This window comes from Streptomyces sp. NBC_00016 (assembly GCF_045040885.1).
GTDB classification, from domain to species: Bacteria; Actinomycetota; Actinomycetes; order Streptomycetales; family Streptomycetaceae; genus Streptomyces; species Streptomyces coriariae.
On record NZ_CP108304.1, the window covers coordinates 4,861,355 to 4,918,101 of the forward strand.

General features: G+C 72.9%; 50 protein-coding genes and 3 pseudogenes (2 of these 53 running past the window's edge). 27 read left to right on the forward strand and 26 right to left on the reverse strand.

Annotation, left to right across the window (positions count from 1 at the left end):
• A protein-coding gene (locus OG933_RS21510; protein WP_405633469.1) for an ATP-binding protein crosses the window boundary here: on the forward strand, window positions 1-409 show its 3' portion. Its footprint begins 1,634 nt before the window's first position; the window shows 409 of its 2,043 coding nt (coding positions 1,635-2,043); the start codon falls outside the window, past its left edge; the stop codon is at window positions 407-409.
• Between the two features lie 21 nt (window positions 410-430).
• Here OG933_RS21510 and OG933_RS21515 read toward each other — a convergent pair whose 3' ends face one another.
• The gene (locus tag OG933_RS21515; protein ID WP_362530478.1) at window positions 431-1,810 is read right to left on the reverse strand and encodes a ricin-type beta-trefoil lectin domain protein; all 1,380 of its coding nucleotides are present in this window, start codon (window positions 1,808-1,810) and stop codon (window positions 431-433) included.
• Between the two features lie 120 nt (window positions 1,811-1,930).
• A complete protein-coding gene (locus tag OG933_RS21520) occupies window positions 1,931-3,352 on the reverse strand; it encodes a hydrolase (RefSeq protein WP_362530475.1) in 1,422 nt (473 codons plus the stop codon).
• A gap of 313 nt (window positions 3,353-3,665) precedes the next feature.
• On the opposite strand from OG933_RS21520, the gene OG933_RS21525 reads away from it, so the two are divergent.
• The 4 genes from OG933_RS21525 to OG933_RS21540 all read left to right on the forward strand — a co-directional run bounded on the left by OG933_RS21525 (window position 3,666) and on the right by OG933_RS21540 (window position 6,442).
• A complete protein-coding gene (locus OG933_RS21525) occupies window positions 3,666-5,258 on the forward strand; it encodes a phage tail sheath subtilisin-like domain-containing protein (protein ID WP_020132888.1) in 1,593 nt (530 codons plus the stop codon).
• 61 nt (window positions 5,259-5,319) lie between these two features.
• The gene (locus tag OG933_RS21530; protein ID WP_020132887.1) at window positions 5,320-5,763 is read left to right on the forward strand and encodes a phage tail protein; all 444 of its coding nucleotides are present in this window, start codon (window positions 5,320-5,322) and stop codon (window positions 5,761-5,763) included.
• Window positions 5,763-6,287, forward strand: coding sequence for a hypothetical protein (locus tag OG933_RS21535; RefSeq protein WP_062644980.1), 525 nt, complete (start codon window positions 5,763-5,765; stop codon window positions 6,285-6,287). Before OG933_RS21530 ends, OG933_RS21535 begins: the two co-directional genes overlap by 1 nt.
• Window positions 6,284-6,442: a DUF6760 family protein gene (locus tag OG933_RS21540; RefSeq protein ID WP_020132885.1), complete on the forward strand. Its 159-nt coding sequence runs from the start codon at window positions 6,284-6,286 to the stop codon at window positions 6,440-6,442. Before OG933_RS21535 ends, OG933_RS21540 begins: the two co-directional genes overlap by 4 nt.
• Window positions 6,443-7,488: 1,046 nt before the next feature.
• On the opposite strand, the gene OG933_RS21545 is transcribed toward OG933_RS21540, so the two are convergent.
• Window positions 7,489-8,709, reverse strand: coding sequence for a hypothetical protein (locus tag OG933_RS21545; RefSeq protein ID WP_405628493.1), 1,221 nt, complete (start codon window positions 8,707-8,709; stop codon window positions 7,489-7,491).
• Window positions 8,710-8,893: 184 nt separating this feature from the next.
• Between OG933_RS21545 and OG933_RS21550 the strand changes: the two genes are divergently transcribed.
• The 9 genes from OG933_RS21550 to OG933_RS21590 all read left to right on the forward strand — a co-directional run bounded on the left by OG933_RS21550 (window position 8,894) and on the right by OG933_RS21590 (window position 19,115).
• Window positions 8,894-10,315, forward strand: a complete 1,422-nt coding sequence (locus OG933_RS21550; RefSeq protein ID WP_405628495.1) for a hypothetical protein — start codon at window positions 8,894-8,896, stop codon at window positions 10,313-10,315.
• Between the two features lie 78 nt (window positions 10,316-10,393).
• Entirely contained in the window at window positions 10,394-10,819 is a 426-nt protein-coding gene (locus OG933_RS21555) for a phage tail protein (protein WP_020132884.1), read from the forward strand.
• A gap of 64 nt (window positions 10,820-10,883) precedes the next feature.
• Complete coding sequence (locus tag OG933_RS21560; protein WP_405628497.1) at window positions 10,884-11,609, forward strand: LysM peptidoglycan-binding domain-containing protein; 726 nt, start codon at window positions 10,884-10,886, stop codon at window positions 11,607-11,609.
• The gene (locus tag OG933_RS21565; RefSeq protein ID WP_362530464.1) at window positions 11,609-13,510 is read left to right on the forward strand and encodes a VgrG-related protein; all 1,902 of its coding nucleotides are present in this window, start codon (window positions 11,609-11,611) and stop codon (window positions 13,508-13,510) included. Before OG933_RS21560 ends, OG933_RS21565 begins: the two co-directional genes overlap by 1 nt.
• Window positions 13,511-13,559: 49 nt before the next feature.
• Window positions 13,560-14,003: a GPW/gp25 family protein gene (locus tag OG933_RS21570; RefSeq protein ID WP_171398387.1), complete on the forward strand. Its 444-nt coding sequence runs from the start codon at window positions 13,560-13,562 to the stop codon at window positions 14,001-14,003.
• Window positions 14,003-15,961, forward strand: coding sequence for a putative baseplate assembly protein (locus OG933_RS21575; protein ID WP_362530460.1), 1,959 nt, complete (start codon window positions 14,003-14,005; stop codon window positions 15,959-15,961). The genes OG933_RS21570 and OG933_RS21575 overlap by 1 nt, the downstream gene beginning before the upstream one ends.
• A gap of 31 nt (window positions 15,962-15,992) precedes the next feature.
• Entirely contained in the window at window positions 15,993-16,550 is a 558-nt protein-coding gene (locus OG933_RS21580; protein ID WP_362530457.1) for a phage tail protein, read from the forward strand.
• A 533-nt stretch (window positions 16,551-17,083) separates the two neighbouring features.
• Entirely contained in the window at window positions 17,084-18,400 is a 1,317-nt protein-coding gene (locus OG933_RS21585; RefSeq protein WP_405633470.1) for an NADase-type glycan-binding domain-containing protein, read from the forward strand.
• Window positions 18,401-18,596: 196 nt separating this feature from the next.
• Window positions 18,597-19,115 carry a GtrA family protein gene (locus OG933_RS21590; protein WP_405628499.1) on the forward strand — a complete coding sequence of 173 codons (519 nt, stop codon included), beginning with the start codon at window positions 18,597-18,599 and terminating at the stop codon, window positions 19,113-19,115.
• Window positions 19,116-19,145: 30 nt separating this feature from the next.
• Here the strand turns inward: OG933_RS21590 and OG933_RS21595 are convergent, their stop codons facing one another.
• The 3 genes from OG933_RS21595 to OG933_RS21605 form a co-directional block, all read right to left on the reverse strand.
• Window positions 19,146-20,069 (reverse strand): RNA polymerase sigma-70 factor, encoded by a 924-nt coding sequence (locus OG933_RS21595; RefSeq protein ID WP_405628501.1) that lies wholly within the window; start codon window positions 20,067-20,069, stop codon window positions 19,146-19,148.
• A gap of 30 nt (window positions 20,070-20,099) precedes the next feature.
• A complete protein-coding gene (locus tag OG933_RS21600) occupies window positions 20,100-20,468 on the reverse strand; it encodes a DoxX family protein (protein ID WP_142265272.1) in 369 nt (122 codons plus the stop codon).
• Window positions 20,469-20,567: 99 nt separating this feature from the next.
• Window positions 20,568-21,119 carry a MarR family winged helix-turn-helix transcriptional regulator gene (locus OG933_RS21605; protein WP_405628503.1) on the reverse strand — a complete coding sequence of 184 codons (552 nt, stop codon included), beginning with the start codon at window positions 21,117-21,119 and terminating at the stop codon, window positions 20,568-20,570.
• A 485-nt stretch (window positions 21,120-21,604) separates the two neighbouring features.
• Here OG933_RS21605 and OG933_RS21610 point away from each other — a divergent pair, with 485 nt between their 5' ends.
• Entirely contained in the window at window positions 21,605-22,903 is a 1,299-nt protein-coding gene (locus OG933_RS21610; protein WP_405628505.1) for a sensor histidine kinase, read from the forward strand.
• A gap of 200 nt (window positions 22,904-23,103) precedes the next feature.
• Here OG933_RS21610 and OG933_RS21615 read toward each other — a convergent pair whose 3' ends face one another.
• The 3 genes from OG933_RS21615 to OG933_RS21625 all read right to left on the reverse strand — a co-directional run bounded on the left by OG933_RS21615 (window position 23,104) and on the right by OG933_RS21625 (window position 27,679).
• Window positions 23,104-24,417, reverse strand: a complete 1,314-nt coding sequence (locus tag OG933_RS21615) for an LCP family protein (RefSeq protein WP_405633471.1) — start codon at window positions 24,415-24,417, stop codon at window positions 23,104-23,106.
• Between the two features lie 402 nt (window positions 24,418-24,819).
• A complete protein-coding gene (locus tag OG933_RS21620; protein ID WP_405628506.1) occupies window positions 24,820-26,559 on the reverse strand; it encodes a lysyl oxidase family protein in 1,740 nt (579 codons plus the stop codon).
• A gap of 169 nt (window positions 26,560-26,728) precedes the next feature.
• Window positions 26,729-27,679 (reverse strand): hypothetical protein, encoded by a 951-nt coding sequence (locus OG933_RS21625; protein WP_405628507.1) that lies wholly within the window; start codon window positions 27,677-27,679, stop codon window positions 26,729-26,731.
• A 110-nt stretch (window positions 27,680-27,789) separates the two neighbouring features.
• Between OG933_RS21625 and OG933_RS21630 the strand changes: the two genes are divergently transcribed.
• The 3 genes from OG933_RS21630 to OG933_RS21640 all read left to right on the forward strand — a co-directional run bounded on the left by OG933_RS21630 (window position 27,790) and on the right by OG933_RS21640 (window position 30,305).
• Window positions 27,790-28,233, forward strand: a complete 444-nt coding sequence (locus OG933_RS21630) for a GNAT family N-acetyltransferase (protein WP_405628509.1) — start codon at window positions 27,790-27,792, stop codon at window positions 28,231-28,233.
• Between the two features lie 129 nt (window positions 28,234-28,362).
• Entirely contained in the window at window positions 28,363-29,373 is a 1,011-nt protein-coding gene (locus OG933_RS21635; protein ID WP_405628510.1) for a glycoside hydrolase family 26 protein, read from the forward strand.
• Between the two features lie 62 nt (window positions 29,374-29,435).
• The gene (locus OG933_RS21640; RefSeq protein ID WP_405628512.1) at window positions 29,436-30,305 is read left to right on the forward strand and encodes a M23 family metallopeptidase; all 870 of its coding nucleotides are present in this window, start codon (window positions 29,436-29,438) and stop codon (window positions 30,303-30,305) included.
• A 136-nt stretch (window positions 30,306-30,441) separates the two neighbouring features.
• Here the strand turns inward: OG933_RS21640 and OG933_RS21645 are convergent, their stop codons facing one another.
• The gene (locus OG933_RS21645; RefSeq protein ID WP_362530426.1) at window positions 30,442-30,930 is read right to left on the reverse strand and encodes a hypothetical protein; all 489 of its coding nucleotides are present in this window, start codon (window positions 30,928-30,930) and stop codon (window positions 30,442-30,444) included.
• 212 nt (window positions 30,931-31,142) lie between these two features.
• Between OG933_RS21645 and OG933_RS21650 the strand changes: the two genes are divergently transcribed.
• The gene (locus tag OG933_RS21650) at window positions 31,143-31,673 is read left to right on the forward strand and encodes an FxLYD domain-containing protein (protein ID WP_405628513.1); all 531 of its coding nucleotides are present in this window, start codon (window positions 31,143-31,145) and stop codon (window positions 31,671-31,673) included.
• Between the two features lie 25 nt (window positions 31,674-31,698).
• Here OG933_RS21650 and OG933_RS21655 read toward each other — a convergent pair whose 3' ends face one another.
• The 3 genes and pseudogenes from OG933_RS21655 to OG933_RS21665 form a co-directional block, all read right to left on the reverse strand.
• Window positions 31,699-32,403, reverse strand: a complete 705-nt coding sequence (locus OG933_RS21655; protein ID WP_362530421.1) for a DUF6445 family protein — start codon at window positions 32,401-32,403, stop codon at window positions 31,699-31,701.
• A gap of 121 nt (window positions 32,404-32,524) precedes the next feature.
• Window positions 32,525-33,427, reverse strand: coding sequence for a hypothetical protein (locus tag OG933_RS21660; protein WP_405628514.1), 903 nt, complete (start codon window positions 33,425-33,427; stop codon window positions 32,525-32,527).
• A gap of 33 nt (window positions 33,428-33,460) precedes the next feature.
• Window positions 33,461-33,658: pseudogene (locus OG933_RS21665) on the reverse strand (ATP-binding protein); the annotation flags it as partial.
• An 18-nt stretch (window positions 33,659-33,676) separates the two neighbouring features.
• Here OG933_RS21665 and OG933_RS21670 point away from each other — a divergent pair.
• A complete protein-coding gene (locus OG933_RS21670; RefSeq protein ID WP_405628516.1) occupies window positions 33,677-33,904 on the forward strand; it encodes a DUF397 domain-containing protein in 228 nt (75 codons plus the stop codon).
• Window positions 33,905-33,913: 9 nt separating this feature from the next.
• Window positions 33,914-34,159, forward strand: a complete 246-nt coding sequence (locus OG933_RS21675) for a hypothetical protein (RefSeq protein WP_405628517.1) — start codon at window positions 33,914-33,916, stop codon at window positions 34,157-34,159.
• A 44-nt stretch (window positions 34,160-34,203) separates the two neighbouring features.
• On the opposite strand, the gene OG933_RS21680 is transcribed toward OG933_RS21675, so the two are convergent.
• Entirely contained in the window at window positions 34,204-34,698 is a 495-nt protein-coding gene (locus OG933_RS21680; protein WP_405628518.1) for a MarR family winged helix-turn-helix transcriptional regulator, read from the reverse strand.
• A gap of 72 nt (window positions 34,699-34,770) precedes the next feature.
• Here OG933_RS21680 and OG933_RS21685 point away from each other — a divergent pair, with 72 nt between their 5' ends.
• Together OG933_RS21685 and OG933_RS21690 are read left to right on the forward strand one after the other, a co-directional pair.
• Complete coding sequence (locus OG933_RS21685; RefSeq protein WP_405628520.1) at window positions 34,771-35,586, forward strand: alpha/beta fold hydrolase; 816 nt, start codon at window positions 34,771-34,773, stop codon at window positions 35,584-35,586.
• A 136-nt stretch (window positions 35,587-35,722) separates the two neighbouring features.
• Window positions 35,723-37,315, forward strand: a complete 1,593-nt coding sequence (locus tag OG933_RS21690; protein ID WP_405628522.1) for a carboxylesterase/lipase family protein — start codon at window positions 35,723-35,725, stop codon at window positions 37,313-37,315.
• Window positions 37,316-37,326: 11 nt separating this feature from the next.
• Here OG933_RS21690 and OG933_RS21695 read toward each other — a convergent pair.
• Together OG933_RS21695 and OG933_RS21700 are read right to left on the reverse strand one after the other, a co-directional pair.
• Window positions 37,327-37,947, reverse strand: a pseudogene (locus OG933_RS21695) (MOSC domain-containing protein); the annotation flags it as partial.
• 59 nt (window positions 37,948-38,006) lie between these two features.
• The gene (locus OG933_RS21700) at window positions 38,007-38,678 is read right to left on the reverse strand and encodes an O-methyltransferase (protein ID WP_405633473.1); all 672 of its coding nucleotides are present in this window, start codon (window positions 38,676-38,678) and stop codon (window positions 38,007-38,009) included.
• A gap of 261 nt (window positions 38,679-38,939) precedes the next feature.
• Here OG933_RS21700 and OG933_RS21705 point away from each other — a divergent pair, with 261 nt between their 5' ends.
• A complete protein-coding gene (locus tag OG933_RS21705; protein ID WP_405633475.1) occupies window positions 38,940-39,662 on the forward strand; it encodes a DUF4142 domain-containing protein in 723 nt (240 codons plus the stop codon).
• Between the two features lie 67 nt (window positions 39,663-39,729).
• On the opposite strand, the gene OG933_RS21710 is transcribed toward OG933_RS21705, so the two are convergent.
• Together OG933_RS21710 and OG933_RS21715 are read right to left on the reverse strand one after the other, a co-directional pair.
• On the reverse strand, window positions 39,730-43,107 hold the full coding sequence (locus OG933_RS21710; RefSeq protein WP_405628524.1) for a S8 family serine peptidase: 3,378 nt from the start codon (window positions 43,105-43,107) through the stop codon (window positions 39,730-39,732).
• A gap of 134 nt (window positions 43,108-43,241) precedes the next feature.
• On the reverse strand, window positions 43,242-44,891 hold the full coding sequence (locus OG933_RS21715; protein ID WP_362535748.1) for a glycoside hydrolase family 13 protein: 1,650 nt from the start codon (window positions 44,889-44,891) through the stop codon (window positions 43,242-43,244).
• Between the two features lie 268 nt (window positions 44,892-45,159).
• Here OG933_RS21715 and OG933_RS21720 point away from each other — a divergent pair, with 268 nt between their 5' ends.
• Entirely contained in the window at window positions 45,160-46,131 is a 972-nt protein-coding gene (locus OG933_RS21720) for an LAETG motif-containing sortase-dependent surface protein (protein WP_405628526.1), read from the forward strand.
• 175 nt (window positions 46,132-46,306) lie between these two features.
• On the opposite strand, the gene OG933_RS21725 is transcribed toward OG933_RS21720, so the two are convergent.
• Both OG933_RS21725 and thrS read right to left on the reverse strand, forming a co-directional pair.
• Window positions 46,307-47,266: a nucleoside hydrolase gene (locus tag OG933_RS21725; RefSeq protein ID WP_020133007.1), complete on the reverse strand. Its 960-nt coding sequence runs from the start codon at window positions 47,264-47,266 to the stop codon at window positions 46,307-46,309.
• A gap of 57 nt (window positions 47,267-47,323) precedes the next feature.
• Window positions 47,324-48,589, reverse strand: a complete 1,266-nt coding sequence (gene thrS / locus OG933_RS21730; protein ID WP_362535743.1) for a threonine--tRNA ligase — start codon at window positions 48,587-48,589, stop codon at window positions 47,324-47,326.
• A gap of 434 nt (window positions 48,590-49,023) precedes the next feature.
• Here thrS and OG933_RS21735 point away from each other — a divergent pair, with 434 nt between their 5' ends.
• Window positions 49,024-49,809 (forward strand): hypothetical protein, encoded by a 786-nt coding sequence (locus OG933_RS21735; protein ID WP_362535741.1) that lies wholly within the window; start codon window positions 49,024-49,026, stop codon window positions 49,807-49,809.
• 67 nt (window positions 49,810-49,876) lie between these two features.
• On the opposite strand, the gene OG933_RS21740 is transcribed toward OG933_RS21735, so the two are convergent.
• The 4 genes from OG933_RS21740 to OG933_RS21755 all read right to left on the reverse strand — a co-directional run bounded on the left by OG933_RS21740 (window position 49,877) and on the right by OG933_RS21755 (window position 53,894).
• Window positions 49,877-50,614, reverse strand: a complete 738-nt coding sequence (locus tag OG933_RS21740) for a GAF and ANTAR domain-containing protein (protein ID WP_362535739.1) — start codon at window positions 50,612-50,614, stop codon at window positions 49,877-49,879.
• A gap of 93 nt (window positions 50,615-50,707) precedes the next feature.
• On the reverse strand, window positions 50,708-51,484 hold the full coding sequence (locus OG933_RS21745; RefSeq protein WP_405633477.1) for a TIGR03943 family putative permease subunit: 777 nt from the start codon (window positions 51,482-51,484) through the stop codon (window positions 50,708-50,710).
• Window positions 51,481-52,488: a permease gene (locus OG933_RS21750; protein WP_405628527.1), complete on the reverse strand. Its 1,008-nt coding sequence runs from the start codon at window positions 52,486-52,488 to the stop codon at window positions 51,481-51,483. Before OG933_RS21750 ends, OG933_RS21745 begins: the two co-directional genes overlap by 4 nt.
• A 62-nt stretch (window positions 52,489-52,550) precedes the next feature.
• The gene (locus OG933_RS21755) at window positions 52,551-53,894 is read right to left on the reverse strand and encodes a helix-turn-helix domain-containing protein (protein ID WP_362535737.1); all 1,344 of its coding nucleotides are present in this window, start codon (window positions 53,892-53,894) and stop codon (window positions 52,551-52,553) included.
• A gap of 131 nt (window positions 53,895-54,025) precedes the next feature.
• Here OG933_RS21755 and OG933_RS21760 point away from each other — a divergent pair, with 131 nt between their 5' ends.
• Window positions 54,026-54,196: a hypothetical protein gene (locus OG933_RS21760; RefSeq protein WP_405628529.1), complete on the forward strand. Its 171-nt coding sequence runs from the start codon at window positions 54,026-54,028 to the stop codon at window positions 54,194-54,196.
• Between the two features lie 67 nt (window positions 54,197-54,263).
• Here the strand turns inward: OG933_RS21760 and OG933_RS21765 are convergent, their stop codons facing one another.
• Together OG933_RS21765 and OG933_RS21770 are read right to left on the reverse strand one after the other, a co-directional pair.
• Entirely contained in the window at window positions 54,264-55,871 is a 1,608-nt protein-coding gene (locus OG933_RS21765) for a hypothetical protein (RefSeq protein ID WP_405628530.1), read from the reverse strand.
• A gap of 498 nt (window positions 55,872-56,369) precedes the next feature.
• Window positions 56,370-56,747, reverse strand: a pseudogene (locus OG933_RS21770) (PP2C family protein-serine/threonine phosphatase); its annotated part runs 861 nt beyond the window's last position; the annotation flags it as partial.

The following is a 56,747-nucleotide window of genomic DNA, read 5'->3' on the forward strand; positions in this document are numbered from 1 at the left end:
CAAGGACGCGCACGACAAGTACGCCAACATGGAGAGCGCGTACCTGCTCCAGCGGCTGGAGTCCTTCGACGGCATCGCGCTGCTCACCACCAACCTGCGCGCCAACATCGACGAGGCGTTCACCCGGCGCCTGGACCTGGTGGTCGACTTCCCGTTCCCCGACGCCGGGCAACGGCTCGCGCTGTGGCGGCACGGGCTGTGTCACGTGCCGTGCGCCGCCGACGTCGATCCCGGGCAGCTGGCCAAGGACTTCGAGCTGGCCGGCGGTTCGATCCGCAGCGCCGTCGTCACCGCCGCCTACCTCGCCGCCGGACGCGACGAGCCGGTCGGCGACGGCGACCTGCTGGAGGGGGCCCGCCGCGAGTACCGCAAGGCGGGCCGCCTGGTGCCGGGCGAAGCCAACTGGTAGGCCGGCTCCACCTGTTGGCTGCTACTCCGCGCGCCACTTCTGGTTGGGCGTCCCCGAGCACGTCCACAGCTGGAGCTTGGTGCCGTTGCCGGTGCCGTTGTCCTTGGCGTCGATGCACTTGTCGGCCTGCGGGTTGACCAGGTCGCCGTACTGGCTCAGCACCCACTGCTGGGCCGGGTTGCCGGAGCAGTTGGCCACCTGGATGACCGCGCCGTCGTCCTTCGACCCCCAGGCGACGTCCATGCACAGACCGAGCGCGCGCACGGTGCCGTCGCTCTTGAACACCCACTTCTGATTGGCCGACCCGGCGCAGTCCCACAGCTGGAGCGGGGTGCCGTCCTTGCCCTTGCCGTTCTGGGCACCGGTGATGTCGATGCACCGGTCCGAGGCCTGGCCGATGATCACGGCGCCGGGCACGGGAGCCGTCGTCTTCGTGCCGCCCGAGCCGCCGGATCCGCTGCCGCTCCCGCTGCCCGACCCCGAGGAACCACCGGACGTGGAACCGCCGCTGCCGTCCTCCTCCGCGGCCGGGGCGGAGGACGTCTGCTGCTCGGGCAGCGGTGCTGCGGAGGCGTCCACCTTCGGCGCCGACGGCGCGGAGACGGACGGACTGGGCAGCGCGGTGCTGCCGGCCTCCGCGAGCTTCTCGCTGGCGCTGGTGTTGACCTGCGGCTTGTACGCCAGCCAGATCATCACGAACGCGATCGCCAGGGCCATCGTCAGGCTGAGCGCCGTCGCCAGCCAGCGCGGCAGGAACCCGCGCTGCACGAACGTGCCGTCCACCGAGAGCGGCACCGCCCCCGACCGCTGCACGCTCAGCGCGTACGGCCGCTGCTCCTTCGAACCGAACCAGATGATCTGGCGGGGGCGCAGTGTCGTGTCGACGAACACCGCCCGGCCCGGCTCGATCTGCACGCTGCCCGGCCGGAACTCGTACCCGAGGTGGTCACCCATGTCGGTGCCCGTGACGGACGCCGTCAGCCGGGTGTTGCCGATGTTGTCGATCGCGAGGCGCGGCCGGCCGCGGAACCGCCCCTTCACCGTCGGCGGCACCAGTTCCGCGCGCACCTCGGTGAACGGCGTGATCGTCAGGTTCCCCTCGGGGACGGTCACCGCCTCCGGATGCTCGGTCGGCGTGATGCGCACCGCGTAGGGGTTGGGGCCGGCCGTCGCGTCCGGGGTGCGCGGCGGGGCGAAGGTCAGCTCGACCGTGCCCGTCGTCCCCGGATACAACCGCAGCGTCTGCGGCTCCACCGCCGTCCAGGGTGCCACCGCGCCCACCGGCTCGAAGCGGTACTCGTCGACGACGTCACCGGTGTTGCGCACCCGCAGCCGTACGGTCGTAGTGCCGCCGGGGTCGACGGTCGCCGCGGCCGGTTCCAGAGAAGTCCACAGAGTCACCTGTCGACGCTATGCCGCGGGGCGAGGGCGCGTCAGGAGGCCGGGGGGCACGACCGCTGCCCGAAAGGGACGATCGGTCGTGCCCGTTCACCCGGTTTCGGACCGGGTGTCACCCGCGTGTCAGACGGTGAAGCGGACGGCTTCCAGTTGGAGCTTCTGTTCCATGGGGCTGCCGCCGTAGATCCAGTCACCGGCCTTGGTGCAGCCGTTCCCCAGCCAGCCCCGGTCCTTGACGTGCGCGTTCTGGCAGACGGAGCCCTCGATCGTCTTGATCGTGTAGCCCTCCATCGCCGCGACCGCCGGCTTGCTGGAGCCCATCCACATGTTGACGCCGTCGCCGGCCTTCGACCACTTGTCGCCGGTCAGCCAGCCCCCGACCACATGGGCGGCGTTGCCCGTGACGCCGCCGGTCCTCGCCGTGGCGATGTTGAGGGCCTTGATGGCCAGGTTCTTGCCGGTCGTACCGGCGATCGCGCCGTCGCAGACCGGGTCCTGCCAGCCCTTGTCCGCCACATAGGCGCGGTAGCAGATGTGCCGCCCGTCGCTGCGTGCCGCGAGCTTGTTCACGGCGTCGGCCGCCGTCTCCTGCTTGGGCTTCACGGGAGCCTTCGACTCGGTGGTCCCGCCGCCCCCGCCGCCCCCGCCGCTGCCGCTGTCGGCCGGGGCCTGGCTGGTGGCGGGCGCCTCGACCACGACGGGGGCCGTCGGGGTGGGCACCAGGGCCGGGGCGCTGGGCGTGGCCGAGGGGCTGGGCGCGAGGGTGCTGACGCCGGCCTCCGCGAGCTTCTCGTTGGCGCTGCTGTTGACCTGCGGCTTGTACGCCAGCCAGATCATCACGAACGCGATCGCCAGGGCCATCGTCAGGCTGAGCGCCGTCGCCAGCCAGCGCGGCAGGAACCCGCGCTGCACGAAGGTGCCCTCCACCTCCAGCGCCTGCGCACCCGACCGGCGCACCGCCAGGTTGTAGCGCTGCTCCTCCTTCGAGCCGAACCAGATGATCTGGCGCGGGCGCAGCGTCGTGTTCACGAACACCGCCCGGCCCGGCTCGATCTGCACATTGGCCGGCTGGAGCTCGTACGCCAGCCGGTCGCCGTGGTCGCTGCCGCTCAGCGAGGCGGTGAGCTTGGTGTTGCCGATGTTGTCGATCGCGAGGCGCGGCCGGCCGCGGAACCGTCCCTTCACCGTCGGCGGCACCAGTTCCGCGCGCACCTCGGTGAACGGCGTGATCGTCAGGTTCCCCTCGGGGACGGTCACCGCCTCCGGATGCTCGGTCGGCGTGATGCGCACCGCGTAGGGGTTGGGGCCGGCCGTCGCGTCCGGGGTGCGCGGCGGGGCGAAGGTCAGCTCGACCGTGCCCGTCGTCCCCGGATACAACCGCAGGGTCTGCGGCTCAACCGTCGTCCAGGGTGCGGTCGGGCCGACCGGCTCGAAGCGGTACTCGTCGACGACGTCACCGGTGTTGCGCACCCGCAGCCGGACGGTCGCCCGGCTGCCGGGGTCGACGGTGACGGAGGCGGGTTCGAGGGATGTCCACAGGCTCACGTGCCGACGCTACGGGGAGGGCGGCGGGCGGGGTCAGAGGCGACGGGGCAGGGTGCGTGCCCTGCCGGGCCGCGGCCGGCTGCCCGAGGGGACCCGACGGCCCGTCACCGCCCCCGCGGCCGCCCCCGTGCTCCCGCCGGGGACCCCGGCGCACCGGCGGCGGCGACGGCGGCGCGGGCGGGGCCCGGCGGCCCGCGCTGCCCGCGAGGGCAACAGCCGTGCCCCGGACCGTGCACCGGAAGCCGTTTCGGCAGACGCGCTTCGCGCGTGACGGTGAAAGACGTCCTGACGCGTACCCCGAGGAGAGCACAGCATGCCGTCCTACCTGTCGCCCGGCGTATACGTCGAGGAGGTGGCCAGCGGCTCCCGCCCGATCGAAGGGGTGGGCACCTCGGTGGCGGCCTTCGTCGGGCTCGCCCCGACCGGCCCCCTCAACGAGCCGACCCTGGTGACCAACTGGACCCAGTACGTGGCCGCGTTCGGTGACTTCACCGACGGCTACTACCTGGCGCACTCCGTCTACGGTTTCTTCAACAACGGTGGCTCGGCGGCGTACGTCGTCCGTGTCGGCGGTACCTCGGCGGGTGCCGCAGGAGACGCCAAGTCGCCCGCCGCGGTGTCCGGTTCCGGCTCCGCGCCGGCCGCCCTCCCGGCCGGTGAGCCCAAGCAGCTCGGCACGTTCACGGTGACGGCCGTGGCGCCGGGCGAGACCGGCGGCCCGCTGAGCGTCGAGGTCGCGGACGCGGAGGGCGAAGGCCCCGCCGAGCGCTTCAAGCTGATCGTCAAGGACGGCGACAAGGCCGTCGAGACGTTCGACGTGTCGGCGAAGAAGGGCAACCGCTCCTACGTCGTCACCCAGGTCAAGGAGCGCTCCAAGCTCATCACCGTGGCCGAGGCGGCGCCCGCCGCGCAGCTGGCCCGCCCGGACAACCAGACGGTCGCGCTGGCCGCGCCGCCCGCAGGCGCGCCGGCCGGTGCGGTCGAGGCCGCGCAGCCCGTCGGCCCGGCCCAGTACCTGGGCGACAGCTCCGACCGCACCGGCTTCGGTGGCCTGGAGGCCGTCGACGAGGTGTCCATGGTCGCGGTGCCCGACCTGATGGCCGCCTACCAGCGCGGCGCGATCGACCTGGAGTCGGTCAAGGCCGTCCAGCTGGGCCTGATCGCCCACTGCGAGCTGATGGGCGACCGCGTCGCCATCATCGACCCGCCGCCCGGCCTGAACGCCCGTCAGATCCGGGTGTGGCGCCAGGAGACGGCCGGCTACGACTCCAAGTACGCGGCCCTGTACTACCCGTGGATCAAGTCCTTCGACCCGTCCGCCGGCAAGGCCCGGCTGATCCCGCCGAGCGGCCACGTGGCCGGTGTGTGGGCCCGCAACGACTCCGAGCGCGGCGTGCACAAGGCCCCAGCGAACGAGGTCGTGCGCGGCGCGGTGGACCTGGAGATCCAGATCACCCGTGGCGAGCAGGACCTGCTGAACCCGATCGGCGTGAACTGCATCCGGGCGTTCCCGGGCCGCGGCATCCGCATCTGGGGCGCCCGCACCCTCTCCTCCGACCCGGCCTGGCGCTACCTGAACGTCCGCCGGTACTTCAACTACCTGGAGGAGTCGATCCTGATCGGCACCCAGTGGGTGGTGTTCGAGCCGAACGACCACGCCCTGTGGGCCCGGATCCGGCGCAACGTCTCGGCGTTCCTCGTGAACGAGTGGCGCGGGGGCGCGCTGTTCGGCGCCCGTCCCGAAGAGGCGTTCTACGTCAAGTGTGACGAGGAGTCCAACCCGCCGGAGTCGGTCGACCTCGGCCGTGTGATCTGCGAGATCGGCATCGCGCCGGTCAAGCCCGCCGAGTTCGTGATCTTCCGGCTGGCCCAGTTCTCCAGCGGCAACGGAGAGCTGGAGGAGTAGGCCCGGAGCAGGCCCTCCGCCGTCGTACCGCCCTCTTCACCACACTTAGAAGGAAAGTCAGATGAGTCTCCAGCCGGGTGACGCCCTTACTTCACACAATTTCGGCCTCCAGATCGACGGCGTGATGGTCGAGTACCTCGCCGAGGTCAGCGGCCTCAGCCTCGAACAGGACGTCATCGAGTACCAGCAGGTCTCCGCGCAGGGCAAGCCCGTCACCAAGAAGCTGCCCGGTGTGAAGAAGGCGGGCACCTGCACGGTCGTGCGCGGTATGACCCAGTCCGCGGCGTTCAACCAGTGGATCACCGAGTCGATCAACGGCGTGATGGGCACTGCCCGCAAGAACGCCACGATCATGGTGATGGACTACCAGAACAACCCGGTCAAGCGGTACAACATGCGCAACGCCTGGTGCAGCAAGATCGACACCAGCTCGGTGAAGGCCGGCGAGGCCTCCGCGCTGACCGAGACCGTGACGATCACGTTCGAAGAACTGGTCATCGAGTAATGCGGCGCACGGCTGTCCGGGCAGCGGCGGCGAGCGGGGAGCCGCAGGAGGCGCTCCCGGCCACCGCCGTGCCCGAGTCCGAATCCCTGTCCGGCGCCGCGTCCGCGTTCTCCGCGCCGGGCGCGGCCGCCGCCCCGGCCCCCGCGCCGTACCGGCTCCAGACGGAGTTCCCCTTCGAGCTGCCGCGCGGGTACGTCGACGAGGCGGGCACGGTCCACCGCGACGGCGTGATGCGGCTGGCGACGGCGCGGGACGAACTGGTCCCGCTCCGCGACATCCGCGTCCAGGAGAACCCGGCGTACCTGTCGGTGGTGCTGCTGGGGCGGGTCATCACCCGCCTCGGCAGCCTCCCGCTGGTCCACGACGGCGTCGTGGAGAACATGTTCGCCTCCGACCTGGCGTTCCTCCAGGACTTCTACCGTCAGGTCAACGCCGAGGGGCACACCCGCGCCTCGGTGCAGTGCCCCCACTGCTCGGAGCCCTTCGAGGTGGAACTCGGCGGGAGCCGCCTGGGGGAATCGTGACGTACGCGACCGACCGGCTGCACGAGGAGATCGCGTACGTCGCCTACCACTTCCACTGGGGCCAGGACGAGATCCTGGACCTGGAACACCACGACCGGCGCCGCTACGCCGACCAGATCGCGTCCCTGGTGACCCGGGGCGGGGCGGAGGGCTGAGGCATGGGGTTCCTGGAACGGTTCCGGGGTGGCCGCGGGGGCGGGCGCGGGGACGGCTCGGCCCCTTCGCCGGCCGCCGATACCACTGCGCCTGCCGCCGACACCGCTGCGCCGGCCACGACCGGCGGCGGTAGCTCACCGGTGAGCGACGCCGGTACGGCGCCACGCGTCGTCGCGGCCGCCTGGCCGACGCTCCCGCCCATCCAGCGCGCGGCGGCCGGGAGCACGTCGGGGGTCGCCGACGCCGGGTTCGGCGGCCGGCTGGCCACCTGGCAGAACCCCTCCTTCACCAGCACCGGCTTCCACGCGGTGCTGGACGCGGCGCCGGGCGGCCTGATGAGCAGCCTGCGGACGGCCCCACCGGTCGCCGAACCCGAGCGGGTGGCCGCGCCGCCCCGGCCGACCCCCCTTCAGCGTGCCGTTCCCGCGTCCTCGCCGGTCGCTCCCCGCCCGGCCTCAGCCGGTCCGGGCTCGACGGCCGGGCCGGGTGGGGCGGGTGCCACGGGGGTTACGGCTTCGGGCGCTGCGCCGCGCCCGTCCGGGTCGGCGGCTCCCGTGTTTCCGACGGCTGCGCATCCGACGGCCTCCGCGCTGCCTGCGGCTCCGGCTTCCCCGGCGGTGCCCGTGGTGCCGTCCCGGCCGACGGAGCCGTCCGCTCCCGCAGCCTCCCCGGCGCGGGGCATCCGGGTGTCCCCGGCGAGCCCGGTCCCCTCGACGGGGCCGGCCCCGCTGACGAGGTCCGTGTCGGCGCCGGTACAGCGACGCAGCCTGCCCGCCCGACCGGCGTCCCCGTCCGCCTCCCCGGCGCCGACCCCGGCTGCAGCCTCGGCTTCGGCTTCGGCTTCTTCCGGTGGCAGCGGATCGGCTCAGGCGTCCGGGCGGGGTGCGGAGACCGGCGGCGGAAGCCCGGCGAGCGGCAAGGAACCCGCTCCGGGTCCGCGAAGCGCCCCCAACCCGGGTGCACCGGCGGCGGGAAGCAACTCCGGTGCGGGGGAGCCCCGTACGGCTGCCCTCCCGCCCGTCGGGCTGCAGCGGGCGGTGCCCCGTCACGCGGGCTCGGCGCCCGGCGGCGCCCCGGTGCGGGTGCAGCGCGCGGTACCGGGCGCGGGTGGCACCGGTGCGGCTGTCCCCGGTCCGTCGGCGGTGGGCGGCGTCACGCCCACCGCGCGGACCGGCTCGGCCCTGCCGCCGTCGGCGAAGTCGTCATCCGCGTCGGCCGGTTCGGGTTCCGCAGGTGCCTCGGGTCTCCCAGGTGCGTCGGGGGCGGCGACAGCTCCGTCGGCCGGTTCCGCCGGGTCTCCTTCGGCGGGCGCCGGTCCCAGCGTGCAGCGTGCCGTTCCGGCCCGTACGGCGCCGTCCTCCTCCCCCGGTGGGGCACCCGGGGGCACCGGCATGCGCTCCCCGGGCAGCGGCGCCGCCGCACCTCGGCCGGGCGGAACGGACCGTGGCCCGTCACCGACGTCCACCCCGGGCCCGTCCCCGGCGACCCCTACACGCTCCGCCGCGACCGCCCCGGCCTCCTCGCCCTCCTCGCCCTCCGGCACGGTCGCGCCGGTCACCGTGAGCAGACGTGCTGCCACCGACGCGAGTTCCCCGCCCACCGCCGATGTCCCCACCGGGTCGTCGGCCGCCCGCAGTTCGGGGCCCGGATCCGGTTCGGTGTCATCCCCGGGCCCGGCTTCCGCCCCCGCTTCAAGCTCCGCTGCCACCTCCGCCTCAACCTCTGGTGCCGCTTCCGGTCCCGCGCGAGGATCCGGGTCTGCGCCGGGCTCCGGCGCGAGCAGCGGCCCCGTTTCGCCCGTGCGGCCCGGCTCGGCCTCCGGTGGCGGTGGTCGTACGGCGCCCTCCAGCGTGCAGCGGGCGGCAGCGACTCCGGGCCCGGCCTCGGGCCCCACCGCGACCTCGCGTGACGGTGGCCGCGCATCGACGCCCGGCGTGCCACGCGCCGCGACGACACCGGCACCGGCCTCTGGTGCGGGCCCCGCCCCGGCGCCCGGCTCCACCGCGACCTCGCACGACGGTGGCCGCACGCCCACCCCGAGCGTGCAACGTGCCGCGACGGCACCGGCCTCGCCCCCCGGACCGGGCTCGGGCCCCGCCTCGGTACCCGGTCCCACCTCGGGTTCCGGCGACGCCGGCCGCGCATCGACCCCCGGCGTGCCACGCGCCGCGACGACACCGGCACCGGCCTCGACGCCGTCCCGGCCGACGACGACACCCGCGCCCGCTCCCCCGCCCATGCCCGCCGGCCCTCGTACGGCAGCCACCGACGTGCAACGTGCCGTAGCGGCCCCCGTTCCGGTCGGCCCGCCCGCGCGACCCGCCACGCAGGCTCCGGGCGGCGTGAGCGGTTCGGTGCCGGCGCACTCCGGACCGGCGCTTCCGGCGCGTTCTGCCGCCAACTCCCCGATGCCCGCCGCAGGTTCCGCGACCAAGCCCGCGCCTGTGTCCGTGCCCGCGCCCACCTCCCCTTCCGCGACGAGCGTCCAGCGGGCCGCCTCCGGTGCGCCCGCCCCCCGGCGTCGCGCGGGCCTCGGCGCCCCCACGAGCCTTCCCTCGGGCGGACCGGGCCCGGCCACGCCGCTCGGCCCGGCCAGTCGTTCTGCGACGCCCGCGGCCTCGCCGACGCCCTCCGCGGCTCCGGCCCCCGTCGGCACGCCCTCCGCGGCCGCGTCCGCCCACGGCACCGGCGCCCCGGGTGCGCGGACCGAACCGCTGCCCCCGCTGCGACGCTCCACGCCGCTCGGCGCCCCCGTACAGCGTGCCGCCCTACCGGTCACCGCCGCCGCGCAGCCCGCGCAGCCCACGTCGTCGCGCCCCGCGCTGGGCGCCCCCCTCTCCACCCGCCCCGCGGACGCGGCACCGCTGAAGGCACCGAGCGGCATCCCGATCGGGCCCCGTGCGGCGACCACCGGTCCCGGCGGCACCTCTTCGGCGCCGCCCCCGTTCACGCCCCCCGTCGTACAGCGCAGCACCGCGATGTCCGGCGCCCCCGAACTCCCGCTGCCCACACCGTCGTCCGTCCACAGCACCGGCACGCCGACGCATCGTCAGGCTCCGCTGCCCCAGGACTCCGCCACCGGCCCCACCGGCCCCACGGGTGCCCTCCCTCGTACCGTCCGTCCCACGACGACGACCGGACAGCAGCACCCCGCGCACCCCGCACCCCCCGTCGCCCTCACCGGGCGGCCCCCGGTGGCCCCGGTGGCCCCGGTCTCCCCGGTCCCCCTGGTGTCCCAGGCGCCCGTGCAGCGCCACGCGGCCAAGACGCCCGTACCGTTGCGCCGCGCCACGCCCGGGGCGACCGCGGGCGGGCCCGTGGCGCGTCCGTACCCCACCCCCGGCCTCACGCCGATGTCCGCTCCGGGGGTGGCACCCGCGACTCCGGCTGCCGCGCCTGCCCTGCCGGCTCCGGTCGTTCAGCGTCGGCAGCTGCCCGCTCCGGGAGCGACGGGCGGCGCCCCCGTACGCCCGGCCGCACCGCCGTCACCCCTCGCACCACCGGCCCAGGCGGCACCCATCCCGGTGCCGGTTCCCCTGCCGGTCCCGCCCCCCGCCCCACGGCCGCTGCCCGCGGCTCCCACGCCGCCCGCCCCGGTGGTCCAGCGGCGCCAAGCCGCACCGCCCCCCACGCTGCGGACCCCGCCCCGCGGCGCCGGCGGGCCCCCGCCCGGCGGCGACCAGGCTGCGGCGGATCCGGCTCACGCTCGCGCTCACGCGCACACGCATCCCGGTTTCGATCCGCGCGCGCTCACCGACTTCCAGCTCGACGAGCTGACGCACCGCCTGACCGGTCGCATCACCCGTCTGCTCCGCACCGAACTGCGGCTCGACCGCGAACGGATCGGCAGACTCCGCGACCCCCGCCACTGACCGCGCCACTGACCGCGCCACCGACCCAGAAGCCCCCGCCGCTCCCGACGCCCCCTCTCCCAGAAAGGCCAGGCCCCGATGCCCTCCGATCTCGACCCGGGCTCCACCATCTTCTTCACCCTGACCATCGACGGCGAGAGCCTCGGCTTCTTCAACGGGTGTGAGGGGCTCTCGTCCCAGGTGGAGATCGAGCACCGCCAGGAGGGCGGCAACAACGGCTTCGTCTGGCAGCTGCCCTCCCGGGTCACGTTCTCCACGATCCGGCTGACCCGGCCGCTCACCCCGGACACCACCAAGGTCGCCAAATGGATCTCGTCGGTCACCACGGGGGTGACCCGGCCGACCGCGCAGATCGCGGCACTGCGCGCGGACGGTTCGGAGGTGGCCCGGTGGGGGCTCATCGACGTGCTGCCGGTCAGCTGGCAGGGGCCGTCCCTCAGCCCGGACAGCCCTGGTGTGGCCACGGAGGTCCTGGAGATCACCCACCACGGCTTCACGGACTGAGGACCGGGACGAGAACCGGACCAGGACCAGGACCAGGACCAGGACGAGGCAGGGAGTACAAGCCATGGCCAAGGGAAGCAAAGGCGGCGCCGGCAAGAGCCTGGTCCGTGCCACCCTCGCGATCCACGAACCGCCGGTGGGCACGAGCACGACCCCCGGCGGGCTGATCAAATCCTTCGGGTTCGACTTCAACCCGGCACAGCTCCAGCTCGGCCGCCGGGCCCAGTGGAAGGTCACCCCCACGGCGGCCGTCCGGGACGGCTCCGTACCGGAGTTCATGGGCCCGGAGCCCCGCGAGATGACCGTCGAGATCTTCCTCGACACCTCGGACCAGCCCGGCAGCAACACCGTCCTGAAGAAGGTCGAGTCACTGCTGGAGTGCTGCGAGGTCACCACCAAGAGCATCGCCGCCAAGCAGCCCTCGCCGCCGTGGGTGGTCTTCCAGTGGGGCTCGTTCTCCACGGCCCGCTTCACCGCCTACGTCAGCAGCATCGACGTCACGTACTCGCTCTTCGGCACGACCGGCGTCCCGATCCGCGCCACCTGCCAGGTACGCCTGAACGAGATCCCCAGCAAGACGAAGGGCCAGAACCCGACCTCCGGCGCCCTCACCGCGCAGCGGGTGCACCGGGTCGTCGCCGGTGACTCCCTCCAGTCGCTGGCCTGGCGCGAGTACGGCGACGCCACCGCGTGGCGGTCCATCGCCGAGGCCAACGGCATCGACGACCCGTCCCGCCTGCCGACCGGCATCGAACTCGTGCTGCCCTCCGCCGAGGAGGTGCGCCACTAGTGGTCCAGTCCGCGTTCTCCAGCGTCATCCAGGTCACCCTCGGTGGCGGTCCCCTGCCCGTCGACATCGCGCCGCTCCTCGTCGAGGGCTGGGTGGACCAGGGACTCGGCGTGCCGGCCGCCTTCCGGCTCACCTTCCGCGACCCCGGCCGTCTGGTCCTCGGCAAGCTGGGCGTCAAGTTCGGCACCCCCGTCGTCCTCGCCCCGATCGCCGACGGCAAGGGCGCCTCCGACCCGCTCCTCACCGGCGAGGTGTGCGGCCTGGAGGCCGACTACGACGGCACCGGCACCTTCACCGTCATCCGCGGCTACGACTTCGGCCACCGTCTGATGCGCCAGCGCCGCGTCGCCGCCTACCGCAACCAGAGCGCCTCCGACATCGCCCGCAAGCTGGCCGCCCAGGACGGCGTCCCGGTCGGGAAGATCCAGTCCACCAAGACCGTCTACGAGTTCATCAGCCAGGCCAACGTCACCGACTGGGACTTCCTCGCCCGGCTGGCCGACGAGAACGAGATGGTCATGTCGGTGGACGCCAAGGGCAAGTTCCAGTTCGTCAAGCCCGACCCGGCGTCCGGCGCCCCGGCCACCTCCACCCCGGGCGACAAGAGCCCGTTCGTCCTCGAGGCCGGCACCGACATCCTCCGTCTGCGGGCCGCCGTCACCGCCGCCGAGCAGGTCGCGACCGTCGAGGCGCGCGGCTGGGACGTGACGACCAAGAAGAAGCTCACCGCGACCGCGCCCGCCAAAACCAACCCCGGCATCAGCATCGGCACGACCCCCGGTGAGGCCGCCGCCAAGTTCAAGCCGGCCAAGCTGGTCGACGCGCAGACGCCGTACGACCGGCAGTCGGAGGTGAAGTTCGCCGCCGAGGCCCTCGCCGACGACGTCACCGGCTCCTTCGCCGAGCTGGAGGTCATCGCGCGCGGCACCCCGAAGCTCCGCCCCGGGCTGCCCGTCACCCTCGCCGACGTGGGCGCTCCCTTCGAGGGCAAGTACACCGCCACCTCCGTACGGCACGTCTTCGGCGACGGCAAGCACTACGAGGCCTGGGTGACGGTCAGCGGACGGCAGTGGCGGTCCCTGTACGGGCTCTCCTCCGGCGGCGGCAACGCCTCCAACGGCCTGAACCTCCCCGGCACCGCCAACGCCCTGGTCACCGACGTCAGCGACCCGCTCAAGCAGGGCCGGGTCAAGCTCCAGTTCCCCTGGCTCGACGACGCCTACGTCAGCGACTGGACGCGCGTGGTGCAGTGGGGCGGCAAGCGCGGCGGCTCGATCTTCCCCCTCGACGTCGGCGACGAGGTGCTGGTCGGCTTCGACCGGGGCGCCCTGGACCACCCGTACGTCATCGGCGGGCTGTACAACGGCAAGGACAAGCCGACCCCCGTCAAGGACGTGCCCCTGCACGACGGCGCCCGGCAGCGGGCCTCCCGGCACACCCTGTCCGACCGCGAGGGCAACCGGGTGGACCTGCTCAGCCAGCGGACCGGCGGCAAGCAGGGCGTGCGGCTGACCAGCGGCGACGACAAACTCGTCATCAACCTGGACCGGGCGCAGACCGAGATCACCGTGGACAGCAAGGGCACCGTCAGCATCACGGGCAGCCGCTCGGTGACCGTCAAGGCGGGTACCGACCTCACCCTCACCGCGGGCCGCAACATCGCCATCCGAAGCGGCGGCTCCATCACCCTGAGGGGCAACCTGATCAACATCAGGTCGATGACGGGCATGGTGTCGGTGGACGCGGCGGGCCTGCTCAACCTCAAGTCGGGCGGCGCCGCCACGTTCAGCGCGGGCGCCACCGTCCAGATCAACTCCACCGCCAACGTGGGCATCCGGGCCGCCACCCTCATGCTCCAGGGCATGGTCATGGTCAACGCCAAGCCGTACCCGCTGCCGTGACACGCGGACGGCACGCCGTGAGAATCAGGAAAAGGCAGGTGGCCCTCTGATGGCCGAGCAATTCGTCGGATCGGGCTGGGCGTTCCCGCTCCGCATCGGCCCCACCGGGGGCATCGCCCTGGTCAGCGGGGAGCGTGAGATCGAGGAGGCCATCCGGCTGATCCTCGCCACCGCGCCGGGCGAACGCCCCATGCGCCCGGAGTACGGCTGCGCCATCCACGAACTGGTCTTCGCCCCGGTCAACGAGGCGACGGCCGGGCGTATCCAGCACGAGGTGTACACCAGCCTGGACCGCTGGGAGCCGCGCATCGAGGTCACCGACGTCGAGGTCACGGCCGGCGCCGAACAGGGCGTGCTCTTCATCGACGTCCAGTACGCGATCCGCGGCACCAACAATCCGCGCAGTCTCGTCTTCCCCTTCTACGTCATTCCGTCCCATGACGAGCCGGGTCTTCCCGGTCCGTCCGGTACGGCTTCCGAAAGCGACCGCTGATGGCCCTGCCCTCCCCGAACCTGGACGACCGCCGCTTCCAGCAGTTCGTCGACGACGCCAAGCGCTACATCCAGCAGCGCGCACCGGAGTGGACCGACCACAACGTCTCCGACCCGGGCGTGACGCTCGTCGAGACGGTCGCCCACATGGCCGACCAGATCGTCTACCGCCTCAACCGCGTCCCCGACAAGAACCACCTCGCCTTCCTGGACCTGGTCGGCATCCGCCTCTTCCCGCCGTCCGCCGCCCGCACGGAGGTCACCTTCTGGCTGTCCGCGCCGCAGGACGAGCCGGTCCTGCTGCCGGTGGGCACCGAGGTGGCGACGGTCCGCACGGAGAGCGAGGAAGCCGTCGTCTTCGCGACGGAACGCGAACTCACCGTCGTACCGAGCGAGTTGAGCCACCTCGTCGTGCAGCACCGGGGCGAGCCGGTCACCGACCGGACCACCGACCTCACCGAGGGCAAGGACCTGCTCTGCTTCGCCGAGGCACCGCAGCCCGGCGACTGCATGCTGTTCGGCCTGAGCGCGGCCGTCCCGCACTGCGCGGTGGTCCTGGAACTCGACAGCCGCGTCGACGGCGTCGGCGTCGACCCGCGCCAGCCCCCGCTGGTCTGGGAGGCGTGGACCGAGGACGGCTGGCAGGAGTGCGAGATCGACCGCGACGGCACCGGCGGCCTCAACCGCCCCGGCGAGGTCGTCCTGCACATCACCGGCGGCCACGTCCTGTCCCGCTCCGGCGGCCAGGAGGCCGGCTGGCTGCGCTGCCGCGTCACCGAGCCCCTCCCCGGCCAGCCCTTCTACACGACCTCCCCGACCGTGCGGTCCGCCGAGGTGTTCACGGTCGGCGGCACCGCCCCCGCCGTGCACGCCGAGACCGTCTACGACGAGGCTCTCGGCGAGTCCTCGGGTCTCCCCGGCCAGCACGTCGCCCTCGCGCACGCGCCCGTCGTCGGCGACGACCCGCCGCTCCTGCTCCAGACCGCCCAGCACGAGGGCTGGTCCGACTGGCAGGTCGTCCCGCACTTCGCCGCCTCCGGCCCCGACGACCGCCATGTCACCCTCGACGCGGCCACCGGCGAGATCGCCTTCGGCCCGTCCGTCCGCGAACCCGACGGCAAACTCCGCCAGTACGGCGCCGTCGCCCCCAAGGGCTCGGTCATCCGTGCCCGCCGCTACCGCACCGGCGGCGGCCGCGCGGGCAACGTGGCCCGGGGCGCGGTCCAGGTGCTCCGCACCTCCGTCCCGTACGTCTCGGAGGTCGTCAACCGGGAGGCCGCGCGCGGCGGAGTCGACGGCGAGACGGTGGAGGAGGCGAAACTCCGCGCGCCGATCACCCTGCGCGCCCAGGAGCGGGCCGTGACCCTGCGCGACTACGAGGAACTCGCCCGCCGCGCCGCCCCCGAGACCGCCCGCATCACCTGCCTGGAGGGTCAGCCCGACGAGCACGGCTCCTACGCGGTACGGGTGCTGGTGGTCCCGCAGGCCGTACCGGACCCCGGCGGACGCCTCCGCTTCGAGCAACTGGTGCCCGGCGACTCCCTGCTGGACCGCATCACCCGCCACCTCGACGAACGCCGCCTGATCGGCACCAGGCTGGCCGTCGGCCCGCCGTACTACCAGGGCGTGACGGTGGTGGCGACGGTGCACGCCTTCCGGGGCGTCGACACGGACCGCGTCCGCCGCCAGGCCCACGACGCCCTCTACCGCCACCTCGACCCGCTGATCGGCGGCGCGGACGGCAAGGGCTGGCCCTTCGGCCGCCCGGTGCAGTCGGGCGAGGTCTTCGCCGTCCTCCAACGCGTCCCGGGAGTGGAGCTGGTCGACCAGGTCATGCTGCACCCCGCCGACCCGCTGACGGGCAAGCGCGGTGAGGCCACCGACCGCATCGACCTGGCCGCCCCGGCCCTGGTGTTCTCCTACGACCACCGGGTGCGAGTGATCGGGGACGGCGCATGAGCGGCGCGAACCCACGGAAGGGAACGGGACGTTGAGGGGCTCGGTGGACGGACTCGGCTCCTCCGTGCCGATCGGCGCGATGCTGCCGGCCGTCTTCGCCGACGACGACCTGGCACAGCGCTTCGTCGGGGGCCTGGACGAGGTGATGGCCCCCATCCTCAACGTCCTCGACTGCCTGCCCGCCTACTTCGACCCGGCCCTGGCCCCGGTCGACTTCACCCGCTGGCTGGCGAGTTGGGTCGGCGCGGAGACCGACGGCACGGAACCGGAACCGAGGCTGCGGGCCGCGGTCGCGGCGGCCGCCTACCTGCACCGGGTGCGCGGCACCCGGCGCGGCCTGTCGGAGACGATCCGGCTGGCCTTCGGCGTGGAGCCGGAGATCTCCGAGAGCGGCGGCGCCGAGTGGAGCGCCCGGCCGCTCGGTCCGGTCCCCGGCCTGCCCCGGCCGCATCTGCACGTCACGATCCGGCTGCCCGACCCCGGCCCGGCGGACGAGCATCGCCTGGACACCCTCGTGGCCGCCGCCCGCCCCGCCCACATGCCGTACACGGTCAAGGTGACCGCCGCCGAAAGGACCCCGGAGAGATGACCACCCAGAACTGCGCCGAGTGCGGCACGCGGGCCGAGCCCGGCCAGTCGTTCTGCGACGCCTGCGGCGCCGTACTGAGCTGGACGGACCGCCCCCCGGCCCGCACCGGCGCGGGCACCGGGTCGACCGCCGGCTCGGGGTCCGGGCCGGGGTCCGGGCCGGGCTCGGACCCGGGGTCCGGGCCGGGATCGGGGCCGAACCCCGGCACCGGATCCGGGTCGGCTGCCGGGCCCGGGACGGGCTTCGCCGCCGGGACGGGCTCGACCTCGGGCTCGAACTCGGGCTCGGGCTCGGGCTCCGGAACAGGTGCCGGGCCAGGTGCCGGTGCCGGGTCCGCGACGGGTGACGAGGCAGGGGCGGGGGCGGGGGCGCCCTACGGGTCCGGGACGGCGTCCGCTCACGGTTCCGGGACTGCTTCCGGGCACGGGTCCGGGACTGCTTCCGGGTCCACGTACGGGTCCGGGCCGGTCTCCGGACCCGCCTCGGGCTCGGCGTACGGGGCGGGGGCAGCGGCCGGGGCCGACTCCGGGGCCCTGAGTGGCGGCTCCGGGGCCGGATACCGCCCCGCGGAGGGCACGCGGGAGCCGTCGGGCGCCGCGGGGCCGGAGGCCGGTGCGGTCTCCCGTACGGCTTCCGCCACCACCGCTCCCGCTCCGGCACCCGCCTCCGGCGCCGCCCCCGGCACGACGGTGGCGAACGCGCCGGCTCCCATCCCGCCCCACGCCACACCTGAGCCTTCGACCCAGGCCGCCGCCCCGGCCGCCGACGACGACTACGACCCGGACGACGAGGACACCACGGAAACTCCCCTGCCGGTCATCCCGCCGGAGGACGGCACCGCCGCTCTGTCAGGCGCAGCACCGGCTTCCGCGCAAGCACACGCCCACGCCCCCGACCCGACCGCCCCCACCACACCCGTACCGGCGGCCGCCCCAGCTCCCGCCCTCGGCGACACGATGGCCGCCCGCGCCCGCTCCCTCCTGGTCCCCGTCGCCGACGCGGAGCCCCGGCCCGCCGCGCCCCCGTCCGTGGCCCCGGTCCTGCCGGGCAGGCCGGTCGCGGACCGGCCACAGGTACGCGCGCCCGGACCCGTCCAGGGCGAGCTGTACGGCGTCGCGTGCCCCTGGTGCGCCACCCCCAACAACCCCGACCGGCACTTCTGCGTCCGCTGCGCGATGCCCATGACGCTGGAGGACCGCTCCTCGATCCGCCTCCCCTGGTGGCGCCGCCTGTTCAACCGCAACGGCGCGTCCCCCTGGGCCGGCGACCGTCCGCGCCTGCGCCGTACGTTCGACCGCATCCTCAGCTGGGTGGTGGCGGCGGTCGTCCTCACCCTCGTGATCATCGCGGCGATGAACACGCCGGAGGCGATCCAGGCCACCCGCGACCACTTCGCCAAGCGCGCGCCGGTCGCCCCGGACTCGTTCGCGGCCTCGCGCTCCTACCCGGGGCACAAGCCGGAGCTGGCCTTCGACAAGATCAACAACAGCTGGTGGGGTCCCGGTGTCTCGCAGTCGGGCGAGGGCGAGTGGATCGAGGCCCGCTTCGACGAGCCGACCCGCCTGCTGGACCTGATCATCACCTCGGGCACGTCGGTCCGCCCCGACCAGCTCAACCAGTCGGCCCTCCCGCACCGCATCAAGGCGACGATCACCCTGAAGGACGGCAAGACGACGACCCGGGAGATCACCCTGGACCAGAGCTCGGGGGGCCAGCGGCGCGCCTTCCGCGTGGGCGAGGTCACCAAGGTCCGCTTCACGATCGAGTCGTCGTACATGGCGTCCGGGAGCAAGCAGGTGTCGATAGCCGAGATCGAGTTCTTCGGCCGATCGAGCGCCAACTCGACGTGACGGCCTGACGGCTCGACGGCTGACGGCTGACGGCTGACGGTCCGGCCTGGCGGTTCAGGGCCCTGGTCGGCCGGGAGGAAGGTCTCCCGGCCGACCAGGGCCCTTCCCCTTGAGTGTGTACTTGCGTAAGTCAAGCAAGCTATTTATAGTTGCCTGAGTTAAGCAAGCTAGTTCACCCGCTGTGGAAGGAACCGCCGTGAAGTCGCTGACCTCCTTCGCCCGCTTCGTGGTCTTCGGCGGCGGCACCGGAGTCCTCTCCAGCCTGGCCGTCCCGCTGCTGGCGGTGCTGATGCCGTGGACCCTGTCGAACGCGCTGGTCACCCTCGCCTCGACGGTCCTGTGCACGGAGCTCCACGCCCGCTACACCTTCCGCACCGGCCGCCGCGCGGGCCTGCGCCGGCACTGGCAGTCGGCGGGTTCGGCGGCGGCGGCCTACGCGGCGACGTCCGTGGCCGTGTTCGCCCTCCACGCGATCCAGCCCACCCCCGGCATGCTCACCGAGCAGCTCGTCTACCTCTCGGCCTCGGGCCTCGCCGGCACAGGCCGCTTCGTGATCCTGCGCCTGTTCGTCTTCGCGACAGGCACCGACCACGAGACGGCGAACACGGCGAAGACGGCCGACCCCAACCAGCCGACCAAGGCGACGACGATCCCCCGCCCCCGGCGGACGCCGGTCACCACCGGCGGGCTCACGGCGGCCCTCAGCCCGAGCTGACCGAGGCCAGGGGACCGGGGCCGCACGCCCTCACCGCGCAGGCCGACGCGCCTGCCTCGCTTCGCGGTCCAGGGCCCAGGCGTCCGCCACCGGGCCCAGGTGGCCGAGCTTGTCGGGATTGATCACCAGCCGGACCGCCTGGATCCGCCCCTGGAACACGTCGAGCGCCAAGGTGTGGAGCACCCGGCCGTCCCGGTCGCGGAAGATCGCGCCGGGCTGGCCGTTGATCTCGTGCGGCTCGAAGGTCACGTCGATCCGCGCCACCAGGACGGAGGCGGTGGCGAGCACCCGGGCCACGTTCTCGGCGCCGATGACGGCCCTGGCCAGCTGCGGGGCCTTGCCGCCGCCGTCGCCGACCATCGCCACGTCGGCGGCGAGCAGTTTCTGGAGGCCGGCGACGTCGCCTTCGCGGAGGGCGTCGAAGAAGCCGGACGCCAGTTCCTCCCGCTCCCTGCGGTCCGCCGCGAAGCGGGGCCGGCCCTCGGCCATGTGGCGCCGGGCCCGCACCACGAGCTGGCGGCACGCCGCCTCCGAACGCCCCACGGCCACCGCGACCTCGGGGAAACCGAACGCGAACACCTCCCGCAGCACGAAGACCGCCCGTTCGAGCGGGCTGAGCCGCTCGAGCAGCAGCAGGGCCGCCACCGACACCGAGTCCGCCAGCTCCGCCGACCGCGCCGGATCCTCATAGGGGTCGCTGAGCAGCGGCTCGGGGAGCCAGTGCCCGACGTACTCCTCCCGCCGGACGCGGGCCGAGCGCAGCACGTCGATCGAGAGCCGGGTCACCACGGCCGAGAGGAAGGCCTTGGCCGACCTGGGCTCGGTCGGGGAGGCCTCGAAGCGCAGCCAGGTCTCCTGGACGGCGTCCTCGGCCTCACCGACGCTGCCGAGGATCCGGTAGGCGATCGAGAACAGCAGCGGCCGCAGCTCCTGGAACTCCTCGGTCCTGCCCATCCCGGCTCCTCCGTGACCTCACCCACGCGGTCAGAGGCCGAAGCGGCCCCACGCGACGAATGCCGCGCAGGCGAGATAGACCAGATTGAGCATCACCAACTTGGACTCGCCCAGGCGGCCGTGGGTCATCATCGCGCCTACCATCAACAAGATCCAGCAGACGGCGGTCACCGGGACCAGAATCGGCGCGACACCGAGCGCGGCAGGCAGGATCAGGCCTGCCGCGGCCAGCAGTTCCAGGACACCGAGCGTCTTGACGAAGGCGACGCCGACGTCGGCGGTCCATCCCCCACCGTGGGCGGCGGCCAGCGTCTCCTTGGGCACGAACGTCTTGGTGACGCCACCGGCCAGGGCCACTGCGGCCAGCAGTCCGGCGACGATCCACAGCGCGAGGTCCATCGTCCACTCCTTGATCGAGGCTTGTTCTCCCTGCACCCCGTAGGACGAGACAGCGGCCTCCGCCTGTGACATCCGCCCCCCGCGAACGCCACGAAGGCCTCACGCGACGGACGGACCGCCCCCCACCCACCCGTCCACCGGCACGTCCGTCGGCACGTCCGTCGGCACGTCCACCGCCATCTCCGCGTGGGCGACGAAGTCGTCGACAAGGCGGTGGAACAGGGTGGCGAGCTGCCGCAGGTCGTCCGGCGTCCAGTCGGCCAGGGCGAGGCTCATGCCCCGGCGGCCGACGTCCCGGACCCGGCCGATCGCGGCCCGGCCCGCCGCGGTGAGCTGGATGAGCTGAGCCCGGCGGTCCGCCGGGTCGGGGAAGCGGACGACGAGGCCGGACTTCTCCAACTGCCTCAGCTGCCGGGTGACATGGGAGGCCTCCACGGACAGCCGTACGGCGAGCATCCCGGGGCGCAGCGGGTCGGTCTCGGCGAGATGGCGGAGGATCGCCACGGCGGCCCGGTCCAGCGGAAGTCCGGCGTGCGCCATCAGCCGGTCGTGCCAACGGGCACGGGTCGCCAGGTAGGTGATGCGGGTGAGTGCCTGCTCCACGGCGATCACATCTTCGGGCACGGACGTTGCGGGCGGCGGTATCGGCATCCTTTCACCGTACAGATACTTGCCTAACTCAAGCAAGATGGGTAGATCGTTGCTTGACTTAAGTAAGTCACTATGGTTGCCTAACTCAAGCAACTAAGGGCACCGATCAAGGGCACCCACGAGCCACCGGAGCGTCTCTCATGCCGCACGCCACCATCACCCCCGCCCGGAAGCACCGCGTCCGCCGCCCGACGTCCGTCGGCGACCGCAGCCGCGCCGGTGCCGGTGCCCGCGCCGGTGCCGGTGCTGTACGCCCTGGCCCCGCACCCGTCCGGACGGTATGCCGCTCTGGCAGGCGCTCCTCCCCGGCGGCGCCGCGACCGCGACCGCGACCGGAGCCCGTCCGTGACCGCCCACCTGACGCTTGTCTGCCTGCTCCTCGCCGTCGTGGCCGGCGCCTCCGCCCTGGTCACCGCCTGGCACGGCTGGGGCCACCGCACCGGCTGACCCGCTCCCCCCCCCCGCCCGCAACAGGAACCCCTCCCATGCGCTCCCAGTCCCCGTCGCAGTCCCCCTCACCGCCTCCCTCCCAGCCCGCCGGAGCCGTCGGATCCCCGAGCTTCCCCTTCGCCGGCGGCCATCCCCGGTCCTCCGACGCGGTCCTCGCCGCCGCGCTCTTCGCCTGTTCGTTCCCGGGCAGTGTGATCACCTTCCCCGGCCAGGACCTGAGCGTCCCCTGGTGGCCCGGTGTGGTGCTGGCCGGCGCCTCCTGCGCGGCGCTGATCCGGCGCCGCGACCGCCCCCGCGGCACGGTCGTCGTGACCCTCGGCTGCGCCGTGGCCGCCTCCGCGCTCGGATATCTGCTCACGGTGCTGCTGCTGGCGCCGCTCATGGCCGCGCTGTACTCGCTCGCCGTCTCCACCGACCGCAGGACCGCCAACACCTTCGCCTTCACCGGCATCGCCCTGCTGGTCGGCGTCGGTCTGCCGTCCGGGCCGGCCGGCGAACCGCTGGTGCTCAAGCTGCTGGGCCCGGCCGCCTGGCTGCTGCTGCCCACCGCTCTGGGGACGGTGACCCGGCTGCGCGCCGCCTATCTGGACGCCGTCCGGGCCCGCGCCGAGCACGCCGAGCGCACCCGGGAGGAGGAGACCCGCCGCCGGGTCGCCGAGGAGCGCATGCGCATCGCCCGCGACCTGCACGACGTCGTCGCCCACCACCTGGTCCTGGCCGGACTTCAGGCCGGCGCGGTGGCCCGGCACCTCCCCGCCCGTCCCGAGGAGGCCGCCCGTCTCACCGCCGATCTGACCGGCACCACCGCCTCGGCCCTGCGCGAACTCAAGTCCACCGTCGGCCTGTTGCGCCGAGCGGGCGCGGGCGACGCCGACGAGCCGAGGAATCCCGGGGAGCGCGCCCGGACGGTGGGATCCACCCCCGGACTCGCCCAACTGCCGCAGCTGGCGGCCTCCTTCGAGGGGGCAGGGCTCGAGGTGACGCTCCACACCGAGGGCGAGCCCGCTCCGGTCACCGCCGGCGCGGAGCTCACGGCGTACCGGATCGTGCAGGAAGCCCTCACCAACGTCACCAAGCACGCGGGTGCCCGTACGGCAGCGATAAGGCTCGTCTACGCGGACGGCCGGCTGACGGTGACGGTCACGGACGACGGCGGCACGCACCCGAAGGTCCCCGCCTCCGCGGGCGGCGGCTACGGCCTCATCGGCATGCGGGAGCGGGCCAGCTCGGCGGGTGGGCGGGTCCGTACGGGGCATCGGCCCGGCGGGGGCTTCGAGGTCGTCGCCGAACTGCCCCTGGGCGCGCGGAAAACGAACGAGTCCCACCCCGTCTGACACGGGATGGGACTCGTTCCACATGGAGCGCCGGGCAGGCCTTGCACCTGCATTTCCCCGCAGGAAGCGGGGCGTCTTTCCTTGGACGACCAACGCATGAGTTCGTTCACCGTTTTTCTTTCCGGTGACCGGCTCAAGATCAAGCTTACCCCATCTCCGGGGTGCTCTTGACCATGTACATCGTCAGGCCGGACGCCCCGTCAGGCGACGTCGCCGACCTTCAACTCGGGTCCGACGACCAGGGTGACGACGCCCGGGGCGGCCGACGCGTCGGCGGTGGCCGTCCGGCCGGGCAGCCGGGAGGCGAGGACGGCGGCCTGGCTGTCGAGGCCGGTCGGATAGGTGACGGTCGTCCTGGCCACCGTCTTGGGGGCGTTGCCCGTGCCGGTGACGGTGTATCCGGCGTCCTTCAGCTTCTCCGCGACGGCGGCGGCGCGTCCCGAGACCCCGGTGCCGTTGAGCACCTGGACCCGCACGCTGGAGGCGTACACCACGTTCTTCTTCGCCGCCTCCAACTGCGGCTTGGTGACCTCCTTGTCCTTGGCCAGGGAGGTGAACAGGTCGGCGGCCTGCGGGTACTGCCAGACCACGTTGGCCTTGTCGGTGGGCTGGTCGGCCTCCCGCCCGTAGTTGGGCACGGTGAGGAAGCTCAGCCGGTCGCTCGGTATCCCCTTGAGCTCGTCGGCGAGCCCGTACAGCGGCTTGATGCCCGCCATGTCGGGGTCGGTGGTGAGCGACTTGGTGATCGACTGGAGGAAGCCGTACATGGCGTCGGGGCTCGTGAGCTTGGACTTGGCCTTCTTGGCCAGCGCGTCCATGAACTCCTGCTGGCGTCCGATGCGCCCGATGTCGGAACCGTCGCCGACGCCGTAGCGGACCCGGACGTAGCCGAGCGCCTTCTCGCCCTCGACGGTCTGACAGCCGGCCTTCATGTCCAGGCGGGCCTTGGTGTCGCGGATGGCCTGCTTGGGGCAGACCTCGATGCCGTCCAGCGCGTCGACCATGCCCTTGAAGCCGGAGAAGTCGACCGACATGAAGTGGTCGATGCGCAGACCGGTGTTGGCCTCGACGGTCTTGATGCTGCACGCGGCGGCCTCGCCGACCTTGCCGTTGCTGCCGCCGAGCGCGAACGCCTCGTTGATCTTGAAGTGGTGCGGGGAGGACGAACTGCCGTCGCCCTTCTCGCAACTGGGTATCTCCACCCACGAGTCGCGGGGGAAGGACACGACCGAGGCCCACTTACGGTCGGCCGGGATGTGCAGCACCATCAGCGTGTCGGACTGCATGGTGGTCAGGTCCTTGCCGTACTTGGCGTTGGCGCCGTCGCGGCTGTCGGATCCGACGATCATGATGTTCTTCGAGCCGGGGCTGAGGTTCTCGGGCCGGTTCTCGCCGAGCTTGTCGTCCACGTCGGCGGAGTTGATGTTGTTGTTCAGGTCGTTGTAGACCCAGGCCCCGACCCCGCCCACCGCGAGGACGACGACGGACGTGACGCCCGCGCCCCACGCGAGGATCCGCCCGCGCCTCGTGAGCCGCGTCCTGCCGGGCCCACCCGTCCTGCCACCGGGCCCGCCCGTCCTGCTCCTGCTGCCGCGGCCGGCCGCCTCCACCGGAGTACGCCCACGCCTCCTCGTCCCGCTCACCGGCGCTCGCTCCTCCGCCTCGGCTGTCTTCACCCCGTACACCGTGCTCGGATCGTCGGCGCTGGTCACCGCCGAACGTCGGAACCCTACACGCGTGCAGGAATACGTCGTAAAAGCACAGATGACTCAGGAGACTCACAGAGCCGCCCAAGGGTTGCCCCCGCGGTGCATCACCGCGGGGGCGTCGGAGACCGACGGACGGACGGACGGATGGACGGATGGACGGATGGACGTACAACGGTCCGGTCGGTCGGTCGGTCGGGAGACGTACGGCTACGGCGCGTTGATCAGGTCGACCGGCGGGACCGAGACCGTGCGGGCGCCGTCGGTGCCGCCCAGGACGACCTTGCGCAGGGAGACGTTGTTCTTGGTGTCGGTCTCCTGCAGGCGGTTCGCCGGGTTGGCGATGACCTGGATGTAGTAGGTGCCGTTCGGCAGGCCGGTGATGTCGAAGGACTGGCCGGGACGGTACTGGGTGTACGTGTCACCGGAGCCGACGTCGAGGACCTCCCGCACGGAGATCGAGTTCTGCTGACCGCAGGCGGTCGACAGATCGGTGTTGTACGGGTGCCAGTTGGCGTTCTTCACCGTGTAGTCGATGGCGTCGGTGTTGGCGAGGCAGAACGCCTCCTTGCCGCTCTTGACGATCTCCTTCTGGTCGGCGGCGAGCAGCCGGTAGCTGGCGAAGTCGGTGAAGTGCCAGTGCTCGTGGCCGATGCGCGGGTCCCACTCCATGGTTCCGGCGGGGGCGTAGCCGACCTGCTTGCCCTTGGCGTCGTAGAAGTACTGGTACGAGTCCATCAGGTCCGCGCCCGGCTTGCGGAAGCCGTCCACGACGAGCGGCGCGGGGCCGGCGTTCCAGACGTTGGCGCTGAAGGCGAGGTAGTCCTTGCCGGCCACGTCGCCGTCCTCGCCGTCGGTGACCGCGATGTCCCAGGCCGGCAGCGAACGCAGGTCCGGCTTGGGCACGTTGGCCGGTACGCCCGCGCGCCCGGTGGGCCGCTTGGTGGCGGACCTCAGCGCGGGCGCGACCCGGGAGCCGTCGGTGTGACCGGAGCCGTCGCCCAGGTGGTGGGCGAGACCGCGAGCCTCCAGGGCGTGCGAGAGCGCGGAGGGCGTGGGGGCGTCGGCGCCACGGGGCCCGTAGTGGTGACCGCCCCCCATGCCGGCCATGCCTTCCATGCCCTTCATGCCTTCCATGCCCGCCATGTCGTGCGACGCGCCATGGCCGCCGCCGGTGGTGGCACCGTGGGCGGTGAGGCCGGCCCCGCCGCCCCCTCCAGCTCCGCCTTCCCCGCCGTCGCTGATCTCCCGGACGGTCAGGGCGATGGTCGGCCGGTCGTCGGGGATGCCGAACAGGTCGCGGTACTTCTTCGCCACCCCGACGTTGACGGTGTACTCACCCGCGGCCAGGTCGACCGGCCTGTCGTAGTCGAAGGCGGAGGTGTTGGCCGCCCAGCCCTTCTCCACACCCCAGACCGAGCCGAGCGTGAAGGGGTTGGTGGAGCAGCTCTCCGGATAGTGCGAGGTGGCCGGGGCGTCCGGACGCAGCCGGCCGGAGGCGTTGTTCAGGCAGAAGTTGCTCTTGCTCTTCTGCACCTCCACCCCGGCCGCGTTCTTGATGGAGACCTCCAGGAAGTCCGGGAGGCCGCTGAAGTCCTTGACGAGCCCGGCGGGCAGCGTCTTCGTCGTCACCTTCGACCCGTTGCGCAGGATCTGCTGGGCGACGATCGGGTCCTTGTACGACTTACGGGTCACCTTCAGCTCCAGCGGAGCGTTGTCGACGGTGACGTACGTGCCGAGGTCGAGGTAGACCCCGGAGTTCCCCTCGTACCGGTCGGCGGTCACGGCCTTCGACGCGGCGACGAGCTTGAGCTTCGGCGTCCCGGCCGGGCTCGCGGGCGCGGCCCCGGCGCCGGGAGCGGACCCGGCGACGGCGGCCACGACGGTGAGCGCGGCCCCGGCGGCGAACGCCGCCCGCTTGAGGCCCTTACGGTCTTGCGATCTGGTCATCGGTTCCTCGTCTGCGAGTGCCATGGTCAGTGGCATCGGACTGGACAGCCCAGACCTCCGGCCGGGTCCGACACACCCCACGGACTCCGGCCGAAGCTTTGAGCAACCTGTGAGACAGGTAAATGGTGTGCCAGGGTTGCCTGTTGGGCGAGAAACCGACGGAAGAGCGTCAGAGGTTGTAGCGGGGCTTCAGGTGGCGCCAGAAGTCTCGGAGCATCCACTTGTCGAAGTCGGTGATCTGGGTGGCGCTGCCCGCGTTCATCAGGAAGCAGCACTGGCCGGTCGGGGTCCAGTCGTAGAAGTCGTCGAGGCCGAAGGTGTGGCCGACTTCGTGCAGGTAGATGTGGATGTTCTCCTGGTTCAGGACGCCGGTGAAGTACTCCTGGCCGACGCGCTGGCCCCAGTCGCCGCCGGCGCCGCCCTGGAAGCCCTTGGTGAGCCAGAGGGACTGGTCGTAGTGGCGGGCGGTGCCGCCGGGACACCTGGAGTAGTTGGCGTCCTGGTGGAAGAAGCGGCCGCAGTCGGGCGCGCACTGCGGGGCGCCGGCGCCGTCGAGGACGCCGGAGTAGATGTCGACGGAGTTGTCGGTCCACTGGAGGGTGGAGCGGTTCTTCACCGCCCAGCCGACGATGTTGACCGGGACGGTGGTGTACGGCCAGTTGTTGTAGGCCCGGCCGTTCTCCACCTGCGCCGCCATCCACTTGGCGAACTGCTTCTTCAGGGCCGCGTGGATCTGGTCGCGCAGGGTGGTGCTGACGGGGGCGTCGGACTCCCAGCGGACGCAGTAGTTGATGCTGCCCTTGTTGGCCATGACCTGGTCCCAGCCGTAGTTGCGGAAGCCGTAGAGGTCGGGGTAGGTCGTCGAGACGTGGTTCCAGACCTCGTTCAGGGGCTGGACCAGGTTGCTCGGCGGGTTCCACTCGTCGGCGGCCGCGGCTCGGGGGGCCGCGACGCCGGTCGCGTGGCAGAGGAGGGCGGTCAGTGCCGCGAGGACGGTGAGCAGTCGGGCGAGGGGCCTTGCGGGACGCCTTGCGGGACGCCTTGAGGGATGGCGCGCGGGATGCCGCGCGGGATGCCGTGCGAGGTGCCGTGCGAGGTGCCGTGCGGGCTGTTTGCGCATGGTGAACTCCTCGTGTGGGGAACGGGATTCACTTGCCTTCGCGTTCGTTCGTCACTGGGTCGCCGCCGGCCCGCGGCAGGTTGCCGCATTCCGGCCGTAGCATCTGCGCCATGGCGGACTGGGTGACCCGACCGGCCACGGCGGACGACGTCGAGGCCGTCGCGGAGGTGCGGGCGGTGGCGATGCGGGCCGATCTGGAGCGGCTCGGGCGCTACGACGAGCACCGGGTACGGCAGCGGCTGCGCGACGGGTTCGTACCCGCGCACACCCGGATCATCGAGCTCGACGGCGTCCTCGCCGGCTGTGTGGCCCTGCGGCCGGCGGACGACGCGCACTGGCTGGAGCACTTCTATCTCGCGCCGCACGCCCAGGGGCGCGGTATCGGCACCTCCGTGCTGCGGGAGCTGGTCGAGACGGCCGATCGCTCGGCACTCCGGCTGCGCGTCGACGTCCTTCAGGGCAGTCCGGCCCGCCGTCTCTACGAACGGCACGGCTTCACGTTCGAACACGAGGACGCCGTGGACGTGTTCCTGGTGCGGGCGCCCCGCCCCTGACTCCGCCGTTCCCGTTCCCGTCGCCGTTCCCGTCGCCGTTCCCGTTCCCCTACCCGTTCCCGTCCCCGGTCCGGGTGGTTCCTGGCGGGTTCGGGGTGGGGGAGGCGGCCGCGGCTCCATCATGAGCCGGTGTTTCGCTTCCTTCGCTCCCTTCGCTTCCTTCGCTCCTTTCACTCCCTTCGGGCGCCGCTGACCGCGCTTCTCGTCGCCTGCGCCCTGATCGCCGGGCCCGCCTGCGTACCCGTCGGCCGGGGGGTCGGTGCGCCGCCCGGGGCCTTCGGGGCGTACGTCGGGTACGACGACGCCGGTGTGCGGCGGATCGCGGCGCTCGACGGGTGGCTCGGGGCGGCCACGCCCCGGGTCGGGCACGCGTACCTGCCGGGCGACCGGTGGAGCAACATCGAGGGGGCGCCCGGATATCTGGAGTACTGGGCGCGGTGGCGGCAGGAGCGCGCCGACCGGATGTTCGTGCTCAACGTGCCGATGCTGGAGCGCACCGAGGAGCATGTGCCCGACCAGGTCGTGCGGGACGAGCTGCGCGCGGGGGCGCGCGGGGCCTACGACGAGCACTTCCGGGTGCTGGCCCGGCGGCTCGTCGCGCTCGGGGTGCCCGATGCCGTGCTGGTGGTGGGGTGGGAGATGAACGGGATCACCTACACGCACCGGTGCGGGCCCGACCCGGAGGCCTGGAAGCGCTACTGGGCGCGGATCGTCGACGCCATGCGGTCCGTGGACGGCGGGCAGCGGTTCCGGTTCGAGTTCACGCCCAGTCGCGGGCTGGACGCCGTCCCCTGGAACGAGTGCTATCCCGGCGACCGGTACGTCGACGTCATCGGGATGGACGCCTACGACCAGCCCCACGGCATGTCCTTCGAGGAACAGGTCGCCGAGCCGTACGGCCTCGCCGCGCACGTGCGGTTCGCGCGGGCGCACGGCAAGCCGGTCTCGTATCCGGAGTGGGGGCTGTACCGCAACGGCGACAACCCGGAGTACGTGCGGGGCATGCTCACCTGGTTCGCCGAGCACCGGCCGCTGTACCAGACCATCAGCGACTACTGCCCGCACGGCGTGTGGCGGTGCTCCGGCAATCCCCGGTCGTCGGCCGTGTACCGGACACTGGTCGGGGGGCCGTTCGGCTGAACCCGGCCGCCACGCGGGCCGCGTGCCGCTCCTGACCGCCCCACCGGTCTGATGATCCCAAGATGGGACGAGAACACCACGCGCGCCTCCCACGAACGCGGGCGCGCTTCCGTGGCGCGACCGGGGCGGTCCTGTTCGCCCTCCTGCTGCTCGCGCTCGCCGCCGTGCCCGCGGGAGCCGGTGCCGACGGGGCCCGCGGCGACGGGGTGAGCAGCGACTGGGCCAGCGGCAACGGCTTCCGCAGCGACCGGTTCCGCAAGGAGGCGGCCCGTGCCGTCCGCGCGCACGAGCGGGCTCGCGCGCGGGTCGACCGGCTGCGCGAGTCCGACGCCTCTCCCACGGAGGTCAAGGACGCCGAACGCCGCCGTAAGGCCGTCCGCGCCGGGCTGTGGGACCTGCTGTGGGCCACCGGGAGAAACTCCGGCGATCCGGTGGCCGTCGACCCGTCCGGACAGGACAGCCGCTGTCCGTTCGGCGACCGGAGCCACCCGCCCGAGCGGCGCGCGCACCCCTGGACGGCCCCGACCCGCCGCTACTGGCTCTCCGCGGGCTACGCCGCCAAGGGTTCCCGCTGGGCCCACCGGCACACCGGCCAGGACTTCGCCGTGGACTCCGGTACCCCCGTGTACGCCGTCGGCGCCGGCACCGTCCGGGCCACGACCTGCGGCGACGGCTTCGGCAACCAGGTCGTGGTCCGCCACCGCGACGGCTACTTCACGCAGTACGCCCACCTCTCGCGCATCGACGTGCGCAAGGGCGGGCGGGTGACGGCCGGTCAGCGCATCGGCCTCTCCGGCGCGACCGGCAACGTCACCGGACCGCATCTGCACTTCGAGGTGCGGATCACCCCGTACGTCGGATCCGCGGTGCCGCCCCTGCCCTGGCTGCGCCGCAAGGACGTCCAGGTGACCGGAGCACCCGCACTGCCCTGACCGCGGGCGGCGGCAGGGGAAGCGTGACCGGCGAAGCCCGGCCGGGTAAGCGTGACCGGCGAAGCCCGGCCGGGGAAGCGTGACCGGCGAAGCCCGGCCGGGGAAGCGTGACCGGCGAAGCCCGGCCGGGGAAGTACTACGCCTGCCGGGGGCGGTAGGCGGCCAGCGCCCAGATCACGAACACGTCGATGGCGATCTGGATGACCGCCCAGAACGGCGCGTACGGCAGGAACAGGAACTGGAGGATCAGGCTCAGGGACGCCAACGCGATGCCGCTGATCCGGGCCCACCCGGCCCACTCGCCCCCGCTGAGCAGCCCGTAGCCGGTCAGCACGGCCACGACGCCCACGATCACCAGGATCCAGCCCCAGGCGGTGAGGTTCATCTCGTAGGCGTACTCGGCGACCCGGGCGTACACGTCGTCCTCGGCGATCGCGGCGATGCCCTGGAACACGGCGAGGAAACCGCTGACGAACATGAGCACTCCGCCGAAGACGACCCCGCCGGCGACCAGTCCACCCCCCGACGGCGGGGGCGAGCCCAGGCCCGGCGAACCGGTGCCCTGGTGGGACGGGTCCCACACCCGGGGCCCCTGCGACGGCTGGGAGTGCGGCTGATCGCTCATGGCGCCACCCCGTCTCTGTGTCGGTGTTCTGCACTGCACTGCCTTGCACTGCACTGCCTTGCACTGCACCGACCATCCGTCCGGACGGGGGCCGCCACCACGGGGGGTGCGCCGTACGGGTGACCCGGCATGCGGACCGGCGGGACCGCCCCTTCACTGGAGGAAGGCCCGCGGGACCCCTCAGGAGTGGGACCCCCTCAGGAGGAGACAAGATGCCACGCACCAAGGGCGTGCTGCTGACGGCGACGGCGATCTGCTGCGCCACCGTGCTCACCGGCTGCTCGGACGACGACACCCCCTCGTCGGTGTCGTCCGCGGCGAGCAAGGCCGCCTCGGCGGCCGAGTCACTGGGCCGGGAGGCCACCGCGGCCGCGTCCTCGCTCGCCTCCGGTTTCGCCTCCGAGGCCTCGTCGGCGTTCGCGTCGGCCTCGGCGTCGGCGAGCCGCAAGCTGGACGAGATCAAGGACGGCGTGGACGTGAAGTCCGACGTGAAACTCGGCACCCCGGACACGGACCAGGACGGCCGGGCCACCGTCGAGGTCACCGTCACCAACACCACCGACGCGTCGAAGTCCTTCGCCGTCCAGATCGACTTCACCGACTCCTCCGGCAACCGGCTCGACACCGTCGTCACGACCGTCTCCGACGTGACCGCGGGCAAGACCGGCAAGGAGACGGCCCGCAGCAACCGCACGCTGTCCGGCCAGGTGAAGGCGGCGGTGGCGAGGGCGGTGCGGTACTGACCGCGGTGGGCGGAACCCCCCCGGCTCACGCCATCCAGAAGAAGACGGCCGTCATCCGCTTCTCCTCCAGCGTCGTACCGGAGTAACCGGTCGCGCTGTGCACGAGGTTGGCGTTGTAGAGGAGCAGCCGGTTGTGCTTGTGGGGGACCCGTACGTCCTCCTCGAAGGCGTCCGGTGCGACGAACCGGGTGCCGAGCGCCTCGACGAGGTTGTTGTGCGGGGCCTGGACGACGTTGCCGCCGAGCCGCCCGCCGGGCAGGGACTGCCGGTAGAAGCTGGTGCCGCAGTCCTTGGGAACGGCCGGGTTGAGGTACAGCACGGCCGCGTACCGGCACAGTGCCCGCGAGTCGGAGTGGGGCCGGGGAGTGCTCTCGCCCTCCCCCACCACCTGGATGCAGTTGTGGTTGAGGGTCCCGCCGCCGGGCGCTCGCTGCACCCACAGCTTCCCGGCCCCCGTCGCGTTCCTCACCAGCCGCTCCACGCGCCCGAGTTCACCGGGGTCCAGCCCCGGCATGGTGCGCAGTCCGGGCCAGCTCTCCGAGGTGTACGGGTAGCCCTTGACCCAGTCGTCCTTGGCGAGACAGCGGTCGCGGATCGCGGTGATGCCGGCCTCGGGGAAGACGTCGTCGATGACCCAGTAGTCGCGGCCCTTGGTGGGCTTGCGGTAGGGAAGCACGGGGAGCGTGGCGGCAGCCCTGACGGGCTGGTGGGGCCGCTGTGGCATGGACATGCGGCGAATCTAGGTCGGGGGATCCTCATGACTCGCCCTTCCGTTCGTCCGCACTCCTCCGCGAACTGGTCAACGTTTCGTCGAGCCGGTCAACGGTTCCCCAACCGAGGAAGCCCCGCTGTCATCCGTTCGGACCCGCGAACAGGTCCTCGGCGGTGGTGGCGTGGACGGCGCGCTGCGACCAGACGGTGAGCTGGTCGTGGTCGGTGCAGGCTTCGACGCGCTCACGGACGGCCTCCGGCACCGGGATGCCACGCCATTCCAGGATGCGCAGGGTCATCTCGACCCGGTCGGCGACCCGCCCTTCTTCACGCCCTTCTTCACGCCCTTCTTCGCGTACCTCCTCCGCGAGGGGGTGTCGCCAGAAGTACTGCATCGCGGTCATGAGGTCCCTCCACATCCGTTGCGCCTGAGGGTCTGTCAGGCACGAGTCGACGAACTGCACGAGCGCCGCGGCGCTGTCGCGGTCGATGGTCCGCAGGGCGGCTGCCAGCGATTCCAGTATGGCGGGGGCCTGCCGCCCCCGACCGTGTGTCATCGCGGAAAGCACCGCAAGGGGTACGTCCCGCTCGGCCTCCTGCCGCGTGGCGATGACAGGAACGTTGTCCGGCCCGAGCACGAAGGGCCGCACCGTCAGCGAGGGCATCCCCCGCACACCGAGATGGATCGGCGCTGCCGCCCAGCGGGCCGTGGCACTGCTCTGAGTGACGACGATGAGAACGGGTTCACAGCGGTACTTCTCGTACAGGTAGCTCAGGTAGTACGGCCAACTGCCGCGCTTCCTCTCGTCGGGCTTGCCCTGCGACTCCACGACCAGGAGATAGCTGCCCTCATCGGTCTCGGCCTTCAGCAGCGTGTCCACGCGGCGCTCGATGGGCTCGATCTCGGTGAGGTCGACGTTCATGGCAGCGAAATCGTGTGGCGTGGGGAAGGGGACGGACAACACCTGTTGCAGGGCACTGGTCAGAAGTCCGGGTTCCTTCTGGAAGATCCGGTGCAGCGCCTCGTGCGACGAGCCGACCATCGGCTCTCCTTTCTGTACGACGTGATCAACGAGCTACGCCGCGTTCAGTTCGCACCACACGAGCTTGCCGCGATGACCCATCCGGGACAGCGGCTGCCAGTGCCAGAGGTCCGAGCAGGCCCGGACGAGGGCCATCCCGCGCCCGCTCTCGGCGCCGGTCAGCTCCTCCAGCCGTCCCGGCGGCTCGGGCGGCTCGGGGTCCGCGTCCCAGGCGCCGATCTGGAGGATGCCGGAGCTGTGAGGCGCGCTGTGAATCCCACCGAATGGCAGAAGTCGACCTACTCCGACGGCGGCGACGGCAACGACTGCGTCGAACTCGCCTCCACCCCCGCCGCGCTCCACCTCCGTGAGTCCGACGCTCCCGGCACCGTCCTCACCACCGCACCGGCCCCGCTCGCTCGGTTTCTGCACGCCATACGCACAGGAACTCCCGGAATTGTGGCTTCCGTCACAGCCCGCGCGGGCCGCGCCTGCTGAAGTGACCCGATGATCGGTCTCGTAATCCGCGTCCTCCCGTTCTGGGTGCGCGAGCCTCTGCTTGTCGTCGTCGGTGTGCCCTTCAGCAGCCTCCTCTTCTATGCCGCCATCCGGGACCAGGAGTGGATCGGGGCCGCCCTCGGCCTCGCCGTCGCCGTGTTCACGGCCGTCCGGATCCACACGATCCGGCGCGCCCTCCAGACCCGCCGCCAACTGAAGGCCATGGAAGGCATGAAGCGCATCGAGGGCATCTAAGAGCTTTCAGGGCCATCCAGAGCATTCAGGGCGCCCCGCGTCCCTCAGTCGTCGACGTCGACGTGGTCGAACGTCCTCAGCATCTCCGTCAGCACCCGGATGCAGCCCCGTACCTCGGCGTCGGTCAGATCGCCCCCGACCTCGCGGTTCAGGGTGTGCTCGCGGTCCAGGACGGTGGCGATCAGGGTCCGGCCCTCGTCGGTGATCCGGATCAGGGACGAGCGCTGGTGCGCGGGGTTGGGGAGGGTCTCCACCCACCCGTGCGCCACCGCGTCGTTGACCATGCGCTGCACGAACTGCCGGCTCAGCGCCTGGCTCCGGCTCAGCTGCGGGACCGTCAGCTCCCCTTTGCGGCGCAGCAGATCGAGCACGCCGCGCACCCCGACCGAGGCCCCCTCGACGGCCTCGCCCTGTTCGACCTTGCGCAGGGCGCGGCGATAGAGGGGGCCGACCAGGTCGAAGACCTCGGTGAGCCGGTGACCGAGTTCGTCGGGCGGGAGCGGGGCGTCGACGGGAAGAGACGGGTCGGTGTCGTTCACCCCCACATGATGCACCCGAAGAACATGACACCTTGGTTGCCAAAAGTCGGGCAGGATGACACCTTGGTTGTCATGACTGCTGCTTCGGACATGAAGTACTTCGCCTCCGCCGACGGGGACCTCGCCTACCGCGAGGCCGGCGCCGGAGAGCTCGTGGTCCTGGTCCACTCGGGATTCGTCGATCACCGTGTCTTCGACGCGGTGATCCCGGCGCTGGCCCGCACCCACCGGGTGATCGCGCCGGACGTACGCGGCCACGGCGCCTCCGCCAACGCGACCCGGTCCTTCCGCTGGACCGACGACCTCGCCGCGCTGCTGCGCCACCTCGACGCGGGCCCCGCGGTGCTGGTCGGCGTCTCGATGGGTGGCGTGATCGTCAGCGACACCCTGCTCGAACATCCGGAGCTGGTGCGCGCGGCCGTCGTGGGCGGCGCCTCGACCGGCGAGTTCCAGGACTCCGACCCCTGGCACCGGGCGATCCAGGCCGAGATCGCCCGTGCCCTGGCCGCCGGTGACATCGAGGGCTGGCTGAAGGCGTTCCTGAGCTATGTGCCCGGCCCGCACCGCACGCTCGACGAGGTGGACCCGGACATCCCGCGCCGACTGAGCGAGATGGCCCTGAACACCCTCTCCAAGCACACGCCCGGAGAGCAGGACCACCTCGTCCGGGTCACCGACACCTGGTCGCGGGTACCGAAGATCGACGTTCCGGTGCTCACGGTGAACGGCGCCCTGGACACCTCCGACGCGATCGCCGCGGCCCAACGCCTGGCCGACGGCGTCCGGGACGGCCGGTCCGTGCTGATCGAGGGCACCGGGCACTACTTCAACATGGAGAAGCCCGAGGAGTTCACGACCGTCGTGGCGGACTTCCTGCGCACCCTCTGACGGGCCACGGAACCGACCGCGGGTCCGGCCGCGGGTCCGGCTGCGGGTCCGGCCGCGGGTCCGGCCGCGGGTCCGGCCGCCGGGTCGGCGGGTATCCGGTGGATCACGTGGGCGGGGAGTGGCAGGCTTACGGCGCATGGGGGAACAGCCGTGGGTGGAGACCGAGTTCCGGACGGCCGGCGGCATCGTCCGCGGCCGGCGAGCGCCCGACGGGGTCACCGCCGTGCTCGGCATCCCGTATGCCGCCCCGCCCTTCGGCGCGCACCGCTTCCGCGCGCCCCGGCCCGCCGCCGGCTGGAGCGCGACGCGTGACTGCACGGCGTTCGGTCCCGTCGCGCCGCAGTCCGCGGAACTGCCCGGTTCACCGGTCTGGCGTCCGGGGGACGAGGACGTGCTCACCGTCAACGTGTGGGCACGGCCCGCTTCGGACGCCGGCCCGCTGCCGGTGCTCTTCTGGATCCACGGCGGTGCCTACACCTTCGGCTCCTCCGCCCAGCCCGACTTCGACGGCACCGCGCTCGCCCGTGCCGGAGTGGTCGTGGTCAGCTGCAACTACCGGGTCGGCTTCGAGGGGTTCGGCCATGTGCCGGGCTTTCCCGACAACCGTGGGCTGCTCGACCAGGTGGCCGCACTGCGCTGGGTCCGGGAGAACATCGCCGCGTTCGGGGGCGATCCCGGCAACGTCACGGTCGCCGGGCACTCGGCCGGAGCGGGTTCGGCCGCCTGCCTGATGGCCATGGAACAGGCGCGCGGGCTGTTCCGCAGGGCCGTCGCCCACAGCGTGCCCCACGGCTTCTTCGGCGTCGAGGCCGCCGCCGCGATCACGTCGAGGATCGCGGCCGAGGCCGGGGTGGCCGCGACCGGCCCCGGACTGCTCTCCGCGTCACCGCAGGCCCTGGTGGCCGCCTCCGACAAGGTCGCCGGGAGGTGCGAGGACGATCCCGTGACGGCGGTCCAGGCCTTCGACCCGGTCCTCTTCCAGCCGGTGATCGACGGCGAGGTGCTGCCCATGGATCCGCTCGCCGCGCTCGCTCGCGGCAGCGCCCGCGAGGTGGACCTCCTGGTGTGCCACACCCTGGAGGAGTACTGGTTCCTGCACGAGGTCGGCGCGGTGCGGGAGGTCGCCTCGGAGCCGGAACTCGCGGACTTCGCCGAGGCCCTCTCGCTGCCCGACCGGCTGGTGGCCGGGTACCGCGCGTCGATGCCCGACGCTCCGGTGCTGGACCGCTACCTGGCGATCTTCGGCGACGCGGTGTTCGGCGAGTACAGCAGCCGGCTCGCCGAGCAGCACGCGCGGGCCGGCGGCCGGGCGTATCTGGCGCGGTTCGCCCGCCGACGCCCGCGTCCCGGTGGCGGGGCCCGGCCCTGGCACACCGCCGACATCCCCTTCGCCTTCGGCAACCTGGACGCGACGGGCGCCGACTTCCTCATCGGCGGCGCCCCCGACGCACAGGACCGGGCACTGTCCCGGCGCATGCTCCGGGCCTGGGCCGACTTCGCCGCCTGCGGTGACCCCGGCTGGCCCGCGGTCACCGCCGATGTCACGACGGTGCGGGTCTGGGCCGTGCCGGACGATCACCTGTCCGACGACGGCACCTCCGCCGTACGCGCGCTGTGGCGGGACGTTCCGCTCGAAGCCGCATCCGAACCCGTACCTGGGCTCGCACCCGCGCTCACCACCACCTCGTCGCCCAGCGACACCTTCCCCACTCGCCGTACCTCGAAGTAGGCGCCGAAGGCGACTCCGCCGCCGTCCGCCCGCCGGTAGTCCGCGAGGGTGCGCAGGGGTTCCGGGCCCGAGCGGCGGCCGGTGCGCTGGTCGACCATCGTGATGGCGCAGCGGATCGTGTCCTCGGTGTGGGCCAGCTCGGTGTCGGCGATGGTGAGGCGGGCGGCGCCGTCCTCCGTGTGCGGGGTGTCCCAGCCGTCCACCACCAGGTTGGGCCGGAAGCGGTTCATCGGGAGGGGGGTGGCTCCGCGTTCGGTGATCCGGTGGTTCAGGGCGTCCAGGCTGGCCCGGGAGACGAGGTGCAGGCGGCCGCTGTTGCCGGCCGGGGACCGGACCAGGGTGCTCGGGGTGCCCAGTACGTCCGTGAGCCAGTCGTGGACGTCCGCGCTGTCCGCGCGCACCGGGTCCCGGCCGGGTGCGCGCAGCGTCAGCCCGCCCTCCGTCGACTCCGGTGTGATCAGGGCCAGCCCGGGGTCGCCCCACTGCCAGCGCAGTTCGCCCTTCTCGTCGGCGATCGCGTACGTGCGGTCGTGCAGCAGCCCGGTGCTCGTCAGCACCGCCTCCGAAAGCTCCGTTCCCGCGCATCCCTTCACCGGGTAGTACGTGATCCCGACCACTCGCGCGACCGTCATCCCCACGCCCCCACTCCCCCTCGTCCGTCAGTCAGCCAGCCAGTCAGTCCGTCAGTCCGTCAGTCCGTCACCAGTGCGAGTACGAACCCGTCGTACCCCTTTGCGCCCACCGTCTGCAACGCCGTCGCGGTCAACCCGGGGGTCCGCGCGATGAGTTCGGTGAAGCCGCGTACTCCCTGGACGCGGGGGTCCGTGCTGTCGGCGTCCGTGACCGCGCCCTCGCGCACCACGTTGTCGCCGACGATGACGCTGCCGGGGCGGGTCAGCCGCAGGGCCCACTCCAGGTAGAGCGGGTTGGACGGCTTGTCCGCGTCGATGAAGACCAGGTCGAAGCGCTCGTCACCGAGCTCGGCGGCCAGCACCGGCAGGGTGTCCGCCGCCTTGCCGACCCGTAGGTCCACCACCGCGTCCAGGCCCGCACCCGCGATGTTCGCCGCCGCCACCTCCGCGTGCCGCTCGTCCGCCTCCAGGGTCACCAGACGGCCGCCCTCGGGCAGGGCGCGGGCCAGCCACAGCGTGCTGTAGCCGCCGAGGGTGCCGATCTCCAGGATGTTGCGGGCGCCCTGGACGCGGGCGATCAGGTGGAGCAACTTGCCCTGGTTCGGCGCCACCTGGTGCGGCGGCAGGCCCGCCGCCTCGCTGCCCTCGCCGGCCGCCCGCAGTGCTTCGTCCTCCTCCACCAGCAGGTCGTTGAAGTAGTCGTCGACGGCGGTCCAGGTCTGCTGCACCAGGCGGTCCCTTCGGTGTCCTGCACGGGCTTCGGTGAGTTCCAAGCGAGTTCGAGCGAGTTCCCAGCGAGTTCCAAGTGAGTTCCTTATGGGAACTTACCCCTGCCCGGGTGACCCGTCCATCAACTTTTCACTCAGGACGGTGAGTACGATCGGCCCCGCGTCCGTACTCCTGTGCGTCCGCCCCCACCGGACACAGCACATCGACACATCGGCGGAATCCCCGACCGGGCAGGAGGCACGGTGCCAATTTCGCGAAACATGATGGGAACCCTGTTCGTCGGCGGTGCGCTGACGCTGACACTCAGCGCCCTCGCCTACCCATCGATGCTCGGACTTGACACCGTGTCGGCTTCGGGCGACCGGATCATCGCCAACACCCAGTGGGGTCCGCTGACGGAAAGCGACCGCGCCTTCGTCGTGGCGGTGCGCGCGGCAGGTCTGTGGGAGTACCCGGTCGGGCAGATCGGGCTCCAGAAGGGGCAGAGCAAGGGCGTCATCACCGCCAGCCAGCACCTCATCGACGGCCACGCGGCGCTGGACACCACCTGCCTCAAGATCGCGCCGATGCTGAACGTCACCCTTCCCAACGTGGCCAGTCCACAGCAGGAAGGGTTCGTCAACACCTTGAAGGCGGACCAGGGCAAGCAGTTCGACGTCGACTTCGCCAACATCCTGCGCATGACGCACGGTTCGATCTTCAACACGGTGGCGAAGATCCGCTCGACGACGAAGAACACGCTGGTGCGCGCGCTGGCCGACCAGGCCAACGACACCGTCCTGGACCACATCACGGTGATGGAGCAGACCGGTCTGGTCGACTTCGACACCACGCTGTTCACCCAGACCACCCCGCCGAAGCTGCCCAAGTCGGACATGACCCCGCCGGTCCCGCCCGCCGGTCAGCCGCTGATCGTCCTCACCCCGCCGCCGACCGCCACGTCCACCCCCGTGGACATCGGCGCCATCGTGGGCAACGCCGGATAGCGCGCGGACGTACGCACGGTGGAGCGGGCCCGGCCGACAGCTGTCGGCCGGGCCCGCTCCCGTGCCCCTACTTGGTCCGGTACGCGTGCAGGATCGTCTGGGTCAGTGTGTTGCCCTGCTTGTCGACCACGACGGCGCGCAACGAGACGCTCTGTCCTGCCGCGGGGTTGCGGACCAGGAAGGCGCCCTTGGCCACCTTCGTCTTCGTCCAGGTCTTTCCGTCGTGACTGACCTCGACGGTGAGCGACTTGAGGTTCTTTCCGGCGGCGGCGCCGAGCACCGACACCGGAACGCGGGTGACCGCTCCGGCCTCGGCCGTCGAGTCGAGGCCGAGCCGCGGCGTGAAGCGGACCACGGAGATGGGCAGCGCCTCCTCGGCGGTGGTGTGGCCGGAGGTGAAGGTCCAGGCCGCCGAGACCTCGGTGGGCGCGGCGGCGGGACCGCCGCGGGTCGCGGTCGCCGTGAGCCGGAAGTCACCGGGTTCCGCCGGGACGGTGACCCCGTTCCAGCAGCCCAGGAGGTCCGGTGTGGAAGCCACCTCGGCCCCGTCCCGGTACAGCGTGGCCGTGAGCGTGTCGTCGTTCGCGTAGCTCCAGTTGCCGGTGCCGTCCCTGAAGGGGGTGAGGCATCCGGTGAGGGAGTCGCCGTTGCGCGAGACGCCCTCGACGGCCTCCAGCCCGGGGCCGAAGACGCCTACGCCCAGGTCACGGCGGTACGACCGGCCGGCCTCGTAGTGCTGTATCCCCGTGCCGTGCGACAGCTCGGGGTAGCTCCCCGTGTCGTCGAGCTGATCCAGCCCGATGAACCAGTCGTTGCCCTCGGTCGTCACGTACGTCGTCGTCGCCACGGGCAGCGGGCGCATGACTCCCGGACTGATGATGGAGCCGGAGATGTCCGGGACGATCGCCCGGGCGACGAGCATCCCCTGCTTGTCGGCGACCGTGGCCCCCGTCGCGGTGCTGATCTCCGCCATCTCGGCCTGCTTCGCCGTCCGTGCGAAACCGGTGGCCAGCCGGGTCACCTTGCCGCCGTAGGAGAAGCGGTACTCCTTCGTATCGTTGATGTCGAGTGCGTTGAACTCCTGGTACAGGGTGCCCTCGGTCGAGAAGTCCGGGCCGAGCTGTGCGCTGCGCAGGGTCGCGAAGGACGTACCGACAATGCCGCTCGAGGTGTTGAACTCGGGCGTGGTCAGCTCGGTGAACGTCTCGGCGTACACCCGTTGCGCGGCCGGATCGGGGCCGGTGATGTCGATCGGCTTCGCGGTACGCGCGTCCAGCGTGACCGTCGTGTCCTCGGTGACCTCGAAGTGCGGTGCGGTGATCCGGCTGTCGATCTCGTCCGAGCCGAAGATCGTCGCGTCGAGGAAGTAGACGCCCTTCGGCAGCCGCGCCGTATAGGTGCCGGTCCGGTCGGCCGTCGAATAGTCGTGGCCCGCCACGCCGAGGCCGGTGAGCCCGTACAGCGAGGGCCAGTAGTCGGTGGCCGGCTCGCCGTCGGTGCCGAGCTGCCGCACCGTCACCTCGTACGTCTCGACCTCCCGCTCGACGGCCGCCGTCGTCCGGACGGTCTGGTCCGTCCCCCGGGCCGTCACGGTCCCCGTGTACACACCGTTGAGGTCGCCGCCGGGCCGGGTGTCGGCCGTCAGACCGACGGTGGCGGTCCCGTTCGCGGGCACGGTCAGCCGCTCGGCGTCGAGCGTGAACATGTCCGCCGGCGCGGGCTTCCCGTCGGGTCCGACGCCGGCCGCCGACAGGTCGAGGGTGACCGGCTCGGCGCCGAGGTTGCGGTAGGTGACCTGTTTCGTGACGGGTGCGTCGTCCCCGTGGGGATAGGACTGCCGGGCGAACGCCACCGCGGTGGGTTCGGAGACGACCGTCTGCCCGATGGCCGCGGCGACATCGACGCGACCGCCGCCCTCCGCGAACGCGCCCGCGCCGACCGGCCGGGCACCGGCCACGAGCGCCGCCTTGAGCTCCGCGCTCTTCCAGCCGGGATGCTGCTGCTTGAGCAGCGCCGCCGCACCCGCCACATGCGGGGTGGCCATCGACGTGCCCGAGATCGTCGCGTATCCGGGCGGCTGCTCACCGTACTGCCGGGCGATCACGCTGTCGGGCGCCACGGCGGCGGTGATGTCCACCCCGGGCGCCGTGATGTCCGGCTTGACCACGAGGCTGTCGGCGGTCGGGCCACGGCCGGAGAAGGACGCGACGGCGTCGTTCGCGTCGACCGCGCCCACCGCCAGCGCCTTCTCGGCACTGGCGGGAGAGGAGACGGTGCCCGCGTCCGGGCCCGCGTTGCCCGCGGCGGCCACGACGAGGAGGCCGCTCTCGGTCGTGACCCGGTTGACGGCCTCTTCCACCGGATCGATACCGGGCCGGTCCTGCCCGCCCAGACTCAGGTTGACGATGTCCGCCTTCTGGGCGGCAGCCCATTCCAGGCCGGCGATGATCTCGGAGTAGCTGCCGTAGCCGTCGTCGTCGAGCACCTTGCCGTCGAGGATGCGGGCACCCGGGGCGACCCCCTCATAGGTGCCGCCGGACTTCGCTCCGGTACCGGCCGCGATGGACGCCACATGGGTGCCGTGGCCGACGCGGTCCTTGGCGTCGGGCGAGGCGGAGAAGTTCTGCTCGGCCTCCTGCCGGCCCTGGAGGTCGGAGTGCGTCGCGTCGACCCCGCTGTCCAGGACCGCGATCCGCACCCCCTGGCCGTCGTAGCCGGCCTGCCGGGCGGCGGGCACACCGATCTGTGCCGTGCTCTTGTCGAGGCTCGCCCGGCGCACGCCGTCGAGGGAGATCCACCGTATGCCGGGGTCGGCGGCGCGCTGTCCGGTGCGGGCCGCGCCGGAGGGCCGGGTCAGGGTCTTCCAGACGTCTCCCGCCGAGGCGTCGGGCACGGTGAGCGCCTCGGCGCCGATCCGGGGGAGCGAGCGGCGGACCGCCGCGTCGCCGTCCGCGCGCAGTGCGGACTTCAGGCTCCGGCCCGCCTCGGCGGCGGCCGCGCCCGCGGACGCGTCACGGTAGCCGACGATCAGCCCGGTGTCCGCCGCGTGGCGCTTGCGGTACGCGGCGGCGTCGAGCTCCTTGATGTCGAACAGCCGCTCGTCGACCTGGCCCGCGTCCAGGAGCGGCCGGGCGTCGAACGGGAGGACCAGGGTGCGGTCCTTGGTCCTCTCGATCCTGACGGGTATGTTCTCGCGGCCCTCGCCGGGCACGATCCGCACCGGCTCGCCCGCCGCGCTCACGCCCACCCGGTCACCCGTGATCAGGGTGATCCAGTGGGTCACGGGGGCGGCGGTGCCCGTCCCCGCGGCGGCGGGCGACACGGCCGCCGCGGGGGTGGCGCCGGCCGGCAGCGCGCCGGCCGTTCCCGCGATCAGCGCGAGCGCCGCCGCCGCCAGGACGGCCTTGCCGGGTCCGTGCTGTCTTCCGCGTGACTGTCCGCGCAACTGTCCTCCTCAGAGAGGCAATTCGGGCACACGAGGAACCATGTGCCTCACGCTGAACAGACGAGGTGCGCGGACCGGAATGTTTCACTTCCACTTCGGCCCGGCCGGGCTACCGGCCGAACCACCACGGGTTTCTAGCCCAGCCACACCGTCGTGTCCGGGCCCAGCAGCCCGTCGCCGTCGAGGGGAACGCTGCTCAGCAGCACCTCGCCCGGCGGCAGCGGCACCGGCGCGTCCGACAGGTTGGTCACGCACCGCCAGCCGTCGTGGCGGGCGAACGCCAGCACACCCGGCGGGGTGCCGTCCCGCAGCCAGCCGAGCTCCTCGCCGTCGAGCAGCTTGCGGCGCAGGCGCAGGGCCGTGCGGTAGAGCTCCAGCGTGGAGCCCTGCACGCCCTCCTGGGCCTCGACGGCGTACCGCGCGAAGTACGGCGGCTGCGGCAGCCAGGCACCGGACGCGCCGAAGCCGTACGACGTTCCCGTCGTCGTCCACGGCAGCGGCACCCGGCAGCCGTCGCGGCCCTTGCGGACGCGGCCCGTCTGCTCCCAGACCGGGTCCTGGAGCACCTCCACGGGCAGGTCGGCGACCTCGGGCAGGCCCAGCTCCTCGCCCTGGTAGACGTACGACGATCCCGGCAGCGCCAGCATCAGCAGCGTCGCCGCGCGGGCCCGGCGCAGGCCGGCCGCCTCGTCGACGGGCGGGGCGTGGCCACCGGAGAGGAGCCAGGCGTTGTCGTCCGTGCCCGGCGGCAGCATGAGGCGGGAGCCGTGGCGCAGGACGTCGTGGTTGGACAGCACCCAGGTGGCCGAGGCTCCGACGGTGCGGGCGGTGGCCAGGGAGTCGGTGACGACCGTACGGATCTCCTCGGCGTCCCAGCTCGCCTGGAGATACTCGAAGTTGAACGCCTGGTTCAGTTCCTCGGGGCGGGCGTAGAGGGCGCGGCGGGCACCCGGGACCCAGGCCTCGGCGACGGCCGTGCGGGGCGGGCTGTAGGAGTCGAGGACGCGGCGCCAGTCGCGGTAGATCTCGTGGACCTCGTCGCGGTCGTAGAAGGGGTGGGTGCCGGGGGGCAGGCGGTCGAGGACGTCCTCGCCCACGAGTTCCGGTGTGCCCAGGTCGCGGAGGGGTTCGGCGAGGTCCTTGGCGAGGGCGTGGGCCACGTCCACGCGGAAGCCGTCGACGCCCCGGTCGGACCAGAAGCGCAGGGTGGTGCGGAAGTCCTCGCGGACCTCCGGGTGGTCCCAGTTCAGGTCGGGCTGCTCACGGGCGAAGAGGTGCAGGTACCACTGGCCGTCGGGGACGCGCTGCCAGGCGCTGCCGCCGAAGACCGACTGCCAGTCGGTGGGCGGGAGTTCGCCGCTCGGGCCACGCCCGTCACGGAAGACGTAGCGCTCGCGGGCCGGGGAGCCGGGGCCGGCGGCCAGCGCCTCCTGGAACCACAGGTGCTGGTGGGAGGTGTGGTTGGGGACGAGGTCGACGATCACCTTCAGACCGAGACGGTGGGCCTCGGCGGCCAGCGCGTCGAAGTCGGCCAGGGATCCCAGGCGCGGGTCCACGTCCCGGTGGTCGGCGACGTCGTAGCCGCCGTCGGCGAGCTCGGACGGGTAGAACGGGGAGAGCCAGAGGGCGTCCACGCCGAGGCCGGCCAGGTGGGGCAGCCGGTCGGTGACGCCGCGCAGGTCCCCGAGTCCGTCGCCGTCGGCGTCGGCGAAACTGCGCGGATAGACCTGGTAGACGACGGCCTGGCGCCACCAGTCGGGGCGGTGGGAGGAGAAGTCGGTCATGAGCGGAAGTCTGTCCATCTTGCCCGGAAAGTGAACGTGCGAGCCGTTCGGAGTGGATCATTCCGAACGTGAGGGAGATGTGACGGAACCTTGAACTCCCTGAGGTTTGGCGCAGGTTGACAGCGGTCTGTGGTCCGCACGACGATGGGCCCACGCTGTGGCCCCTGTGACCGGAGGGCCTGGTGTTTCTTCTTCTGATCTGACCAATCAGCCCCGGCCATTCAGCTCTGGCCGATCAGTCCTGGCACTCGCCAAGAATGGGATACGCATGTCCATAGCGAGACGTGTCACCGTGCGCCGCCTGCTGGGGACGGGCGCCGCTTCGCTCACCCTGTGCGCCGCCTCCGTCGCCGCCGCCTCCGGCGCCTTCGCCAGTACCGGCACGCCCGGTGGCGACGGCTGGAAGTCCGGCGGCCAGTACCAGCCGGGGACGGGCGCGGGCACCGAGACGGGCACCGACCGCTGCCAGTTCTCGCTCGACGGCACACACTTCTACGACTCGGTCCGGGTCGACGACCAGAACCTCAGGCCGACCGAGGACGGCAAGATCCACGTCAAGGTCCGCGCGGCCGGCGACGCGTCGACGTGCACCGCCTCCCTCGCCTCCTACCTCGCCCACGGCTCCAGCTTCCGCACCTCCGGCGAGCAGGTCTTCGTCGACTTCGACAGCGTGACGGTCAAGCCCGGCCAGACCGACACCCTCGACATCGCCGTGCCCGACGCGGGCTGCTTCGCGCAGATCGACCTCTACCGGGGCGCGGTCAAGTTCGACGGCAAGCTCGACGCGAAGGACGGGTTCGTCCACGGGGACCTGCCCAAGGGGCCGGACCGTCCGGTCATCAAGGACAAGCTGATCGCGGCCTGGAACGGCGGCACGAAGGACTGCACGGTCACCGAGCAGCCGCCGGCGTCCCCGCCGGCCGGGGGCGGGTCGTCGCCGTCGCCGTCCGCCTCGACCCCGTCGGAGCCGTCGAAGCCCTCGGAGCCGTCGGAGCCTTCCGAGTCGGCGTCCGGGAGCACGTCCCCGTCGCCGTCCGCGCCGGAGTCGAGCACGCCGACCCCGTCCGCGTCCGCGTCGACGAGCGCACCGGCCCCCACGCCGAACGGTGGCGGCGGTGACCTCGCCGAGACCGGTGCGGACAGCAACACCCCGCTGATCGCGGGCGGCGCGGCCGCACTGCTGGTGGGCGGCGCGGCGATCGTCGTCGCGACCCGGCGCCGCAGGTCGCTGCGCGGCTGAACCGGACGAGTGGCCGGCTCGGCTCGGTGGCCGGCTCGGCCGGCCGGCTGAGCGGCTGAGCGGCTGACTCGGCTGAGCGGCTGATGTGACGCGGGCCTGGGGACCATGTCCCCAGGCCCGCGTTCCGCCTTGAGGGCTCAGGGCTCAGGGCTCAGGGCTTGTGGAGCTTGCGGGGCTAGCCCTCCAGCGCCGTCAGCCACAGCTTCACGTAGCGCTCCACGTCCACGTCCAACGCCACGTCCACGAGGGTCTGTTCGCGTGCGCCCTCGTGGATCTCGGACTCGCCGGGGCGCGGGCGGCGGTCGACGACCGTCTGGCCGCGGGCCGGACCGGGGGCCAGCGAGACCTCCACCGGGAGGAGCTCGGTGGTCAGGCCCGCCGGGTCGGCCACCGCGCAGACCGCGCCCGCGTCGCCGAGGCCACCGGTGGGCGTGGGGTCGCCGGAGGTGGCCGGGTCGCGGTGGGCGAGCAGTTCGCCGGCCAGCCGCAGGCGGGGCTCCGGACTCGCCCGCAGCCGCGCCACGTCCGCTGCCGGCACCAGGACCCGCTTGAAGACGTCCAGCCCGTACATGGTGATCGGCACGCCCGCGGTGAGCAGGACCGCGGCCGCCTCCGGGTCGTGCCACACGTTGAACTCCGCGACCGGCGTGGCGTTCCCGGTCGTCACCGCGCCGCCCATGAACACGATCCGCTCGATGTTGCGGGTCACCTCCGGGTGGGTGCGCAGCAGCAGGGCGATGTTCGTCAGCGGGGCGGTGGGAACGAGGGTGACCGGGCGCGGGGAGGCGAGGATCTCCCGGCGCAGCAGCGTGACCGCGTCCACGTCGACCGCCCTGCGGGTCGGGGCGGGCAGGCCGAGGTCGCCCATACCGTCCTGGCCGTGCACATGGCTCGCCGTGCGGACCGGTTCGATCAGTGGCCGCTCGGCGCCCCGGGCGACCGGGATGTCCCCGGCGCCCGCGTACTCCAGCACGGTCAGCGTGTTGCGGACCACGCCGTCCACGTCCGTGTTCCCGGCCACGCACGTCACCGCCCGCACGTCCAGGCCGGGATGGCGTACCGCGAACAGCAGGGCGAGGGCGTCGTCGACGCCCGTGTCGCAGTCGATGATCACGGGGATGGGCTGCTCGGTCACCTCGGGGACTCCTTCCGCACCACGTTCGCCGTCGCCACCGACCCTATGCGGGCGCGTTCACCCCCACAGCCCGGTCCCGCGCGCCGCCGCCCGCTCCCCGATCCGGCGGACCAGCTCGTCGGCGGGCAGCGCCCCCGGGCGGCGGCCGTCGCGCAGCCGGACGGCGGCCAGGTCGCCCTGCGCCTCGCGCTCCCCGATCACCGCCTGGTACGGCACCAGCCGCGCCGCCCGGACCCGGGCCCCCAGACTGCCCCGGTCCGGCCCGGCGAGTTCCGCCCTGAGCCCTGCCGCCACCGCCCGCCGCACCAGCTCCGCCGCCTGTTCCTCCTGCGCCTGCGACACCGGCAGCACGACCAGCTGGACCGGCGCCAGCCACACGGGGAACGCGCCGCCGTGTTCCTCGAGGAGATGCGCCACGGCCCGTTCCACACTGCCGATGACACTGCGGTGCACCATCACCGGGCGGTGTTTCGCCCCGTCGGCGCCGATGTAGTGCAGGTCGAAGCGTTCGGGCTGGTGGAAGTCGATCTGGACGGTGGACAGGGTCGCCTCGCGGCCCGCGCGGTCGGTGATCTGTACGTCGATCTTCGGACCGTAGAAGGCGGCCTCGCCCTCGACGGCCTCGTAGGCGACGCCCGCCTGCCGAAGGACCTCCCGGAGCAGGTCGGTGGCCCGCCGCCAGAGCTCCGGGTCGGCCACGTACTTACCGCCCTCGCCCGGCAGGGAGAGCCGGTACCGGGCCGGGCGGATCCCCAGGTCGGCATAGGCGCGGCCGATGAGTTCCAGGGCGGCCCGGGCCTCCTCGACGGCCTGCTCCAGGGTGCAGAAGATATGGGCGTCGTTGAGCTGGATGGCCCGTACGCGGGTCAGCCCGCCGAGCACACCGGACGGCTCGGAGCGGTACATGCCACCCAACTCGGCGATACGGAGCGGCAGTTCGCGGTAGCTGTGGGAGCGGGAGCGGTAGATGAGCGCGTGGTGCGGACAGAGGCTGGGGCGCAGCACGACCTCCTCGGCGCCGAGCTCCATCGGCGGGAACATGTCCTCGCTGTAGTGGTCCCAGTGACCCGAGATCTCGTACAGCTCGCGCTTGCCGAGGACCGGCGAGTACACGTGCCGGTAGCCGGCGGCGCGCTCGGCCTGCCGTACGTACTCCTCCAGGGCGTGGCGTACGACCGCGCCGTCCGGCAGCCAGTACGGCAGGCCCGCGCCCATCAGGGGGTCGGTGTCGAAGAGGCCGAGCTCACGGCCCAGGCGCCGGTGGTCATGGCCGTGGCTGTGCTCCGCGTCGTGGTGCTCCGGGTCGCGGTCCTGGTCGTTCATGAGGGCTCCCTCGCTCGGGGAGGGGCGAGGAACCGGAGCACGTCGAAGCCCCGGGGCACTCGCCCCGGGGCTACGGACATCCAGTTCGTGGATCAGCGCGCCGGGACGGGGTCCGGCGTCGTCGTGAGGGACGGCTGGGCGCGCTTCATGCCGACGACCGTAGCAACGGGACCCCGCGCGACGCGATCCGTTTTCCCGCGTCGCCACTCCGCCCGCCCGCCGCCCCGCCACCGCCCCGCCACCGGTCCGCACCACCCGGCCCGGCCGCCGCCCCGTCGGCTGCCCCGGCCGCCGCCCCGTCGGCCGCCCGCACCACCCGCACCACCCGCCCGCACCAACGCCGGTAACCCGTACGGCCCGCCGCGCTGGTCGGCTCGTAGCACCGGTGTTGCCGTGGGAGGAGGCACCCGCGCGCACTCTGGAGGCACCCCCCGATGGCCCGTCCCCCCCTCCTCGCCTCCACGCTCCTCCTCGTCACCGTCGCCACCCTCACCAGTGGCTGCGCCACCCTCGGTCTGGAACACCCGCCGACCGCCGCCCCGGCCACCCCGACCGTCGAACGGTCGTCGGCCAGGCCCACCGCGCCGACCACCTCGCCCGTCCTCACCGAGGCGCAGGCGCGCGCCGCCCTCATCACCGAAACCGACCTCGGCGCGCCCTGGACCCCGACCCGTGGCGCCGCCACCTGGCGGGACGGCATGCTCAAGGCGACCACCTCGGTCCCCGACTGCCAGAAACTCCTCGACGCCCTCTACGCCGACGAGCTGCTCGGCGGCCCCGCCCGCGCGGTCGTCGGGCTCGACGATCCGGACGCCGGCGCCCAGCTGCGCTACCAGCTCAGCGGCAGCCGTCCGGCGGATGTCGACGCCCGGCTGGCCTGGCTGAAGACGATGCCACAGACGTGCGCCCGGTTCACGGCCAAGGCGACCGGCGACGCCGTGCTGGACGCGCAGGTCTCCGAGCTGCCGCTGCCGGAGGTGGGCGACGTCCGCCAGGGCCTGCGCGTGACCCTGACGGTCTGGGCGACGGCCGAGGACAACCCCGGCGGCGATCCGACCGCCCTCACCCTGGACGTCGCCGCCGTCCGGGCCGGCGAGGACTCCTTCGCCCTCACCAACGGCGGCCTGAACGACGCGCCGAACGCGGCGACCCAGGCGGCCGTCCAGCTCGGCGTCCGCCGACTGGCCGACATCAGACAGCAGGGAAAGGTGCAGGTCTGAGGCACAGGGGCGAGCGCCCCGGCGAGTGCGCGCGGACTCGGGGTCGGGGGCGGGGGCGGGGGCGGGGTCAGAAGGGTGGGTCGTCGTCGAAGCGCGTTCGCAGGGCGACCACCTCGTGGGACAGTTCCAGCACCGTACGGCTCCTCGCGAAGGCGTGGCCGCGCAGCAGCGACAGCGCCTCGTCCGCGGCGACGCCGAGCTGGGCCATCACCATCCCGACGGCCCGGTACACATCGTCGTGGTCGGTGGCCAGCGGGCTGAGCCAGCGGCCGACCGCGTCCGGGTCGTCCGGCTCGGCCCGCGGCAGCGCCACCAGCGCGTCCGTCACGACCTCGGCCACCACCCGCGCCCTGCGGACCTCCTCGGCGGCGAGTTCGCCGGGCACGTCCCGGTAGAGATCGAGGGTGCCCACGCACACCGCGCGGTCGCCCAGCGGCAGCGCGTACACCGACCGCACCCCGAGCGCGGCCGTCTGCTGGGCGAACACCGGCCAGCGGGAGGCGTCCCGGCTCGACATCAGATCCCGGGCGGAGACCACCGAACCGGTCTCGACCGCCTCGATGCAGGGCCCGTCCCCCAGGCTGACCTGCATCTCCATCACATACGCGGCCCGCTCGTCGCTCGCGCTCAGCGGCACCGGAATCCCGTCGCCGCGCAGGGACATGCTCGCCCCGCTCACCGGCAGCAGCTTCAGCACGGCGTCGCACAGCCGCTGCGGCACCTCCCGCGGACCGGCGCCGCGCATCTCCTCGGCGACGACCTCGGCGACCCGGTCCCGATCCCGGTCCCGATCCCGGTGGTCCATGGTCATCACCTGCCATCACCTGCGTCGACGGGCCGGCTCACCTCCCGTGGTGCGCCGGGTACCCCTCCCGCTCGCCGGGAGAACCTGCCTCGGCTACGGCTTCTCGTACGGATCCGCCGGCTGTTTCACCTGCGTGACCGTGGCCGCGTCCAGGACCGGCGGCCAGGCCGCGTCGGAGCCGAGGCTGCCCTTCGGACGCCAGGTGCCGGTGACGGTGACCCAGGTGTCGGCGGGCAGGACGTCGTCGTCCGCGTTCCGGATCTCGACCTTGCCGGTGGTGGCGTCGGCGGCACAGCAGGTCACGACGAGGCGGGTGACGTACCAGGTGCCGTCGTCGCCGTGGGTGACGAAACCGGTCAGGCGGACGGTACGGCCGTTCAGCGAGCGTCCGCTGTCGTAGATCGCGCGCGAGCTGAACTCGGCGACCGTCAGCTCGACCGGGTTGCCCGCGGGGAGCGCCGGGAAGGCACCGACGCCCTGCGCGGCCCGCTGGGCGGCCTCACGGCCGGCGCTGTAGGAGCCGAGGGCCGGGGGCGGGAAGAGGAGGAGGGCGAGGGCGGGGAGCGTGAGCAGCCAGGCGACGCGGGGCCCGGCGGGGCCGTGGGAATGCCCCTCGTGACCTGCGTGACCTGCGTGCCCGTCGTCGTCCCGGTGGACGTCCTCGTGGTGGACGTCCTCGTGAGGGCCGGGCGTGCGGTGGCGCAGGACCGCCGTCACGAGGCCCAGCAGCACCAGGGCGACCCCGGACACGATCAGGTAGGGCCGCAGGCCCGCCTGCACATAGCGCAGGTACAGCTCGCCGAAGAGGGTGATCCGCAGGACCGCGCCGCCCGTCAGGAGGAGCAGCGCCGCCGGTCCGTACCGCCTCACAGCAGCCACCACCCCACGAGAACACTGGCGGCCACGGCCACCACCCAGGTCGCCGAAGCGAACCGTACGGCGAAGGACCGGCCGAAGGTGCCCGCCTGGAGGGCGAGCAGCTTGAGGTCCACCATCGGGCCCACCACCATGAACGCCAGCCGCGCGGTGGGCGGGAAGGCGCTCAGGGAGGCGGCGACGAAGGCGTCGGCCTCGCTGCACACGCACAGCACGACGGCCAGTACGGCCAGCAGCGGCACCGCGAGCCAGGGCGACCCGGTGAAGAGGTCGAGCACCGAGCGCGGGACGGCGATGTTGAAGGTCGCCGCGGCCGCCGCGCCCAGCACCAGGAAGCCGCCCGCGTGCAGGAAGTCGTGCTGAAGTCCGGTGAGGAAGGCGCGGGCGCCGGTGGCGTGCGCCGACGGCGTGCCGCGCCCCGGGAGCCGCAGCCACTTCTCCTTCCCGAAGCGCGCCCACAGCCAGCCCATCAGCACGGCGGTGCCGAGCGAGGCGAGCAGCCGGGCCAGGACCACCTTCGGCTGGCCCGGGAAGGCGATGGAGGTCGCGACGAGCACGACCGGGTTGATCGCGGGCGCGGACAGCAGGAAGGCGAGGGCGGCCGCCGGGGCGACCCCGCGCCGCATCAGGCTCCCGGCCACCGGCACGGAGGCGCACTCGCAGCCGGGCAGCACGGCCCCGGCGAGTCCGGCCACCGGTACGGCGAGCGCGGGGTTGCGCGGCAGGAGCCGCCGGAACACCCGCTCCGGCACGAACGCGCCGATCGCCGCCGAGACGACCGTACCGAGCAGCAGGAAGGGCACACCCTGGACGGCGACGGCGGTGAACACCGTCCACCAGGCGGCCACCGGCGGGGTGTAGAGGTCGAGCGCGAGCAGCGGCCCGAGCACGGACACGACGGTCGCGATGGCGATGAGCGCGGCGCCCCCGAGCACGGCGTACACGGACGCACGCACGACGACCCGCAGGCCGTCGGCCACAGTCCGTTGATTCTGCACGTCTCGCAAACTAACGGCGACGGCTGTGCCCGACCGGCCACTTTCCCAAGAGAATGCTGTGACTACAGCGGCGGCTGCGCGGGAGCCGGCCCCAGGGTCGTCGTCCCCGGCGCCGTACGGTGCCCCAGCCCCGTGCGATACGCGTCGAGCGCCGCCTCCACCCGCCCCGTACGCCGCAGCAGATCCCCCAGCATCCGGCACAGATCGGCGAGATCCCCCGCGGCCCCCGCCCGCTCCAGCAGGCTGAGAGCGCGCACATAGTGCTCCTCCGCCGCCTCCGTGTCCCGCGCGTCCTCGGCGATGATCCCGAGCAGCCGGTGCGCCCCCGCGGAGTGCACGGCGCCCCGCTCGGGCGACAGATCCCCGAGGACGGTGTGCAGCAGCGCGGCGGCCTCCTCCGACTTGCCCCGCCGGTGCAGGACGTCGGCCAGCTCGACGGCGACCTGGCTGCTGTAGAGGGCGGCGCGCTGCGCGGAGAGCATGGTCTGGGCCTGCTTCAACTCGTCCTCGGCGCGCTCCAGTTCGCCGTTCTGCGCGTAGACGTAGCCGCGCATCCAGTGACAGTTGGCCAGCTCGGTACGGAGCTGGAGCTGACGGTAGAGCTCGGACGCCTTGGCCAGCGAGGCGTCGGCCTCCGCGAGGCGGCCCTCGGCGAGCAGGGTGCGGGCGACGGACCGGTGCATCCGGGCGACCAGCGCGGGGTCGCCGACCTGGGGCGCGAGGGCGAGGGCGAACTCGGCGGCCTGCGCGGCGCGGGCCTGCGCGCCCATGTCCATGTACGGGCCGATGACGGACGCGTAGAGCAGGAGCAGCGCGTCGGGGTCGTGCAGCCCGCCCCGGTTGAGCTCGTCGAGGGTGGATTCCAGCAGGTAGACGGCGTAGCGGAGTTCACCGGCGAGGTAGTGGGCGACGGCGCGGCCGCGCAGGGCGGGGACGCGGGCGGGGAGCGGCGCGTGCGCGAGAGCGGCCTCGGCGCGCTCGAAGCAGCGCAGCGCCGTGTCCAGGTCTCCCGTGTCGATCCCGCACTCCCCGAGGCCGAGCAGCGCGGTGGCCTGCTCCTCCGCCAGCCCGTGCTCCTCGGCCTCCGCGAGCAGCCCGGAGTACTGCAGGGCCGCCTCCTCCGCCGCCCCGGTGGCCAGCGCCCGCTGGGCCTCGGTGAGACGGAGCCGCAGATCGGTGACGAGGCGGGCGGGGCGGCCGGTCGCCAGTTCCTCGAAGTCGACGCCGAGCCGCTCGGCGATGTGCTTGAGCGCCTCGTCGGAGGGCCGCACCCGGCCGGCCTCCAGCGTGGAGACATAGGCGGGGGTGTACGTCGGCTCGGCCAACTGCCGCTGTGTCAGCCCTCGTTCGACCCGCAATCGCTGCACCCGGCGACCGACGACCTCCGGTTCGTCCCGCTCTCCCACGCCCGGCTCCCCCAACTACCCCTGTGCCTCTTGCCGTTGGACTATCTCAGCCTCTAGGTTAAACGGCGAGTTAAGCATGCTTAACAGCTTGCTGACGTGAGTATCGCAGTCGCCGACGTTGCGAGGTAGCCGTGCCCGGACGCCCATCCGCACGCCCTTTCGCGCCCTATGTCAGGGCCGTCGCCGCGGCCGTCCTGACCGTGACGGCCCTGATCACCGCGGCCAACGCGGGCCCCGCCAGAGCGACGGACGCCGGTCTCGTCTCCCCGGCGTCCCGGCACGAGACGGCGGAGCGCCGCTAGGGGCCGCCGCCGGGCGCCTCGGACTCCCCCGCCCGTCCGTCGGCGGCCGCTTCGTCGCCGGGACGGTTCAGCCCTGCGTCTGAAGCTGCCGCAACTGCTGCCGGACGTGGTCCAGCGCGCCCTCGCGACGGCCCGGTACCCGGCCGCGCAGCTGCGCGATCCCGGGGCCCAGCGCGCGGGCCCGCGGCACGTCGGGGATCCGCCCCCACTGGTGGTGCGCCCGGTCGACCGCCGCCTCCACGGCGGGCGCGTCGACCGGCTGCCCGGCCTCCAGCCGGGCGACGGCGACCGCCATCCAGGTACGGCAACTGCGCTCGGCGTCCCCCGCGAACATCGCCAGATCCGCCCGCACCTCACCCCAGTGCAACGCCTCCTCGGACCCGACCCCCCACGAGACGGCGGCCGCCTGCTCCAGCCGAGCGGCAAGAACATCGGCATCACCGTGCCGCCCGTCCCGCACGGCGGTGGAGATGGCGACGTGCGGGTCGGCAGGGATGCCGGGGGCGGCGGGGGCGGCGGATACGCCGGGCACGCCGGGCACGCCGGGGGCGGCGGGGGCGGCAGAAGTGGCAGGTGTGGCCGAGGCGAGAGGTTCGCCCGGGGCGGCGGACACGCCGGGAGCGTCGGGTACGCCCGAGGCAAGAGGTGCGCCCGAGGCTACGGAGGCGCCTGACACGGCAGGTACTCCGGAAGCGGCGGGTGCGAGCGACGCGAGGGGTGCACGCGAGGCGCCAGGTTCAGCGAACGCGGCAGGCACGCCCGGAGTCGGCGGTGCAAGCGACGCCAGAGGTGCACGCGAGGCGCCAGGTTCGGCGAACGCGGCAGGCACGCCCGGAGCCACCGGTGCAAGCGACGCCAGAGGTGCACGCGAGGCGCCAGGTGCGCCGGACGCGGCAAGCGCGCCGGGAGCCGTCGGGTCCGCCGGCTCCAGAGGTGCACGCGAGGCGCCAGGTTCGGCGAACGCGGCAGGCACGCCCGGAATCGGCGGTGCAAGCGACGCCAGGGGCGCATGCGCGGCGGCAGGCGCGTGGGAGGTGGTGGGGGTGGACCAGGGGGTGAGTACCAGGTCGCCCACCTCGCCGTCTCCCGCGATGCGGGCCAGCGCCGCCTGGTGCAACCGCTCGACCGCCGGACGGCCTCCGCTGCGCAGTATCGTCGCGACCGCTCTCATGTACGAGGGCGCGGCGACGGCCCGGCGGCCCGGCGGCGGCGCGATCCGCCCGTAGACGGCGGCCGCGGGCCCGCAGTCCAGGGTGTTCCCCCGCAGCCAGTCCCAGGTCTCCGGGTCCGCGCGCAGATCGAGCACCAGCGTCGTGGAGCCGGGCGCCCGCAGCCGCAGCTCCTCCCGGAACCAGTGCCACGGGAACGCCGTGTACCGCACCGTCGGGGGCGTCGTACGGGCGAGCGCCAGGTGGGGCAGCCGTTGCCGCCGGTCGAGCTGGAGCTGACCCGCGACGAACAGGGTGAGCGGCCCGGGGGCCACCGCGGCGGCCCGCAGCCGGGTGAGAACGGCCTGTGGATCCAGCGGATCGGCGAGTTCGACGACGTTCGCGGTGTCGGTGCCGGCCAGCACGGGAGGTGGCACGGCCGCGAGGACGGGGAGCACGGAGGCCGCGTCCACCAGACATCCCTTGCCCATGGGCGAGGCCGCGAGCAGCAGCACGGTTCCGGGCATGGTCCCCTCCCGCATGGTCCCCTCCCCTGTCGATCACGTACCTCAGCACCGTAACCGCTGCGGGTGCAAAGGGGACCCTCAGCCCTGCAAACGTCCCCCTACGGGGCCTTCGTCGGCCGGCGGCACAGGGCGGCCCCGGCTGCCCCGGCGGCACAGGCGCCCCAGCCAACCCGGTGGCACAGGCTGCCCCGGCTGCCCCGGCTACCCCGGCGCCCCTGTCGCCCCCGTCGCCCCTGTCGCCCCTAACGCTCCCGTCGCCCCCGGTGCCCCTGACGCCCCCGGTGCCCCTGACGCTCCTGACGCTCCTGACGCCCCCAGCGCCCCCAGCGCCCCCGTCGCCCCCGTCGCCCCCGATGCCCCTGGTGCCCCTGGCGCACCCGTCGCCCCCGTCACCCCCGGTGCCCCCGGTGCCCCCGGTGCCCCTGGTGCCCCTGGTGCCCCTGGCGCACCTGTCGCCCCCGGCCACACAGGCGCCCCCGGCCGCACAGGCGTCGCCGGCCGCACCGCGAAAACCGTCGTGTCGTCGGCGAGACGGCCTCGGCAGTGCCGCAGCGTGCCGTCCCGTACGAAGGCCACCAGCCGGCCCGGTTCGGCGGTCCGCGGATCGCGGGCCAGGCCGGCCGCGACCTCCTCGGCCAGCGGATAGAACTCACCGGCGCCGTCCCGCGCCTCGGTCACCCCGTCGGTGACCAGCAGGAGCGTCTCGCCGGGGGCCACGGCCACCCGCAGCACCGGCGGGGGCCCGTCGTCCTGCGCGACGAGCTCGCCGAGGCCGAGCGGGAGCCCGTCCCCGTTCGGCAGGGCCCGTACGCCCTGCGGCCCGCCGACCGCGAGCGTCGGCTCGTGCCCGAAGCCGACGATCTCGACCACGCCCGG

What these genes read in the sequence shown, in the direction of transcription:
- OG933_RS21525 (WP_020132888.1), top strand. Translation starts at nt 3,666, where the DNA reads ATGCCGTCCTACCTGTCGCCCGGCGTATACGTCGAGGAGGTGGCCAGC.
- OG933_RS21530 (WP_020132887.1), top strand. Translation starts at nt 5,320, where the DNA reads ATGAGTCTCCAGCCGGGTGACGCCCTTACTTCACACAATTTCGGCCTC.
- OG933_RS21535 (WP_062644980.1), top strand. Translation starts at nt 5,763, where the DNA reads ATGCGGCGCACGGCTGTCCGGGCAGCGGCGGCGAGCGGGGAGCCGCAG.
- OG933_RS21555 (WP_020132884.1), top strand. Translation starts at nt 10,394, where the DNA reads ATGCCCTCCGATCTCGACCCGGGCTCCACCATCTTCTTCACCCTGACC.
- OG933_RS21560 (WP_405628497.1), top strand. Translation starts at nt 10,884, where the DNA reads ATGGCCAAGGGAAGCAAAGGCGGCGCCGGCAAGAGCCTGGTCCGTGCC.
- OG933_RS21570 (WP_171398387.1), top strand. Translation starts at nt 13,560, where the DNA reads ATGGCCGAGCAATTCGTCGGATCGGGCTGGGCGTTCCCGCTCCGCATC.
- OG933_RS21575 (WP_362530460.1), top strand. Translation starts at nt 14,003, where the DNA reads ATGGCCCTGCCCTCCCCGAACCTGGACGACCGCCGCTTCCAGCAGTTC.
- OG933_RS21595 (WP_405628501.1), bottom strand. Translation starts at nt 20,069, where the DNA reads ATGGGCAGGACCGAGGAGTTCCAGGAGCTGCGGCCGCTGCTGTTCTCG.
- OG933_RS21600 (WP_142265272.1), bottom strand. Translation starts at nt 20,468, where the DNA reads ATGGACCTCGCGCTGTGGATCGTCGCCGGACTGCTGGCCGCAGTGGCC.
- OG933_RS21605 (WP_405628503.1), bottom strand. Translation starts at nt 21,119, where the DNA reads ATGCCGATACCGCCGCCCGCAACGTCCGTGCCCGAAGATGTGATCGCC.
- OG933_RS21610 (WP_405628505.1), top strand. Translation starts at nt 21,605, where the DNA reads ATGCGCTCCCAGTCCCCGTCGCAGTCCCCCTCACCGCCTCCCTCCCAG.
- OG933_RS21620 (WP_405628506.1), bottom strand. Translation starts at nt 26,559, where the DNA reads ATGACCAGATCGCAAGACCGTAAGGGCCTCAAGCGGGCGGCGTTCGCC.
- OG933_RS21625 (WP_405628507.1), bottom strand. Translation starts at nt 27,679, where the DNA reads ATGCGCAAACAGCCCGCACGGCACCTCGCACGGCACCTCGCACGGCAT.
- OG933_RS21630 (WP_405628509.1), top strand. Translation starts at nt 27,790, where the DNA reads ATGGCGGACTGGGTGACCCGACCGGCCACGGCGGACGACGTCGAGGCC.
- OG933_RS21640 (WP_405628512.1), top strand. Translation starts at nt 29,436, where the DNA reads ATGGGACGAGAACACCACGCGCGCCTCCCACGAACGCGGGCGCGCTTC.
- OG933_RS21645 (WP_362530426.1), bottom strand. Translation starts at nt 30,930, where the DNA reads ATGAGCGATCAGCCGCACTCCCAGCCGTCGCAGGGGCCCCGGGTGTGG.
- OG933_RS21650 (WP_405628513.1), top strand. Translation starts at nt 31,143, where the DNA reads ATGCCACGCACCAAGGGCGTGCTGCTGACGGCGACGGCGATCTGCTGC.
- OG933_RS21655 (WP_362530421.1), bottom strand. Translation starts at nt 32,403, where the DNA reads ATGTCCATGCCACAGCGGCCCCACCAGCCCGTCAGGGCTGCCGCCACG.
- OG933_RS21660 (WP_405628514.1), bottom strand. Translation starts at nt 33,427, where the DNA reads ATGGTCGGCTCGTCGCACGAGGCGCTGCACCGGATCTTCCAGAAGGAA.
- OG933_RS21675 (WP_405628517.1), top strand. Translation starts at nt 33,914, where the DNA reads ATGATCGGTCTCGTAATCCGCGTCCTCCCGTTCTGGGTGCGCGAGCCT.
- OG933_RS21685 (WP_405628520.1), top strand. Translation starts at nt 34,771, where the DNA reads ATGACTGCTGCTTCGGACATGAAGTACTTCGCCTCCGCCGACGGGGAC.
- OG933_RS21690 (WP_405628522.1), top strand. Translation starts at nt 35,723, where the DNA reads ATGGGGGAACAGCCGTGGGTGGAGACCGAGTTCCGGACGGCCGGCGGC.
- OG933_RS21705 (WP_405633475.1), top strand. Translation starts at nt 38,940, where the DNA reads ATGGGAACCCTGTTCGTCGGCGGTGCGCTGACGCTGACACTCAGCGCC.
- OG933_RS21715 (WP_362535748.1), bottom strand. Translation starts at nt 44,891, where the DNA reads ATGACCGACTTCTCCTCCCACCGCCCCGACTGGTGGCGCCAGGCCGTC.
- OG933_RS21720 (WP_405628526.1), top strand. Translation starts at nt 45,160, where the DNA reads ATGTCCATAGCGAGACGTGTCACCGTGCGCCGCCTGCTGGGGACGGGC.
- thrS (WP_362535743.1), bottom strand. Translation starts at nt 48,589, where the DNA reads ATGAACGACCAGGACCGCGACCCGGAGCACCACGACGCGGAGCACAGC.
- OG933_RS21735 (WP_362535741.1), top strand. Translation starts at nt 49,024, where the DNA reads ATGGCCCGTCCCCCCCTCCTCGCCTCCACGCTCCTCCTCGTCACCGTC.
- OG933_RS21740 (WP_362535739.1), bottom strand. Translation starts at nt 50,614, where the DNA reads ATGGACCACCGGGATCGGGACCGGGATCGGGACCGGGTCGCCGAGGTC.
- OG933_RS21765 (WP_405628530.1), bottom strand. Translation starts at nt 55,871, where the DNA reads ATGCCCGGAACCGTGCTGCTGCTCGCGGCCTCGCCCATGGGCAAGGGA.